The organism is Kitasatospora sp. NPDC127060, assembly GCF_042724935.1.
Taxonomy (GTDB): Bacteria; Actinomycetota; Actinomycetes; order Streptomycetales; family Streptomycetaceae; genus Kitasatospora.
Genome location: NZ_JBHXEG010000022.1, coordinates 1 through 56,557, shown reverse-complemented (window position 1 = coordinate 56,557; position 56,557 = coordinate 1). Strand labels below are relative to the sequence as shown.

The 56,557-nt window shown below is 72.5% G+C and carries 50 protein-coding genes and 3 pseudogenes (1 of these 53 cut by a window edge); 34 read left to right on the top strand and 19 right to left on the bottom strand.

The features are described 5' to 3' along the window. A protein-coding gene (locus ACFWIS_RS15210) for an alkaline phosphatase family protein (protein WP_380456009.1) crosses the window boundary here: on the bottom strand, nt 1–171 show its 5' portion. Its footprint begins 1,467 nt before the window's first position; 171 of the gene's 1,638 nt are visible here — the first part of the coding sequence; its start codon is at nt 169–171; its stop codon lies off the left edge, out of view. A 549-nt stretch (nt 172–720) separates the two neighbouring features. On the opposite strand from ACFWIS_RS15210, the gene gndA reads away from it, so the two are divergent. After that, nucleotides 721–2,172 carry an NADP-dependent phosphogluconate dehydrogenase gene (gene gndA, locus ACFWIS_RS15205; protein ID WP_380456006.1) on the top strand — a complete coding sequence of 484 codons (1,452 nt, stop codon included), beginning with the start codon at nt 721–723 and terminating at the stop codon, nt 2,170–2,172. Between the two features lie 85 nt (nt 2,173–2,257). On the opposite strand, the gene ACFWIS_RS15200 is transcribed toward gndA, so the two are convergent. Continuing rightward, nucleotides 2,258–3,244, bottom strand: a complete 987-nt coding sequence (locus ACFWIS_RS15200; RefSeq protein ID WP_380456004.1) for an alpha/beta hydrolase — start codon at nt 3,242–3,244, stop codon at nt 2,258–2,260. Between the two features lie 27 nt (nt 3,245–3,271). After that, nucleotides 3,272–3,874, bottom strand: coding sequence for a TetR/AcrR family transcriptional regulator (locus tag ACFWIS_RS15195; RefSeq protein WP_380456001.1), 603 nt, complete (start codon nt 3,872–3,874; stop codon nt 3,272–3,274). A 133-nt stretch (nt 3,875–4,007) separates the two neighbouring features. On the opposite strand from ACFWIS_RS15195, the gene ACFWIS_RS15190 reads away from it, so the two are divergent. After that, the gene (locus tag ACFWIS_RS15190) at nt 4,008–4,391 is read left to right on the top strand and encodes a hypothetical protein (RefSeq protein WP_380455998.1); all 384 of its coding nucleotides are present in this window, start codon (nt 4,008–4,010) and stop codon (nt 4,389–4,391) included. 28 nt (nt 4,392–4,419) lie between these two features. Here ACFWIS_RS15190 and ACFWIS_RS15185 read toward each other — a convergent pair whose 3' ends face one another. The 4 genes from ACFWIS_RS15185 to ACFWIS_RS15170 all read right to left on the bottom strand — a co-directional run bounded on the left by ACFWIS_RS15185 (nt 4,420) and on the right by ACFWIS_RS15170 (nt 6,587). Further along, nucleotides 4,420–4,827 (bottom strand): NUDIX domain-containing protein, encoded by a 408-nt coding sequence (locus ACFWIS_RS15185; RefSeq protein WP_380455997.1) that lies wholly within the window; start codon nt 4,825–4,827, stop codon nt 4,420–4,422. 6 nt (nt 4,828–4,833) lie between these two features. Next, nucleotides 4,834–5,343, bottom strand: coding sequence for a nucleoside deaminase (locus ACFWIS_RS15180; RefSeq protein WP_380455995.1), 510 nt, complete (start codon nt 5,341–5,343; stop codon nt 4,834–4,836). Between the two features lie 74 nt (nt 5,344–5,417). Beyond that, complete coding sequence (gene cynS, locus ACFWIS_RS15175) at nt 5,418–5,888, bottom strand: cyanase (RefSeq protein ID WP_380455993.1); 471 nt, start codon at nt 5,886–5,888, stop codon at nt 5,418–5,420. Nucleotides 5,889–5,996: 108 nt separating this feature from the next. Next, nucleotides 5,997–6,587, bottom strand: a complete 591-nt coding sequence (locus tag ACFWIS_RS15170) for a carbonic anhydrase (RefSeq protein WP_380455991.1) — start codon at nt 6,585–6,587, stop codon at nt 5,997–5,999. 125 nt (nt 6,588–6,712) lie between these two features. Between ACFWIS_RS15170 and cynR the strand changes: the two genes are divergently transcribed. Next, complete coding sequence (gene cynR, locus ACFWIS_RS15165) at nt 6,713–7,624, top strand: transcriptional regulator CynR (protein ID WP_380456042.1); 912 nt, start codon at nt 6,713–6,715, stop codon at nt 7,622–7,624. A 59-nt stretch (nt 7,625–7,683) separates the two neighbouring features. On the opposite strand, the gene ACFWIS_RS15160 is transcribed toward cynR, so the two are convergent. Then, nucleotides 7,684–9,171 carry an FAD-dependent monooxygenase gene (locus ACFWIS_RS15160; RefSeq protein ID WP_380455989.1) on the bottom strand — a complete coding sequence of 496 codons (1,488 nt, stop codon included), beginning with the start codon at nt 9,169–9,171 and terminating at the stop codon, nt 7,684–7,686. Nucleotides 9,172–9,298: 127 nt separating this feature from the next. On the opposite strand from ACFWIS_RS15160, the gene ACFWIS_RS15155 reads away from it, so the two are divergent. Together ACFWIS_RS15155 and ACFWIS_RS15150 are read left to right on the top strand one after the other, a co-directional pair. After that, a complete protein-coding gene (locus ACFWIS_RS15155) occupies nt 9,299–10,264 on the top strand; it encodes an Lrp/AsnC family transcriptional regulator (RefSeq protein ID WP_380455987.1) in 966 nt (321 codons plus the stop codon). Nucleotides 10,265–10,441: 177 nt separating this feature from the next. Further along, nucleotides 10,442–11,191: a hypothetical protein gene (locus ACFWIS_RS15150; protein ID WP_380455985.1), complete on the top strand. Its 750-nt coding sequence runs from the start codon at nt 10,442–10,444 to the stop codon at nt 11,189–11,191. A gap of 170 nt (nt 11,192–11,361) precedes the next feature. Here the strand turns inward: ACFWIS_RS15150 and ACFWIS_RS15145 are convergent, their stop codons facing one another. Continuing rightward, nucleotides 11,362–12,015, bottom strand: coding sequence for a TetR/AcrR family transcriptional regulator (locus ACFWIS_RS15145; protein WP_380455982.1), 654 nt, complete (start codon nt 12,013–12,015; stop codon nt 11,362–11,364). Between the two features lie 163 nt (nt 12,016–12,178). Here ACFWIS_RS15145 and ACFWIS_RS15140 point away from each other — a divergent pair, with 163 nt between their 5' ends. Together ACFWIS_RS15140 and ACFWIS_RS15135 are read left to right on the top strand one after the other, a co-directional pair. After that, nucleotides 12,179–13,150 (top strand): alpha/beta hydrolase, encoded by a 972-nt coding sequence (locus ACFWIS_RS15140; protein ID WP_380455980.1) that lies wholly within the window; start codon nt 12,179–12,181, stop codon nt 13,148–13,150. A gap of 319 nt (nt 13,151–13,469) precedes the next feature. Next, nucleotides 13,470–14,687 carry an IS110 family transposase gene (locus ACFWIS_RS15135; RefSeq protein ID WP_380456039.1) on the top strand — a complete coding sequence of 406 codons (1,218 nt, stop codon included), beginning with the start codon at nt 13,470–13,472 and terminating at the stop codon, nt 14,685–14,687. Nucleotides 14,688–14,689: 2 nt separating this feature from the next. Here the strand turns inward: ACFWIS_RS15135 and ACFWIS_RS15130 are convergent, their stop codons facing one another. Next, entirely contained in the window at nt 14,690–15,217 is a 528-nt protein-coding gene (locus ACFWIS_RS15130) for a ferredoxin (RefSeq protein ID WP_380455977.1), read from the bottom strand. Nucleotides 15,218–15,414: 197 nt separating this feature from the next. Between ACFWIS_RS15130 and ACFWIS_RS15125 the strand changes: the two genes are divergently transcribed. From ACFWIS_RS15125 to ACFWIS_RS15110, 4 genes and pseudogenes are all read left to right on the top strand, one after another. Beyond that, on the top strand, nt 15,415–15,960 hold the full coding sequence (locus tag ACFWIS_RS15125; RefSeq protein ID WP_380455974.1) for a hypothetical protein: 546 nt from the start codon (nt 15,415–15,417) through the stop codon (nt 15,958–15,960). A gap of 541 nt (nt 15,961–16,501) precedes the next feature. Then, a complete protein-coding gene (locus ACFWIS_RS15120; RefSeq protein ID WP_380455972.1) occupies nt 16,502–17,785 on the top strand; it encodes an MFS transporter in 1,284 nt (427 codons plus the stop codon). Nucleotides 17,786–17,816: 31 nt separating this feature from the next. Beyond that, nucleotides 17,817–17,977: pseudogene (locus ACFWIS_RS15115) on the top strand (thiol reductase thioredoxin); the annotation flags it as partial. Between the two features lie 103 nt (nt 17,978–18,080). Continuing rightward, nucleotides 18,081–18,806: a hypothetical protein gene (locus ACFWIS_RS15110; RefSeq protein WP_380455969.1), complete on the top strand. Its 726-nt coding sequence runs from the start codon at nt 18,081–18,083 to the stop codon at nt 18,804–18,806. A gap of 59 nt (nt 18,807–18,865) precedes the next feature. On the opposite strand, the pseudogene ACFWIS_RS15105 reads toward ACFWIS_RS15110, so the two are convergent. Next, nucleotides 18,866–19,428, bottom strand: a pseudogene (locus ACFWIS_RS15105) (IS5 family transposase); the annotation flags it as partial. Between the two features lie 203 nt (nt 19,429–19,631). Between ACFWIS_RS15105 and ACFWIS_RS15100 the strand changes: the two are divergent. The 5 genes from ACFWIS_RS15100 (at nt 19,632) to ACFWIS_RS15080 (ending at nt 23,472) form a co-directional block, all read left to right on the top strand. Further along, on the top strand, nt 19,632–19,949 hold the full coding sequence (locus ACFWIS_RS15100) for a rhodanese-like domain-containing protein (RefSeq protein WP_380455967.1): 318 nt from the start codon (nt 19,632–19,634) through the stop codon (nt 19,947–19,949). Nucleotides 19,950–20,100: 151 nt separating this feature from the next. Next, nucleotides 20,101–21,486, top strand: a complete 1,386-nt coding sequence (locus ACFWIS_RS15095) for a rhodanese-like domain-containing protein (protein WP_380455965.1) — start codon at nt 20,101–20,103, stop codon at nt 21,484–21,486. Nucleotides 21,487–21,687: 201 nt separating this feature from the next. Continuing rightward, nucleotides 21,688–22,272: a rhodanese-like domain-containing protein gene (locus tag ACFWIS_RS15090; RefSeq protein ID WP_380455963.1), complete on the top strand. Its 585-nt coding sequence runs from the start codon at nt 21,688–21,690 to the stop codon at nt 22,270–22,272. Beyond that, complete coding sequence (locus ACFWIS_RS15085; RefSeq protein WP_380455960.1) at nt 22,269–23,141, top strand: sulfite exporter TauE/SafE family protein; 873 nt, start codon at nt 22,269–22,271, stop codon at nt 23,139–23,141. The genes ACFWIS_RS15090 and ACFWIS_RS15085 overlap by 4 nt, the downstream gene beginning before the upstream one ends. A gap of 64 nt (nt 23,142–23,205) precedes the next feature. Then, complete coding sequence (locus ACFWIS_RS15080) at nt 23,206–23,472, top strand: metal-sensitive transcriptional regulator (protein WP_380455959.1); 267 nt, start codon at nt 23,206–23,208, stop codon at nt 23,470–23,472. Nucleotides 23,473–23,918: 446 nt separating this feature from the next. Here the strand turns inward: ACFWIS_RS15080 and ACFWIS_RS15075 are convergent, their stop codons facing one another. Next, complete coding sequence (locus ACFWIS_RS15075) at nt 23,919–24,704, bottom strand: site-specific integrase (protein ID WP_380455957.1); 786 nt, start codon at nt 24,702–24,704, stop codon at nt 23,919–23,921. 186 nt (nt 24,705–24,890) lie between these two features. Here ACFWIS_RS15075 and ACFWIS_RS15070 point away from each other — a divergent pair, with 186 nt between their 5' ends. Continuing rightward, the gene (locus tag ACFWIS_RS15070; protein WP_380455956.1) at nt 24,891–25,949 is read left to right on the top strand and encodes a hypothetical protein; all 1,059 of its coding nucleotides are present in this window, start codon (nt 24,891–24,893) and stop codon (nt 25,947–25,949) included. 67 nt (nt 25,950–26,016) lie between these two features. Here ACFWIS_RS15070 and ACFWIS_RS15065 read toward each other — a convergent pair whose 3' ends face one another. The 5 genes from ACFWIS_RS15065 to ACFWIS_RS15045 form a co-directional block, all read right to left on the bottom strand. Beyond that, the gene (locus tag ACFWIS_RS15065; RefSeq protein WP_380455953.1) at nt 26,017–26,412 is read right to left on the bottom strand and encodes a hypothetical protein; all 396 of its coding nucleotides are present in this window, start codon (nt 26,410–26,412) and stop codon (nt 26,017–26,019) included. Between the two features lie 235 nt (nt 26,413–26,647). Next, nucleotides 26,648–27,793, bottom strand: coding sequence for an FAD-dependent oxidoreductase (locus ACFWIS_RS15060; protein ID WP_380455950.1), 1,146 nt, complete (start codon nt 27,791–27,793; stop codon nt 26,648–26,650). Between the two features lie 265 nt (nt 27,794–28,058). Further along, the gene (locus tag ACFWIS_RS15055; RefSeq protein WP_380455947.1) at nt 28,059–28,754 is read right to left on the bottom strand and encodes a TetR/AcrR family transcriptional regulator; all 696 of its coding nucleotides are present in this window, start codon (nt 28,752–28,754) and stop codon (nt 28,059–28,061) included. A 207-nt stretch (nt 28,755–28,961) separates the two neighbouring features. After that, a complete protein-coding gene (locus ACFWIS_RS15050; protein ID WP_380455944.1) occupies nt 28,962–29,495 on the bottom strand; it encodes a GNAT family N-acetyltransferase in 534 nt (177 codons plus the stop codon). A 70-nt stretch (nt 29,496–29,565) separates the two neighbouring features. Continuing rightward, nucleotides 29,566–30,639, bottom strand: a complete 1,074-nt coding sequence (locus ACFWIS_RS15045) for a HEAT repeat domain-containing protein (RefSeq protein WP_380455942.1) — start codon at nt 30,637–30,639, stop codon at nt 29,566–29,568. Between the two features lie 277 nt (nt 30,640–30,916). Between ACFWIS_RS15045 and ACFWIS_RS15040 the strand changes: the two genes are divergently transcribed. The 3 genes from ACFWIS_RS15040 (at nt 30,917) to ACFWIS_RS15030 (ending at nt 34,258) form a co-directional block, all read left to right on the top strand. Next, entirely contained in the window at nt 30,917–32,461 is a 1,545-nt protein-coding gene (locus ACFWIS_RS15040) for an MFS transporter (protein WP_380455940.1), read from the top strand. Between the two features lie 103 nt (nt 32,462–32,564). Next, nucleotides 32,565–32,954 (top strand): SCO5389 family protein, encoded by a 390-nt coding sequence (locus tag ACFWIS_RS15035; protein WP_380455937.1) that lies wholly within the window; start codon nt 32,565–32,567, stop codon nt 32,952–32,954. A 248-nt stretch (nt 32,955–33,202) separates the two neighbouring features. Then, a complete protein-coding gene (locus ACFWIS_RS15030) occupies nt 33,203–34,258 on the top strand; it encodes an LLM class flavin-dependent oxidoreductase (RefSeq protein WP_380455935.1) in 1,056 nt (351 codons plus the stop codon). A gap of 64 nt (nt 34,259–34,322) precedes the next feature. On the opposite strand, the gene ACFWIS_RS15025 is transcribed toward ACFWIS_RS15030, so the two are convergent. Then, complete coding sequence (locus tag ACFWIS_RS15025; protein WP_380455933.1) at nt 34,323–36,104, bottom strand: gamma-glutamyltransferase family protein; 1,782 nt, start codon at nt 36,102–36,104, stop codon at nt 34,323–34,325. 250 nt (nt 36,105–36,354) lie between these two features. On the opposite strand from ACFWIS_RS15025, the gene ACFWIS_RS15020 reads away from it, so the two are divergent. From ACFWIS_RS15020 to ACFWIS_RS14980, 9 genes and pseudogenes are all read left to right on the top strand, one after another. Next, nucleotides 36,355–37,434, top strand: coding sequence for a methyltransferase (locus ACFWIS_RS15020; RefSeq protein ID WP_380455931.1), 1,080 nt, complete (start codon nt 36,355–36,357; stop codon nt 37,432–37,434). Between the two features lie 413 nt (nt 37,435–37,847). Continuing rightward, on the top strand, nt 37,848–39,149 hold the full coding sequence (locus tag ACFWIS_RS15015; RefSeq protein ID WP_380455928.1) for an ABC transporter substrate-binding protein: 1,302 nt from the start codon (nt 37,848–37,850) through the stop codon (nt 39,147–39,149). Further along, nucleotides 39,146–40,075, top strand: a complete 930-nt coding sequence (locus tag ACFWIS_RS15010; protein ID WP_380455925.1) for a carbohydrate ABC transporter permease — start codon at nt 39,146–39,148, stop codon at nt 40,073–40,075. Before ACFWIS_RS15015 ends, ACFWIS_RS15010 begins: the two co-directional genes overlap by 4 nt. Further along, nucleotides 40,075–40,968: a carbohydrate ABC transporter permease gene (locus ACFWIS_RS15005; protein WP_380455923.1), complete on the top strand. Its 894-nt coding sequence runs from the start codon at nt 40,075–40,077 to the stop codon at nt 40,966–40,968. Before ACFWIS_RS15010 ends, ACFWIS_RS15005 begins: the two co-directional genes overlap by 1 nt. Before the next feature lie 71 nt (nt 40,969–41,039). Further along, nucleotides 41,040–42,842, top strand: coding sequence for a glycoside hydrolase family 36 protein (locus ACFWIS_RS15000; protein WP_380455920.1), 1,803 nt, complete (start codon nt 41,040–41,042; stop codon nt 42,840–42,842). Between the two features lie 52 nt (nt 42,843–42,894). Next, complete coding sequence (locus tag ACFWIS_RS14995; protein WP_380455918.1) at nt 42,895–43,911, top strand: LacI family DNA-binding transcriptional regulator; 1,017 nt, start codon at nt 42,895–42,897, stop codon at nt 43,909–43,911. 66 nt (nt 43,912–43,977) lie between these two features. Next, on the top strand, nt 43,978–46,365 hold the full coding sequence (locus ACFWIS_RS14990; RefSeq protein WP_380455915.1) for an RICIN domain-containing protein: 2,388 nt from the start codon (nt 43,978–43,980) through the stop codon (nt 46,363–46,365). A gap of 107 nt (nt 46,366–46,472) precedes the next feature. Continuing rightward, nucleotides 46,473–47,159: a hypothetical protein gene (locus tag ACFWIS_RS14985; protein ID WP_380455913.1), complete on the top strand. Its 687-nt coding sequence runs from the start codon at nt 46,473–46,475 to the stop codon at nt 47,157–47,159. Nucleotides 47,160–47,210: 51 nt separating this feature from the next. Next, nucleotides 47,211–47,538 (top strand): annotated as a pseudogene (locus ACFWIS_RS14980) (MFS transporter); the annotation flags it as partial. 169 nt (nt 47,539–47,707) lie between these two features. Here the strand turns inward: ACFWIS_RS14980 and ACFWIS_RS14975 are convergent. Then, nucleotides 47,708–48,709, bottom strand: a complete 1,002-nt coding sequence (locus ACFWIS_RS14975) for a LacI family DNA-binding transcriptional regulator (RefSeq protein ID WP_380455910.1) — start codon at nt 48,707–48,709, stop codon at nt 47,708–47,710. A 282-nt stretch (nt 48,710–48,991) separates the two neighbouring features. Between ACFWIS_RS14975 and ACFWIS_RS14970 the strand changes: the two genes are divergently transcribed. The 5 genes from ACFWIS_RS14970 to ACFWIS_RS14950 all read left to right on the top strand — a co-directional run bounded on the left by ACFWIS_RS14970 (nt 48,992) and on the right by ACFWIS_RS14950 (nt 56,411). Then, on the top strand, nt 48,992–50,287 hold the full coding sequence (locus ACFWIS_RS14970; protein ID WP_380455908.1) for an ABC transporter substrate-binding protein: 1,296 nt from the start codon (nt 48,992–48,994) through the stop codon (nt 50,285–50,287). A 4-nt stretch (nt 50,288–50,291) separates the two neighbouring features. Beyond that, the gene (locus ACFWIS_RS14965; RefSeq protein WP_380455905.1) at nt 50,292–51,254 is read left to right on the top strand and encodes a carbohydrate ABC transporter permease; all 963 of its coding nucleotides are present in this window, start codon (nt 50,292–50,294) and stop codon (nt 51,252–51,254) included. A gap of 40 nt (nt 51,255–51,294) precedes the next feature. Next, nucleotides 51,295–52,140, top strand: a complete 846-nt coding sequence (locus tag ACFWIS_RS14960; protein WP_380455903.1) for a carbohydrate ABC transporter permease — start codon at nt 51,295–51,297, stop codon at nt 52,138–52,140. Further along, nucleotides 52,137–54,023, top strand: coding sequence for a DUF5107 domain-containing protein (locus tag ACFWIS_RS14955; RefSeq protein ID WP_380455901.1), 1,887 nt, complete (start codon nt 52,137–52,139; stop codon nt 54,021–54,023). The genes ACFWIS_RS14960 and ACFWIS_RS14955 overlap by 4 nt, the downstream gene beginning before the upstream one ends. Nucleotides 54,024–54,188: 165 nt before the next feature. Continuing rightward, nucleotides 54,189–56,411 carry an RICIN domain-containing protein gene (locus ACFWIS_RS14950; RefSeq protein WP_380455898.1) on the top strand — a complete coding sequence of 741 codons (2,223 nt, stop codon included), beginning with the start codon at nt 54,189–54,191 and terminating at the stop codon, nt 56,409–56,411. Nucleotides 56,412–56,557 lie beyond the last annotated feature (146 nt).

Below are 56,557 nucleotides of genomic sequence, written 5' to 3'. Positions count from 1 at the left end.
CACGAACCGGGCGAGGTCCGCCTGGTGCAGGCCGTCGACCGACACCAGCAGGACGTGCGCGGCGCGGGCGCCGCGGCCCTCCTCGGCGGCGGCGGCCTGGGCGACGGTGGATCCGGCCAGCACTCCGGCGGCGCCGATGGTGGCGGCCAGCCGGACATAACGACGGGTCACAGAGGTCTCCTGTGGAGGGGGGAGGGGAAGTGGCGGCGGCGGTGCGCCCCCCAGGGTGGGAGGCCCCGGTGTACCGGTGGCGGCCGGCACATGAACAACTCCGGACTCCGGCCCGGAGAGCGGCGCGATTTTACCGTGACCTCACCAACTCGTGGCGCTGCCATGGTGCTTGGACGACGGGCGCGGCCAGTGCGGCCCGGCGCTCCGGCCTGCGTGCGGCCCGGTGCTCGGGCCTGGGCGGTCCTGCGTGCGGTCCTGCGTGCGGTCCTGCGTGCGGTCCTGCGTGCGGTCCTGCGTGCGGCGCTTCGTACCACCCGTACGGGGCGGCACCGCGTGCGGCACCGCGTGCGGCACCGCGGAGCGGGACGGCGCGCACCCCGAACGGGCTAACTGCCCGGGCGCCACGCACCGTCCGGCGGCGATCCTGTAGTCCGACCGCCCGGGGCGGTCTTTCCCTGCGCGGTGCGAGGCACGAGACTCGAGGCCCGTGAGACCCGGTCAGGAGCCCGCGGGCTCTCCGGAAGCTCCGAGGAAGGAAGCAATCAGGTCATGGACGCATCCGCACAGATCGGCGTGACGGGGCTGGCGGTCATGGGCCGCAACCTGGCTCGGAACTTCGCCCGCAACGGCTACACGGTCGCGGTGCACAACCGCACCCCGGCCCGGACCCGGGCCCTGGTCGAGGAGTTCGGCCACGAGGGCCGGTTCGTCCCGGCGGAGTCGCCGCAGGACTTCGTGGCCGCGCTGGAGCGTCCGCGCCGGCTGCTGATCATGGTGAAGGCCGGCGGACCCACCGACGAGGTGATCGAGGAATTCGCCCCGCTGCTGGAACCGGGCGACATGATCATCGACGGCGGCAACGCCCACTTCGCCGACACCCGGCGCCGCGAGAGGTCGCTGCGCGAGCGCGGCATCCACTTCGTCGGCAGCGGCGTCTCGGGCGGCGAGGAGGGTGCCCTGCTCGGCCCCTCGGTCATGCCCGGCGGCTCCGCCGAGTCCTACACCGTGCTCGGCCCGATGCTGGAGAAGATCAGCGCCCACGTGGACGGCGAGCCGTGCTGCACCCACATCGGCACCGACGGCGCCGGGCACTTCGTGAAGATGGTGCACAACGGCATCGAGTACGCCGACATGCAGCTCATCGCCGAGGCCTACCACCTGCTGCGGGAGGTCGGCGGCTACGCCCCCGCCGAGATCGCCGAGATCTTCAGGCACTGGAACCAGGGGCGCCTGGACTCGTACCTGATCGAGATCACCGCCGAGGTCCTCGCCCACACCGACTCCGACACCGGCAAGCCCTTCGTCGACATCGTCCAGGACGCCGCGGAGCAGAAGGGCACCGGACGCTGGACCGTGCAGACCGCCCTGGACCTCGGCTCCCCGGTCACCGCCATCGCCCAGGCCACCTTCGCCCGGGTCGCTTCCTCCCGGGCCGAGCTGCGCGCCGCCTACCGCCCGCTGCCCGGCGGCACCGTGCACGAGATGCGCCCGCACGAGGCCGACCGCTTCACCCGGGACGTCGAGCAGGCCCTGTACGCGTCGAAGGTCATCGCCTACGACCAGGGCTGGACCATGATCCGCGACGCGGCGGCCGAGTACGGCTGGGACATCGACCTCGGCGCGGTGGCGAAGATCTGGCGCGGCGGCTGCATCATCCGGGCCGCCTTCCTCGACCGGATCCGGGCCGCCCACGCCGACAACCCCGACCTCGTCAGCCTGCTCGCCGAGAAGCAGTTCGCCACCGAGATCGCCGACGCCCAGGCGGCCTGGCGCACGGTCGTCGCCGGGGCCGCCCAGCACGGCATCCCGGTGCCGGCCTTCTCCGCCGCCCTCGCCTACTACGACACCCTGCGCAGCGAGCACCTGCCCGCCGCCCTGGTCCAGGGGCAGCGCGACTTCTTCGGCGCCCACACCTACCGCCGCACCGACCGGCCGGGCAGCTACCACACCCGCTGGGCCGAGCCCGACCGCCCCGAGGAGCGGACGGACACCGGGGCGTAGTCGGGCAGCGGGACGCAGCCGGGCACCGGGTGCAGCCGGACAGCGGGGCGCAGCCGGACAGCGGGGCGTCGGCGAGCCCGGGGTTTCAGCCCCGGAGGACGCGCCGCAGCCAGCGGGTGCGGGCCTCCTCGGCGTCCCGGGCGACGGCCGCCTCCGGGGCGAGGGTGTCGAACCCGTGGCAGGCGCCGGGCCACACATGCAGTTCGGCCCGGCCGCCCGCCCGCCAGATCGCGTTGGCGTAGCCGACGCCCTCGTCCCGGAAGGTCTCGGCGGAGCCCACGTCGAGGTACGTGGCGGGCAGCCCGGACAGGTCGGTGGCACGGGCCGGGGCCGCGTAGGGCGGGAGGTCGGCGGCGCCGTACCGGTCGCCGAGCACGGCCTGCCAGGCGGTGGCGTTGGAGGCGCGGTCCCAGGTGTCGTGGCCGGCCATCTGGTGACTGGAGAAGGTGTCGCCCCGGTCGTCCAGCATCGGGCTCAGCAGCAGCTGGCCGATCGCCGCCGGGCCGCCGCGGTCCCGGGCGAGCAGGGCCAGCGCCGCGGCGAGCCCGCCGCCGGCGCTCTTGCCGCCGATGACCAGGCGCCGGGCGTCCATGCCCAGCTCCTCCGCGTGCTCGGCCACCCAGCCGAGCCCGGCGTAGCAGTCCTCGATCGCGCCCGGGAAGCGGGTTCCCGGTGCCAGCCGGTACTCCACGGACACCACCGCCAGCCCCAGCGGCAGCGCCCAGGAGCGCAGCAACCGCGGCAGGACGGACCACGCGTTGCCCGTCACCATGCCGCCGCCGTGCAGGTAGTACAGCAGCGGCAGCGGCTCGCCGACGCCCGCGGGGCGGGCACTGACCAGGGTGACGTCACCCTCCGGCCCCGGCACCCGCAGCTCCGTCGCCTCGAACCGGCCGCCGTCCCGCAGCCGCTCCAACGTCGGCCGGGGACGGGCGGCCGCGTCCCGCCGCTGCCAGGCCGCCAGGCCCTCCGGGGTGAGCACCTCCCGCGCCCGCCCACCGGCGGCCTCCACCGCCGTCCGCACCTGCGGATCCAGCGGTGGCACCCGCCGGACTGCCGAACCGTCCGTCATCGCCACTCCCCCTCGCTCGAGCTGTCGTCAGTTCGTTGGTCGCAGAGCGCGTTCGAGGAGCACCTCCGCCGCCGCTCGCGCGTGCCGGCCGTAGTCCGCCTCGCCGAGCACCATGGCACGGCTGGCCGCCCCGTCCGCGAGGGTGACCAGCTGTTCGGCGAGGGCGGCGGGCTCCCGGCAGCCGAGCTCCTCGACCAGCGCGGTGACCAGCGGGAGCATCCTCAGCTTCTGCTCCCGGGCGTAGGAGTGGACGATGCTCTGCGGGTCCGGGAACTCCGCAGCGGCGTCGATGAACGGGCATCCGCGCACCGGGGCGGCGGGCGCGGCGGGTGCGGCGGGTAGGTCGAACAGCCCGAGGATCCGGTCCCGCGGCGGGAGGTCCGCGCGGTTCAGCACGCCCTCCAGGGTGGCACCGGACGCCACGAGGTCCTCCAGGTGGGCGATCACCAGCTCCCCCTTGGTCCGGAAGTGCGCGTAGAGCGTGCGCTTGGAGACCGGCGCCTCCTCCGCGACCTGTTCCATCCCGGTCGCGTTGATCCCCTGGGCCGCGAACAGCCGGGCCGCGGCGGCCAGGATGCGTTCCCGGCCCCCGCGCCCGCGCGGTCGAGGTGCGGCAGTCGTCGTACGCATGTGCCGAGTGTACGTATCCGTTTACTTCGGCGGCACCGGTTCGCTGGAACCCGGTGCGAAAACCGGTTGCCCAGCGGGCCGCACGGCAACTTGACTGCCCGTCAGATGTGGTGCCTGTCGACGGGGAGTGGTCATGGAAGACCCGCAGTTCACCGTGCGGCTCGCCGGTGCCTCACCGCGCGGTGCGGCACGCCTCAGAGCGGTCCGTGTGGTGACCGGACTCAGCCTGTGGCGCAGTGGCGTGGCGCTGGACTCCGGGACGGCCGTCCTCCTGTCGGACGTCCCGTTCGAGCTGGCCGGCCCGGCCGCGCGGGAGCTGCGCCGGGTGGGTGTGCCGGTCGTCGTCGACTGCGGCGCGTGCCGACGCACCCTGCCCGAGGACGGTGCCCCCGTCGCCCCCGGGCCCTGCGCCGGTCGGCACTTCCCCACCGCCCACTGTCAGGCCAACTCCCTGACCGGCTGTGACTGCGGGTTCTGCGTCGACTACGGCAGCTCACCCGGGCTCTCCGCACGCTGAGCCCGGGCGGGCGGTTGGGGCCGGCGACCTACCAGCGCAGGAGGTGGCCGGTGGCGGCGAGGTGGTCGAGGGCAGTGCGGGTGGTGGGGCTGGCGCGGGGGTGGTCGCCGTGGGTGAGACGGGCGAGTTCGGCGATCTCGCCGCACGGGGTGGGGGTGCCGGCGTGTTCGGCGGTGTAGCAGGTGGTGCGGACCAGGGTGCCGGCCGGCCTGTTGTCGGCCGGGGCCTCGATGGTCAGCAGCGGCCGGACGGTGGCCGGGTCCAGGGTGACGCCGAGCTCCTCCCGGATCTCGCGGACGAGGGCCTGGGGGTGGGTCTCGCCGGGCTCGGGCTTGCCGCCGGGCAGGTAGTACAGCTCGCGGCGGTGGGTGCGGGTGGCGAGGAGCCGACCGTCGTCGAGCCGGATCCAGGCCACCTTCTCGATCACGTCGGGCATCGGGCCTCAGCCCGCGCTCGGGCCGGTCGGGGCGCCCGCGACGCGGTGTTCGCCGCCGTTGCGGTGCTGCCAGAGGCGGTAGACGTCGACCGCGTCCTCGCTCGGCGCGTACCGCATCGGCAGCCGGCGCTCGTCCCAGTGCCTGGCGAACTCGTCATAGAAGGTGGCGAGTTCGAAGTACTTGCGGTCGTCGACGTAGTGCGGCTCGTAGGCGTCGCGGGTGGTGAGGAAGACCACCTCGTCCGGCGAGCAGTAGTAGAGCGACCCCAGGCACATCGGGCAGGGGTGGGCCAGCACGTAGATGGTGGTGCCGGTCAGGTGCTCGGTGCCGAGCTCGGTGCAGGCCTCGCGGATGGCGAGGATCTCCGCGTGCGCGGTGGGGTCGTTGGTCTGGGCGACCTTGTTGGCGCTCTCGGCGAGGATCCGGCCGTCCTTGACGATGACGGTCGCGAACGGACGGCCGCCCTCGGCGACGTTCTGGCGGGCGATGTCGATGGCGCGCTGGGCGAAGTCCACGGTGGCCTCTTCCGGGTCGGGTGAGGGGGAGGTGGGGGGGGCGGCGGCCCGCCCCACCGATGAGCAGGCGTGGGTCAGAACGGCTTGGTCGGCAGGTACTTGCCGTCCAGGGTGATGACGGCGCGCTCGCCGCCCTCGGGGTCGGCGACCTTCTTCACGTCCAGCTTGAAGTTGATCGCGGAGATGATGCCGTCGCCGAACTCCTCGTGGACGAGGGCCTTGAGGGTGGTCCCGTAGACCTGGAGCATCTCGTAGAAGCGGTAGATGGTCGGGTCGGTGGGGATGCCGCCGGGGATCGAGCCTCGGGTCGGGATGGTCTGCAGCAGCAGCACCGCGTCCTCGTCCAGGCCGAGCAGCCCGGCGACGGCCTCGGCGGAGGTCTTCGGCAGGGCGTGCTGGCCGAGGAGGGCTGCGGTGGTGAAGGCCACCGACAGGCCGGAGACGTCGGCGATCTGCTGCCACGTGAGGTCCCTGCGGGTCTTGGCATCGACGGCGGCGACGGCGAGCGCCTGGCGTGCGGTGGGGTCGAACTGGGCGTGCACCATGAGGGGCTCCTTCGGGTGGTGGGCGCTTCGCGGTGGTGCGGAGCGCGCGGGTCGAGGGGTTCCGGGCCGCGCGGACGGGGCGGCCCGGGGGCCTGGGGGCCTGGGAGGTCAGGCCGCGAGCGCGGCCCGGTCGGCGGCGGTGAGGTCCTCGACGCGCCCGGTGGCGATGTCGAAGACCCAGCCGCGCAGGGCGACCGTCCGCTCGGCCAGGGCGCGGGCGACGGCGGGGTGGGTGGCCAGGTTCGCCAGCTGGGCGAGCACGTTGTGCCGCACCAGGGCGGGGACGTCCCCGGCGGTGGCGGTCCGCGCCACCGAGGCGTCGGCGAGCCGAAGCCAGTCGGCGACGGCCGGGGCCCCGCTGAGGTCGTGGCCGTGGGCGAGGGCGGTCATCGCCCCGCAGGCGGAGTGCCCGCAGACGACGATGTCCCGGACGCCCAGGGCGGCGACGGCGTACTCGATGCTGGCGGTGACCCCGTCGGCGCCGGGGGTGTACGCGGGCACCAGATTGCCGGCGGTGCGGATGACGAACAGCTCGCCCGGCTCCGACCCGGTGATCAGCTCCGGTACGACGCGGGCGTCGGAGCAGCCGATGAACAGGGTGTGCGGGCTGTGGTGGGCGGCCAGGTGGGCGAAGAGCTCTTCCTTGGCGGGGAAGACGTCCCGCTGGAAGTGCGCGATGCCCTCGGCGAAGTCACGCATGGAATCACTCCCTCTCGTGGCGCCGGGCCGGTGGGGCCTGGCGAGATCCACTGTGCATGACCTGCTGCTATAGCGTCCAAGAGCTGCTACCGATGGCATCCATCGATGCGGTCTATAGTTCGACCATGGCCCTGGAACTGCGCCACCTGCGCTACCTGCTCGCCGTGGCCGACCACGGCAACTTCACCCGCGCCGCCGAGGAGCTGCACGTCTCCCAGCCCACGCTGTCCCAGCAGATCAAGCAGCTCGAACGGACCCTGGGCACCCAACTGCTGGACCGCACCGGACGCACCGTGCGCCTCACCGACGCCGGCCAGGCGTACGCCCACCACGCCCGCGGCGCGCTACGGGACCTCGCCGCCGCCGAACGCGCCGTCCACGACGTCCAGGACCTCTCGCGCGGGCAGCTACGCCTGGGCGTCACCCCCACCTTCACGGCCTACCTCGTCGGCCCGCTCGCCGCCGGACTCCACACCCGGCACCCCGGCATCGGCCTGACCGTGCGGGAGAGCAGCCAGGACGGCATCGAAGCCGGCCTGCTCACCGACGAGTTCGACCTCGGCATCGCCTTTCGGGGGCCGCACCTGCCCGGCGTCACCGGCACCGACCTGTTCACCGAGACCCTCACCCTGGTCACCGGCGTCGACACGCTTCCGGCGGACCCGCTTCCCGATCCGCTCCCCCTGCGGGACCTCGGCGAGCGCCGACTCGCCCTGCTCAGCGGCGACTTCGCCACCCGGGGGCACATCGACGCCTACTTCGCCCAGCACCGCGTCAGCCCGCGCATCGCCGTCGAGGCCAACTCCGTCCAGGCCCTCACCGAGGTCGTCCAGCGCACCCCGCTCGCCACCGTGCTGCCGGACGCCGTCACCCACGACCACCCCCGGCTCGCCCGGATCCCGCTCGACCCGCCGCTCCCCACCCGCACCGTCACCCTGCTGCACCGCTCCGACGCCTACCGCAGCGCCGCCACCCGCGCCTTCACCGACCTCGTCCACGACCTGGTCCGCACCCGCGGATACCCGCCGGCCGCCTGACCAGCGGACGGCCGGCGGGCCCGACCCCCGTTCAGTCGGCCGACGGGCCCGACCCGCGCTCAGCCGGCCGACGGCGCGCCGAACCAGCGGGCCAGGGCCGGCCGCAGGGTCGCCGGGGTACCCACCCAGCACACGTGGCCGTCCGGGCGGATCAGCATCGGCTCGACGGGCGCGCCCCGCCCGGCCCGGTCCACCCGGTCCGACCAGGGGGCGGCGGACCCGGCGAGGGAGTCCTCGGGGTCGAGCAGCACGCCGCGCCCGGACCGCAGCAGCTCGTGCACCCGGACCGCACCGAGGTCGGCGTCCGGCACGGGCCGCCCGAGGAGCGGGTGGGCGCCGGTGTCCGGCATCGGGTAGCGGATGGCCGTCCCGGACATCACGGCGTCCAAGTGCCGCCGTGCGTCAGGCAGTTCGAGCAGCTCGACGAAGACCTCCCGGGTGGCCAGCACCTCAGGGTCGCGGGCGCCCACCCAGTCCATCAGCAGGCTCTGCGCCTGGACGTTGCGCAGCGCCAACGTCCCGGCCAGGTGGCGCTCGGTGTGGTAGCTGTCGAGCAGCCCCTCCGGTGCCCAGCCCCGGACCGCGGCGCCGAGCTTCCAGCCGAGGTTGAAGGCGTCCTGCATCCCGCCGTTCATGCCCTGGGCGCCGAGCGGGAGGTGCACATGGGCGGCGTCGCCGGCCAGGAACACCCGCCCGTGCCGGTACTCGGCGGCCTGCCGGGCCGCGTTGGTGATCCGGCGGGCGTGGCAGAGTTCGAGCAGCTGCACCCGCTCTCCGAACACGGCGCGCAGACCGTCCCGGATCTCGTCCTCGGTGATCGGCACGTCCCTGGGCAGCGACCGGCCCGGTCCGCCCATGGCGAGGCGGCGCAGCGGCCGGCCCCGGCCGTCGGTGCCGAGCGGGAACACCCCCGCCCAGGCACCGTCGGCGCTGCGGTGGTGGGTCGGCAGGCCGTCGGCCCCGCTCAGCCGCACATCGGCGGCGATGGTGGTCAAGGTGCCTGCCTGGCCCGGGAATTCAGCCTTCAGCAGGGTCCGCACCGTGCTGTGAGCGCCGTCGGCGGCGACCAGGTACCGGGCGCGGACGGCACGGCCGTCGGCGAAGGTCGCGGTGACGGCGTCCTCGTCCTGGGCGAGGCCGACCAGTTCGTGGTCGCGCCGGACGTGGAGGCCCTGATCGGCGAGGTGCCGTTCGAGGAAGGCCTCCAGTTCGGCCTGGGGGACGGAGCGCCAGGGCTGCCGGGGGCGGAAGGCGGTCCGGCCGTCCTCGGCACCGGGGGTCGGGACGGGCGCCAGCGGGATGCCCGCGAAGTGGCTGCCGCCGACCGGGTGCTCCCCGGTGGCCAGCAGCGGCGCCAGCAGGCCGCGCTGGTCGAGCGCCTCCAGCGTGCGGGTCTGCACGCCGCCCGCCCGGGACAGGGTGCTGCGCCCCGGCAGCCGGTCGGCCAGTACCGTCCTCACCCCCGCCAGCAGCAGTTCACCGGCCGCGGTCATCCCGGTGGGGCCAGCGCCGACCACGAGTACGTCGGTGTCGGTGTCGGTGTCCATGGTTCCTCCCTGGTTCGGTCGGTCGGCTGATCCCGCCGACCGGGGACAACGCTCCGTCCGCCGAGGGGTGTTGAGCCAGTAACGAGCCCGCTGGTGCCGGTATCCGACACCGACTACCCTCGGCACGGTGGAATCCGACTACGACGAGCTGGACCGCCGTCTCGTCCACGCCCTGCAGATCGACGGCAGGGCCCCGTTCAGCACGATCGCCGCCGCCCTCGGGGTGTCGGACCGCACCATCGCCCGCCGTTACGCCGCACTGCGTGCCACCGGCGCGCTGCGGGTGCTCGGCGGCGTCGACCCGACCGCGCTCGGCGCGGTGCTCTGGCTGCTTCGGGTGCGCTGCGCACCCAACGCCTCGATCGCGGTCGCCGAGGCGCTCGCCCGACGCCCCGACACCTCCTGGGTGAGCCTCTCCTCCGGCGGCACGGAGATCACCTGCAGCGTCCGCACCGAGACCGACGCCGACAGCGAGGCCCTGCTGCTTTCCCGGCTCCCCCGCACCCCGCGCGTCGAGGGCGTGAGCGCCCACTCCGTCCTGCACTCCTTCTACGGCGGGCCGGACAACCTGATCGCCAAACTCGGCCCGCTGGACGCGACGGCCGTCGAGGCGCTGCGCCCGCCCCCGCTGACGCACCGCCCCGGCCCGGTACGGCTCGACGACGGCGACCGCCGGCTGCTCGCCGCCCTGGCCGCCGACGGCCGCGCCGGCTTCGAGCAACTGGCCACGGTGACCGGCTGGTCGCCCACGACCGTCCGGCGCCGGATGACCGAGCTGCGCGAACACGGCGTGCTCTACCTGGACCTCGACTGCGACCCGCGCCTGCTCGGCATCGGCAGCCGGACCCTGCTGTGGCTCTCGGTCGCGCCCCCGCACCTGGCGGAGGCCGGCGAAACCCTGGCCGGGCACCCCGAAGTCGCCTTCGCCTGCGCCACCACCGGCCCGACCAACCTCTACGCCAGCGTGCTCTGCGCCGACCAGCGGGCCCTGTACCGCTACCTCACCACCCGGGTCGCCGCGTTGCCGGCCGTCACCCACGTCGAGACGGCGCCGGTGATCCGGACGCTCAAGCAGGCCGCGAACCGGGTGTAGCCGCCGTCCCCGTCCGGGGCCACTGCGGCGTCACCGCATGCCGAGACCGTCGGCCGGACACCCGGATGCCGAGTGCCCGGACACCCGCGAAACGGGCTGCAACCGGAGGCTGTGCGGCGGCGTCCCCCCGGATACGAACGGTCGCCCGACTGTCGTACCACCGGGGGGACTTCACACATGCCGATCAACGACGCCGTACCCGCGCCAGCGCCGCACGGCGCCCTGACGCCCTGTCCTAGCTGCGCGCTCACCGACCAGGTCCGCAGCGTGCCGGCCGTCCACCTGGACGAGCGGCGGAAGGTCACCGTACGCAGCTCCGGCCGCGACGGCCGCACCGAGACCCGTGAGGAGGTCTCCGCCCTCGGCCGCGCCCTGGCGCCCGCGCCGCCGACCTTCACCACGGCGTTCCAAACGCTGCTGGTCCTGGGCATCCTGACGCTGTTCGGGACGGTCGCCACCTTCACCACGGGCATGTCGAACCGCAACGCGTCCGTCCACCACGAGCCCGACCTCTCGCCGCCGGACTGGGTGACCAAGCACCCGGGGTTCCCGAACGACTTGCCCACCGAGCTCCCGGGCTTCGGCCCCAAGCCCACCCCCGCCTCCCCGGCCACGCACCCGGCGGCCCCGCTCGCCGAGGCGACCGGTACGCCGACCGTGCTCCTGGTGTCGTACCTGCTCCTGGCCGTCACGATCGCCCTGGGGGCAGGCGCGATCGCCCTGTTCCTCGCCCGGCGCCGGCACCTGGCGGGCCGGCCGCAGGCCGAGCGGCTCTGGAACCAGGCCTGGTACTGCGCCCGCTGCGGCACCGCGTACTTCCCGCCCACCGCCGGCCAGGGCACCGGCGCGCTCGGCCTCGCGGACTTCCGCCGGACCGTCTGGACGGCGGGCGGCTACGGCGACCTCGCCGACCGGTACCGGCCGTAGCCGTTCCCGACCGTTGGAGCCGGGCGCCGCGGAACCGCCGCCGCCCACCCCGAGCCCGCCGGCGGGCTCGTCCTCGTCGAGGCCGGGCCCGCCGAGTCGCACCAGGGGCCGTCGACGCGCCCGACGGTCCGGTACGTCAGGGGATCCGGTACGTCAGGGGGTCGGGCACCTCAGGGGATCCGGGCCTCGATGTGGGCGAGTTGGGCGGCGAGGATCTCCTCGAAGGCGGTGCGGCGGTCCGCGCCGAGGGGTCGGATGTCGCGGGCGAAGTGGGCCAGGGCCGGGAAGTGTTCGGGGTCGGCGCCTAGCACGGCGACGCGGAACTGCTCCATGCCCTGTTGGTACTCCTCGGGGGTGATGGTGCTGATGCCGCCCTCGGAGGAGATCAGCGCGGCGAGCAGGATCACCAGGCGGTGGTAGCGCTCCGGGATCTCCCGGTCGGGCAGGCCGGAGGCGCGCAGGGCCTGGAGCAACTCCTCCATGACCAGCCGGGATCCGGTACCGCCGGAGCCGTAGTGCCCCCAGATCGCGGCGAGTTGGGGCTGCTCACCGAAGGCCTCCCGCAGGCGCAGGGCCAGGGCGGTGACGCGCTGCTTCCAGTCGCCCTCGGGGCGGTGACCGTCCATGGTGGCCAGCAGGACCCGGTCGGCGACCGCGCGCAGCAGTTCGGTCTTGTTGCGGAAGTGCCGGTAGAGGCTGGAGGAGTCGGTCCCCAGGGTCGCGGCGAGCTTGCGCACGCTGAACGACTCGGCGTCACCCGCGCGCAGCAGCGTGGCCGCGGTGTCCAGGATCTCCTCGGTCGACCATCGCCTGCGGCCGGTCATCTCGTCCCTCTCGTCTCTCGTCTCGTTCTCCCGCCCCGTCTCCCGTCCGGGCTGAGCCTAACGTATGCACTTGTCGTTGCACGCGGTGCGTGCATAATGAGGGCATCGCGTCCGTCCAACCGTGACGACACCCGGCAGCAAGCCGGGAGGGGGAGCAGGGCACATGAGCGAGAACACGACCGCGGCACGACCGCTGGAGCCGGACTTCGAGACGATCACGACCGAGGAACTGATCGCCTACCGCGAGGCGGAGAACCGCTTCCGGGCCTCCGCCCCGGCGCGAGCCGTCCTCGGAGAACCGCACCCGGGCGCCGCCATCGAGTGGCAGCGGCTGGCACTGCCCGACCGCGACCTCCCGGTCCGGGTGTACCGACCAGCCCTGGTCGAGGGCAGTGAGGCCGGCGAGGCCGGCGCCCGGACCGCCCTGCCGCTCGTGATCCACGTCCACGGTGGCGGCTTCGTGGGCACGGCGGCGCAGTGCGACTGGACCAGCAGCCACCTCGCCGCCCGGCTGCCCGCACTCGTCGTCTCGGTCGAGCACCGCCTCCTCGCCCCCGCCGATCCGCTCCCGAACGCCGCCGCCGACGGCTGGGACGTACTCGACCACGTGGTGCGGAACGCCGCGCGGTGGGGCGTCGATCCGGCCCGCACGGCCGTGTTCGGCGAGAGCTGCGGCGCGCTGATCAGCGCCCTGACGGCCCTCCGGGCCAGGACGGCCGGCCTGGAACTCAAGGCTCAGGTCCTGGTCAACCCGGTGACCGACGTCACCGGGACGATGTTCGACCACCCGTCCATGGCCGAGCACGGACACACCTCGACCCTGGCCCTGCCGCAGCTGCGACTCTTCCAGCGGCTCGCCGTCCCGCCGGGAACCGACGCCGGCGCCGTCTCCCCGCTGCACGCGGACGACCTGGGCGCCCTCGCCCCGGCGCTGGTGGTGGTGCCCACCCATGATCCGGTCGCCGACCACGGCCGCCGCTACGCCGAGCGGCTGCACGCGGCCGGGACTCCCGTGCGGCTCTCCGAATTCCCGGGCGCCAGGCACGCGTTCCTCACCCTGCCCGGCATCGAACCGCAGGCCGAGGCCGCCCAGTCGGAGATCCTCCGGTTCCTCCGCGCGGCCCTGGCGGCGTGACGGGTCCTCACCGGCGGGGAGGCGAAGGCGGTACGGCCCAGGGACCAGGCGGACTTCGACGGTGTACTGCCGTTCCCTAATAGGACCTACCGAGGCTCCATCCGGCAGACTCGGTGCCCGGTAGCCGCTGGCAGGTGAGCACTCTTTGTTCCCTGGACTTCGAGTCCTGTTGACAGATCGTGCCCCCGCCGGTCGGCCAGGAGCGAAATCGCTGATGGGATGTCGTGCCCGCCCGATTGCGGCGTGAGTACAGCCTTATTAGGTCGCTGATGGTTCTCCTGCGGGCCACTGCCGATCGAGGTCGATGACGGAGGACGAGTTGCTGTTCGTTGGGGACGACTGGGCCCAGGACCACCACGACGTCGAGCTGATGGACGCCGCGGGCCGTCGGTTGTCCAAGGCCCGGTTGCCGGAGGGCGTCGCGGGAATCGAGCGGCTGCACGCGATGATCGGCGCCGAGCTCGGCGAGGACAGCAGGGCCGAGGTGGTGATCGGGATCGAGACCGACCGGGGCCCAGGGGTGCAGGCGCTGATCGCCGCGGGCTACACGGTGCACGCAGTCAACCCGCTGCAGGCTTCCCGGTACCGGGAACGCTTGGCGGTGTCGGGGGTCAAGAGTGACGCGGCCGACGCGCACATGCTCGCCGACATGGTGCGCACCGACTCCCACCAGCTGCGCCCGATCTCCGGGGACACCGCCGACGCGGAAGCGGTCAAGGTGGTAACGCGAACCCACAAGACCCTGATCTGGGAGCGGACCCGCACCACGCAGCGGCTGCGGCACGCCCTGCTCGACTACTTCCCCGCCGCCCTGGAGGCGTTCGATGACCTGGACGCCCCCGACGTCTTGGAACTGCTTGCCAAAGCACCTGACCCGGTAGTCGCAGCGAAGCTGACGACCACACAGATCAGTGCGGCCCTCAAGCGCGCCCGCCGGCGCAACATCGCCGACCAGGCCGCAAAGATCCAGGCCGTACTGCGCGCCAAGCACCTGGGCCAGCCCGCCGCTGTGACGGCGGCTTGCTCCGACTCGGTGCGCGCTCTTGTCGCGCTGCTGGTCACCTTGAACGAGCAGGTCAACTTCCTGCACGGGCAGGTCGAGGACTACTTCGGCCGGCACCCCAACGCTGAGATCATCCGCTCCCAGCCCGGGCTGGGCCCGATACTCGGCGCCCGGATCCTCGCAGAATTCGGCGACGATCCGCACCGTTACGCCAGCGCCAAGGCCCGCAAGAACTACGCCGGCACCAGCCCGATCACCCGCGCCTCCGGCAGGAAGAAGGTCGTGACCGCCCGGCACGTCCGAAACGACCGGCTCATCGACGCGCTGATCGCCCAGGCCTTCTCCGCGCTTCGGATCTCCCCTGGTGCCAGGGCCTACTACGAGAAGCAACGGGCCCGCGGCATCGAATTCAACGCCGCCCTGCGCCAACTCGCCAACCGGCTCGTCCGCATCCTGCACGGCTGCCTCAAGACCGGCACACCGTACGACGAGGCGACAGCTTGGTCTCAGCGGGCCCACGCTCTCGCCGCGTGACACTACAGCTCGGGCAACCGGTCAACGGGTGTGGGGGACCGCCGCTCTTCCAGCCAGTAGAGGTAGATCCGCAGGTCAGTTGCCAGGCCATCGGCGATGTAGAGCTCGAAGTCGCGGACGGCAGCGGCGATGCCCTGGCCTGCCCGGGCATCGCTCTCATCCCATTCACTCCGCTGCTCGGACAGGTACTGCATGACCTGGCTGCGGTTACGCCACCACTCTCGAACCGTTTCCGGTGTCCATCGCGAGTCACCATCACAGCCGTACCCGAGGAACGGGTCGTTGTCTGCCGCCTCGACCAGCAGGGCCGTGTCCGCAGGCGTTCTGGGTTGGCGATAGACGTACTCGCTGAGGTGTTCGCCTCCATAGAGGACGTGGGCGGGTGCCGAGAGCCGTCCCGTCCAGCAGGTGTCGGTCTCCCCGCCGTAGAAGGGCCCGGGGACGTTGAGCCACAGCCGGTCTTCCCAACGGCCCCGAAAGGCATCGCGGTCGTTGCCGAGGATGGCCACCGGGTCGAAGTAGAGCGTCATCCGCCGAGACTAAGGGCTCCCGAAATGATCAAGAAGCCCCCGCTCGCGGACACACGAGCTGTGAGAGGAGATCGTGCGCCGCACCGAGCCGGCATGAGGTTCGTTCGTTGAGCCCGGGAAAATCGTTGGACCCGCTGACGGGGGCGCGTCGTAGGGTTCGGGGCGCGGAGACGCGGTTGGCGAAGAGGGAATGGTGGATGGCGGGACTGTACGAGATCTGGCAGCGGGCGGAGGTGTCGCGCAGGCTCGACGTGTTGTCGGGCTTTGTCGTGACGTGCGTGGCGGGGGACGACGACGCGCGACGCCGTCTCGCCCAGCTGGTTGCCGGCGCGGACGCGGCCCTCTCCGCCTCGCCCCCGGATTTGATGGTCGCCTCGGAGTACCTGGACGAACTCGTATGGTGGGCTGACACGGAGTGGGCCGATCACCCCTATCGTCCCGTGGAAGCCCGGCCTGACGAGGCCGACCGGCAGACGCGTGACTACGCCAAGGATCTCCGGCACGCCGCACTCCCGGTCCGCGCCCGGGACGAGATGAGCCGCATCGAACTCAGTCTCGAGGTGCGGTTCCTGGCCTTGTGCCGCCAACCGGGGTTGGACTGTCGGATCCGCCAGGACATCTTCTACGTCGCTGGGCGTGCCGCGATGGCCCTCGACCTCGGACACTTGGAAGCCGCAGAGCGGGAGATCCGGCGCATGGAACAGGTGGGTTCCTTGGAGCCACGGGAGAGCCGCTGCGGCTGATGCGCGGCTCTCCCGTTCGAGCCGAACGACGGACTGCCCATGGGAAGGGGACTGTCTGGTCTCCGTGGGCTCACGTGCTCGCCGTTTGACTCTCCAGCTCATGGGATGTCTGTCAAGTCAGCAAGTTGAGCCAGGTGTAGCGATGGCTCGACGGCTCCGCCAGCGGAGTGTGAACGGCTGGGCAAGGTGCCGGCCAAGGTGCGGCCACTCGCAGAAGACGCAAACCGTGGCTCCGGAAGCATGGGGGAATCCACTGAATTCAAAAAAATACCCCCGTGGGTATAGTGGAGCGAGAGGCCCGTCTGAGGGTCGTCACGTGAGGAGTTGTTGATGTGCCGACGCGTTGTCTGCCGTACCTGCGGCAAGCCGTCCTATGCCGGGTGCGGCATGCATGTGGAGCAAGTGCTGGCCGGGGTGCCCAAGTCCAGCCGGTGCGGCTGCGGCAAGGATGCGCCAAAGGGCGGCGGCTGGCTGGGGCGGCTGTTCGGGCGGCGTTGACGGCCGGACCGCGGTCGGTTGGCCCTGATGGGAGAAGAGAGCCGTGAGCAGCGCCACCCCCACCCTCCGTCCCTCCGTCGGGCGGGCGCGTGATCTCCGGTTGGGGCTGCGTGCGAATCTGGCCCAGTTCTCGTTGCTGGTCGCGGTCAACGCGTTGGTGGGCGGCATGCTCGGCCAGGAGCGCACCGTCTTGCCGTTGCTCGCCGACCGGATGTTCCACCTGTCCGCCTACACCGCCGCGCTCACCTACATCGTGGCGTTCGGCGCGACCAAGGCGGTGACGAACTTCTTCGCCGGGACGCTGTCGGACCGCTTCGGCCGCAAGCCGGTCCTGGTGGCGGGGTGGCTGTTCGCGCTGCCGGTGCCGCTGCTGCTGATCTGGGCACCGTCCTGGGGCTGGGTGGTGTTCGCGAACGTGCTGCTCGGCGTCAACCAGGGCCTGGCCTGGTCCACCACTGTCATCATGAAGATCGACCTGGTCGGGCCGGGGCGCCGGGGCCTGGCGATGGGTCTCAACGAGGCCGCCGGCTACGGCGCGCTCGCCGCCACCGCGATCGCCACCGGCGCCATCGCCGCCCACTGGGGCCTGCGCCCGCAGCCGTTCTTCCTCGGTATCGCCTACGCCGCCCTCGGCCTCGGCCTGTCCGTGCTGGCGGTGCGCGAGACCCGGGAACACGCCCGCGCCGAGGCAGCCCTCCACCCCGCACCCGCGAACCCGGACCACCACGGCGAGCTGACCACCGGGCAGATCGCCCGTGCCGTCAGCCTCGCCGACCGGGCACTTTCGTCGGCGAGCTGGGCCGGGATGGTCAACAACCTCAACGACGCCCTCGCCTGGGGCATCTTCCCCCTGCTGTACGCCGCGCACGGCCTGAGCGTGGGCCGAATCGGGCTGCTCGCCGCGCTGTATCCGGCCGTGTGGGGCCTGGGCCAGATCCTGACCGGCTGGTGGTCCGACCGCATCGGCCGCAAGCACCTCATCACCGCCGGCATGCTCCTGCAGGCGATCGCGATCGCCCTGGTCGCCATCGGCACCACCCTCCCCGTGTGGGCGCTCGCCCAGGTCCTGCTCGGCGTCGGCACCGCGATGGTCTACCCGACCCTGCTCGCTGTGATCGGCGACGTCGCCCACCCCGCCTGGCGGGCCCGCGCGGTCGGCGTCTACCGCCTGTGGCGCGACGGCGGCTTCGCCGTCGGTGCCCTGCTCGCCGGAGCCCTCGCCGACGCCTACGGCCTGACCACCGCGATCTGGGCCGTCGCCGCCCTCACCGCCGCCTCCGGTCTCGTCGTTGCACTGCGCATGTACGAGACCCGCCCTCAGGGGTGAACCCGGTCCGGCGCGGGTGCGGGCTGCCCTCGCGGCGTTCGAGATCACCTCGATCCCCACGCTGATGGTGGTGCGCGTCGGCGTCGTACGCGCAGGCCGGGGCCGCTGCCCGAGCCCGCCCTGGAGGAGTTGGTCGGCAAGGCGCGCGAGGTGGACATGGACGAGGTGTGGCGCCAGATGGAGGCTTATTGATCGTTTCAGAATGAGTTGAGCGGCGAAGCACAGGCGCCGTGGGCACGCCGCAAGGCGCATCCAAGACTTGCCTGTGGATGCTCATGTTCGGCAAGGTTCCTCGGTGACCTCCTACACGCAGCGATACACCAACGGTGACCACGAAGGTGTCTGGGCGGACCTGCGCCGCCTTGGCCCCGTTCCGGACGCGCTTGATGAGGACTGCCGAGGTGTGGCGCTGGCGACGATGCAACGGGTGGCACGTCACGTGGACCGACTCGCGGAGCAACTGACTGAACTCGGACTCGTGCCCGCCAGTCCCATCCGGAAGCCAACCACGGCCGAAGATCTGCGGGATCTCGATCTTCTTCGGGCCGAGATCGGCTCCATGCCCTTGGCCCTTGATGCGTGCTTCCGCCATGTGGGCGGGGCGTGGTTCGCCGGAGACTGTCCGGCGCTGGACGAGCGCTATGCCACGGGGTCCCAGTACAGCGCCGCGCCGATCCTTCCGGATCCGCTGGCGCTTCCCGACGTGGGGCATCTGCGCGAGAGCTGGGACGATTACCAGGACGCCGTCGAAGACGACCCCGAGGTTGGTGAGGACGGGTTCTTCTTCGACTTCGCGCCGGACGAGTTGCACAAGGCCAACATCAGTGGCGCCACCCACGACATCGAGATGACCCAGAACGTGGCCGACCCGGTGATCCACGGTGTGGGTGGCCGGCCCGGCATCACGCTGGTTGAGTACCTGCGAACGTCGATTTCCTGGGGCGGTATGCCCGGTTGGTCCTTCAAGCCCGACCAGGCGCCTGCTGCCCTGGCAGCCCTGCGCGTTCACCCTGACTTCTGACGAGGTAGGTTCGGGCTGCCACGGACCATGGTGCAACCGGGGGCAGCCGGAATCTCACAGCCCCGGTCGGCGAACAGCCGCCGGGGCCTGCGCCGCGGGCGTCCTCGCAGTCCTCGGATCGGCGGTATCGCGTCCAGCAGGGGCAGCAGCTGGGTGACGTCGTGGCGGTTGCCTCCGGTGAGCGTCACGGCGAGCGGGGTGCCGCAACGGTCCACGATCACATGGTGCTTGGAGCCGGGGCGAGCGCGGTCGACGGGTGAGGGGCCGACGTGATCCCCCCCTTGAGGGCCCGGACGTGCGAGCCGTCCACGGCACAGTCGTCCAGGTCCAGCAGGTCCGCGCGGCGCAGTTCGGTCAGCAGCGAGGTGTGCAGGCGGGGCCAGAGGCCGACCTCGGTCCAGTCCCGCAGCCGGCGCCAGGCCGTGACCCCGGAGCAGCCCACGGCCTGCGCGGGGACATCACGCCATGCGACACCCGTCCGCAGCACGTAGATGATGCCGGCCAGCGCCGCCCGGTCCGGGACCCGTAGTCGCCCAGGGTGGCGGTGGCGCCGTTCGGGAGCGGGCGGCAGCAGCGGAGCCACCCGCTCCCACAGGTCATCCGGCACAAGATCAACACGCACCCAAATAGCCTGCCGACCAAGATCGTCGAGCACAGAGGGGTGCAGCTCAACTCATTCTGAAACGATCAGTTGGCCCCCTGGGCGCGGGACGGAAGTGCGCCATCACGCCTTCGCCTGGATACCCCAGTGGGTATTTGACGGGGATGTCGCGATGGAGTTACATTCGAAACCACGATGCCCCGGGGGGTATATGGAGGACTAGCGTGACCAGTGAGATCGACCTCGACACCTTTGCCTCGGCCTGGGCCGATGGCGGCCTCGTCCTGGATGTGCGCGAGCCGGAGGAGTACCAGGCGGGACATGTGCCCGGCGCGGTGCTCGTCCCGCTGGCGAAGCTGCCCGCCTGGGCCGACGCCCCGGCGGACCGGCCGGTGTACGTGATCTGCGCGAGCGGCAACCGCAGCCTGGTCGCCGCCGACTGGATGTGCGCCCGCGGTGTCGACGCCCGCTCGGTCGCCGGCGGCACCCGCGGCTGGGCCCGCGTCGGGCGCCCCCTCGTCACCGGCTCGCACCCGCACTGACCCGCTCCCGCGCCACCCGGCGCACCTTTCCTTGGCTCCCCCGTGCCTGAGCGGTCCGTCGCCGACCGGCCGCGGCCCTGTCCTGTCTGTTTCTATACCCCCATGGGTATTTCCGGCCCTGTGTGGGTCCTCGATCGGAAGGTTGTTCCCCGTGTTCTTCGCCCAGTACTACCTCGACTGCCTCTCCCAGGCGTCGTACATGATCGCCGACGAGTCCACCGGACGGGCGGTGGTCGTCGACCCGCGCCGGGACATCTCCGAGTACCTGGCCGACGCCCAGGCACGCGGCTTCACCGTCGAGGCGGTCATCAACACGCACTTCCACGCCGACTTCGTCGCCGGTCACCTGGAGATGGCCGCCCGCACCGGCGCCTGGATCGGCTATGGGCAGCGGGCCGAGACCGAGTACCCGATCCGCCACCTCGCCGACGGCGAGCGGATCAGCCTCGGCGAGGTGACCCTGCAGATCATGGAGACCCCCGGCCACACCCCGGAGTCGATCAGCGCCCTGGTCTTTGAGCGCGCCGCCGACGAGGTCCCCTACGGCGTGCTGACCGGAGACGCGCTGTTCATCGGCGACGTCGGCCGCCCCGACCTGCTCGCCTCGGCGGGCGTCACCGCCGAGGAGCTCGGCCGGATGCTCTACCGCAGCGTGCAGCACAGGCTGATGGGCCTGCCCGACGAGGTGCGGGTCTTCCCCGCCCACGGCGCCGGCTCGGCCTGCGGCAAGAACCTCTCCACCGAGAAGCAGTCCACCATCGGCGCCCAGCGCGCCACCAACTACGCCTGCCAGCCGATGAGCGAGGACGACTTCGTCGCCATCGTCACCGCCGGCCAGTCCGCCGCACCCGGCTACTTCGCCTACGACGCCACCCTCAACCGCCAGCACCGCGACCTGTTCGACCCCACCGCCGCACCCCGGCCGCTGTCCCTGGAGGACTTCCACACCGAGCACGCCACCGGAGCGGTCGTGGTGGATACCCGCAGCCCGCAGGAGTTCGGCACCGGCCACCTGCGCGGCGCGATCAACATTCCCGCCGACGGCCGCTTCGCCGAACAGGCCGGCACCGTCCTGACCCCCGACAGCCGCATCCTGGTCATCGCACCCCAGAACCGCGAGGAGGAGATCACCACCCGCCTCGCCCGCATCGGCTTCGACCACGTCGCCGGCTACCTGCTGGGCCCCGACGACGCCCTCGCCGCCATACCCGACCAGGTCACCCCCGCCAGCCGCCTCACCGCCGACCAACTGCGCACCGCCCTGGCCGGCGACCAGCCCCCGCTGGTCCTGGACGTGCGTAACTGCTCCGAGCGGGCGGGCGGCTTCATCGACGGCTCGATGCACATCGCACTGAGCGAACTGCCCAACCGCCTCGACGAGATCCCCACCGACCGCCCCCTGGTCCTGCACTGCGCAGGCGGCCACCGCTCCTCCATCGCCGCCAGCCTGCTGCGCCACCACGGCTTCGAGGACGTCTCCGACATCCTCGGCGGCTACGGCGCCTGGGCACTGCTCACCGAACCCGCCGCTGCCTGACCGCACCCCCATAGACGCCGGGGTCCGGCGCGCAGGCCGACCGTCATCAGCCCTGCACGCCAGCCCCCGGCACCCCGAACCGCCGGTGTCCGGCGGCAGGCCACCCCCACAGCCCCGCCGGACACCGGTGCCCCGCCACGCCCTCACTCATACCCGGGCGGGTATTCCGCCCGCCTGGCAGAACCGTCAATGGAGACCCCCATGACCACCCCCACCCGCACCCCCGCCGCAATCGACACCGCCGCCCTGAGGGAACTCGCCAGGGATGGCAGCGGCCCGCGCCTGCTGGACGTCCGCACTCCCGGCGAGTTCCACACCGTCCACATTCCCGGCGCCTACAACGTGCCCCTGGACACGCTGCGCGAGCACCGCGCCGAGCTGCTCCACCACCTCGACGAGGACACCGTCCTGATCTGCCGCTCCGGCGCCCGCGCCACCCAGGCCGAGCAGGCGCTCGCCGCCGCCGGCCTTCCCAACCTGCGCGTCCTTCAGGGCGGCATGGCCGCCTGGGAGGCAGCCGGCGGCCCGGTGACCCGCGGGGCGGCACGCTGGGAACTGGAACGCCAGGTGAGGCTGATCGCCGGTTCGATCGTGCTCGTCTCCGGACTGGCCGGCCTCGCGATACCCGGCCTGCACCTGGTCGGCACCGCCGTCGGAGCCGGCCTCACCTTCGCCGCCCTCACCAACACCTGCGCGATGGGCATGATGCTCGCCAAGCTCCCCTACAACCGCGGCCCGCGCACCGACATCGCCTCGGTGATCGCCGCCCTGAGGAGCCGGCCGTGATCACTCTCGCCATAGCGGCCTCGCTGCTGATCGGAGTCCTCCTCGGGATCCTGGGCGGTGGCGGATCCATGCTCACCGTCCCGATCCTGGTCTACCTGGCCGGCCAGGACACCAAGCAGGCCATCACCACCTCCCTGTTCGTCGTCGGCGTCACCAGCATCGCCGGCCTGATCTCCCACGCCCGTGTGGGCCGGGTGCGCTGGCGCACCGGAACACTCTTCGGTCTGGCAGGCATGGTCGGTGCCTACGCCGGCGGACGAGCCGCCGCATACATCCCCGACACCGTGCTGCTGATCGCGTTCGCGCTGATGATGCTCGCCACCGCGGCCGCGATGCTCCGCGGCCCCCGCAAGACCGCGAAGCAGGTGGACGGCGAACCCCCGCTCCACCGCCTGCTCCTGCAGGGCCTCGTCGTGGGCGCGGTCACCGGCATCCTCGGCGCCGGCGGCGGCTTCCTCATCGTGCCCGCGCTGGCCCTGCTGGCCGGCCTGCCCATGGGCATCGCCATTGGCACCTCGCTCCTGGTCATCGCCATGAACTCCTTCGCTGGACTGGCCGGACATATCTCCGGCGCCCACCTCGACTGGAACCTGGCCCTCGCCGTCACAGCCGCCGCCGTCCTCGGCAGCCTCATCGGCGGCCGCTACGCCGGACGCATCCCCCAGCACACCCTGCGCACCGGCTTCGGCTGGTTCGTCATCGCCATGGGCCTGTTCGTCCTCAGCCGCCAGACCGGCCCGGCCGTCCTGGCCGCCGTTCCCGCGATCGCGGCCTGGGTGCTGATCCAGCGCAGGCGCGCACGCCGGACCGAAAACCCACCCTCGGAAAGGGCGGTGGCGCCCACCCCGGAACCCGCTATCCGCCGCTGACTCCCACAGATACCCGCTGGGGTATCCTGAAAGGAAGCAGTAGGCATGCGCCAGGAGGAAACCGGTGAAGGTGGAAGAAGAAGCGACGAGCGCGGTCCTCAGCCGGCTGCGCCGCGCCCAGGGGCAGCTCGCCGGCGTCATCGCCATGATCGAAGCCGGCCGCGACTGCAAGGACGTCGTCACGCAGCTCGCCGCCGTCTCCCGGGCCCTCGACCGGGCCGGCTTCAAGATCGTGGCCAGCGGCATGCGCCAGTGCCTGGCCACTGCGGACGGCGACGCGCCGCCGATGTCCGAGGCCGAGCTGGAGAAGCTCTTCCTCGCCCTCGCCTGACCGAACCCGAGCGGCCCGACGGCACCCCATCCGCCGACAGGCCGCTCGTGCGCTGCTCGCGGGGACTGCCGAACATTCACGCCAGGCCATTCGCCGTCGAGTAGTCCGGTGTGTCGCGTGCTTGACCGGCTCCGTCCCGCGTTCTTCGAGGTGATCGTCTTCTTCAGCTTGGCGATCTCGGCCCGCAGGCGGGCTTCTGGGTCGGGGACGGCGCCACGCTGCCTGACGTGGTCGTAGAACTCGTTGCGTAGGTCGGGGTGCCGCTGGGTCAGCGCGTTGCGGGGAACTCCGGCTTCCTGGGCGAGGGCCACGATCGTCAGCGCGCCGGTGGAGTTCTGCGGGGTGCCGGTCAGGATGCGCTGCATGGCGGCGCGGATGCGATCGCGCTCGTCGGGGGCGGGGGTCATCTCGGCGTCTCCAGCTCGGTGATGCGGGTGCAATCGTGCTCATCGGCGTACGACCGTAGCCGCGTGGCGTTGGTCCGCAGGCGCTCGGCGATCGGGCCGGGGGTGTGCCGGGCTCGGTGGTCGAGCTGGTCGGCGCGGGCACGGAGCCCGGTGGCGTGGTGATCGGTACGCACGGTGTTGCCGCAGCCAGGGACGCACCGGTCGAGGGAGGGGACGTCTCTGACGCCTTCGCGCCTTGTCGTGCCGGTAGAGGCACAGGAGCAGGGCGTGCGGGTTGTCGTACAGGACGGTGCCGTCGCGGCCGAGGAAGGTCTGGTCGTACCGGTCGGCCCGCTGGGCGCCGTCGATCGCCCACGCCCGGGAGGATTCCACGTACGTCTCCACGTCGCCGGTCGCACCGGCCGACACGTAGAACGTCCGGGACGCCTTCGACCGCGCCACCCCGGCGGCCACTCGGCCATGGCAGTACCGCACCCCCGCAGGCGGCACATTCGGAACCTCGGCCACCGTCCCGTCTCGGCCCACGAACTCCCGCATCGCCACTGGGCTGGCGGCGATCCAGCCCGCCCGCTTCGCCCAGTCGAACAGCGACGTGAACGCCGCCAGCTCGCGATTCCACTTGGTTCCGCCAACCTGCCCGGGATTCTCCGGCGCCGACAGCCGCCAGAACTCGTAATCGTTCAGGTCCCGGCCCTCGGTCTGGAGCCACGACTTGCCCCGCCCCCACAGAAAGGTCAGCAGCAGTGCGACATCGGTGGCGTAGTTCCTCTTCGTCTCTCCTTCGTAGAAGCGGAACTTCCTCGACTGCACGTACAGGCTCAGCACCGGATCAACCGTGTAGTCCGGCGACAGGAAGATCGGACCCCCAGCCCGGACACCGGCCGCTGCCTCGCGTGCCGCGAGGTCACTCCAACCCTTCAGCAAGCCGGCTCGTACGCCCCTGCGGGCGGCTGACGGCGCTGGCGGAGTAGGCCCCGTCCGGCCAGCCGTACGCTGCGAGAGGATTCCGGCATGACGATCACACCGCGGCTGGTGGCCACGTACCCGATCCCGGACCCGGCCGGTGCCCGGGCCTTCATCGACCCCACCGGGCCCGTCCCCCGGCTTGAGGTCCGCACGGCCGGGTCGCTGCGCCTCTACGAGCTGCGGGAACGGGCGGAGCAGGTGGCCGAGTTCCCCGCACCGGCGCCCGTCGGGTGGCTGAGGGCGTGGACGGCGCCCGACCTGTCGTTCGCCGTCTTCGGCACCGCGACGGGGTACGTCGCCGTCGCTCCGGACGGCCGCACGCTGTGGGAACAGCCGTACGGTACTTGGGAGGTGGGCCGCTGGGGCTACCTCGCGTTCTCGGCGGGCGGCGCCGACCGGGAGCTGCGGATCTGGCTGCGCCTCCCGTCCGGCCTGCCCGACCACACCCTGATCCTCACCCTGGACGCCCGGGGGGCGGTGCTGGCGCGCAACGTGCTGCCGTGCGGCGGCTACGAACGGTTCGTCTCCCTGCGGTGGGACGAGCACGGCGAGGTCACCGGTGTGACGGTGTCCGGGGGGCGGCAGGCGGACACCCGCTACGCGGCCCGGTGGGAGTCCGGCGCCATCGTGCTGGGCGGGCCGCTGCCGCAGGACCGGGACGCCCTGCGCCTCGGCGAGCGCGAGTACCTGGGCGCGGACTCCGGGAACACCCGCTGCATGACCGTCGACCGCAGGGGACGGGACGTCAGCTGGCACCGCCTGCCCGGCCACCAGGTCACCGCCACGCTCGCCCTGGGCGACTTCCCGGCCCCCGGCACCGGCGACTGCTCGGTGCACAACGCGCCGTACATCTCCTCCTGGAGCGGGTTCGTGGACGACGACACCGCGATGGTGACGCTCCACAACCCGTACGACGAGGCCGCGGTGTACGTGTTCGGCGAACAGGACTGGCGGGAGCACAGCCACTGGCTCGCCGACCCGGCCACCGGTGCCCTGCACGGCCGGATCGAGTACCCGATGGCCGAGGTCGACACCGTGGTGCCGGTCGGCGACGGCACCTGGATCACCCAGGAGTGGGACACCTTCCACCGCTGGCGCCGCTGAGCCGGCCCGAGCCGGGGTGTTCGGTGGTCGGGGCCGCGGCCACCGAACACCCCGGCCGGATCCGGGATCAGTGCCAGGCGGTGCAGAACGAGTAGCCGTTGACGTTGACGCACCCCCGGGTGACGATCCCCGAGTCCGGGAGTTCGTCGGTGTAGCCGCTCGTGTTGATGACCGTGTTGAGCCAGCCGTCCCACGTCCTGCCGCCGTCGCTCGACTGGTCCATGTAGACGGACCAGGACTGCCCGGGCGTGGCGCCGCCCCTCGCCTTCGCCCACTCGTGGTTGCCGATGAGCTCCGTCGCGAGCTGGACCCAGCCCCAGTTGGTCGAGACGTACTGGCAGTAGTAGGCGGCGGGCTCGTCGCAGTTGTTGTAGCGGGCGGCGGCGTGCGCGGTGCCCGACATGCCGACGAATCCGCCGCCGACCAGCGCGGCGGTGGCGATCATCGTTCCGATACGACGCATGGTTCCCTCCGTGGATCGTTGGTCCGAGGGCACCCGACACGGGTGGACCACCGCCTCCTCCGGCCGGAGGCGCTCCCCTCGTCCGTCCGCACAGCAGGTTGCCAGCGCAACGACAGGCCGGGGAACGACGTTGGCCGGACGTTCGTCCGACACTTCGCCCCGGGAACGACGACCCAGGAACGACGACCCGGGAACGATCACCCGGGAACGACGACCCGGAGAGTACGGCGGGTCGTCAGGCGTCGGTCGGCCCGGTGGTCAGGAGGGCGGTCATCCTCTCCAGGCCGGCCCCGCCGAACATGCTGTCCAGACTGGCGGCGGACTCGGCGGCGCTCGCCTCGCTGCGCGGGAAGAGGGCCTGCTCGTAGGCGGTCAGGGCCGCCTCGACGTCGCCGGGGTGGGCGACGACGGCCCGACCGAGTTCGGCGCCGTCGAACATGGCCAGGTTGGCGCCCTCGCCCGCGAACGGGGACATCAGGTGCGCGGCGTCGCCGAGCAGGGTCACGCCGGGGACGCGGTCCCAGCGGTGGCCGATCGGCAGGGCGTGGATGCGGCGCGGGTTGAGCGTGTCGGCGTCGGCGACCAGGCGGCGCAGGTCCTCGCTCCACCCGTCGAAGTGGGCCAGGACGGCGGCCTTGGCGGCCTCCGCACCGGCGGCGCTGAAGTCGAGGGTGTCCAGCCAGTCCTCGTCGACCTTGAGCGCGGTGTAGACGTGCAGGCTGCCGTCGGTCTCCCGGTGGGCCAGGATGCCGTTCCGGTCGCCGAGGCAGATGAAGAACCCGCCGCCGATCAGGTCGGCGCTGCGCGCGTGGCGGGTGTCGGCGTCGAAGAGGTCGGCCTCGATGAAGGAGATGCCGGTGTAGGCGGGCCTGGCGTCCGAGAGCAGCGGCCGGATCCGCGACCAGGCGCCGTCCGCCCCGATCAGCAGGTCGGTGGTGATGGCGGTGCCGTCGGCGAACGTCACCTCGTGGCGTCCGGCCGCCAGCGGGCGGGCACCGGTGACCTTCCTCCCCCAGTGGAGGGTGCCGTCGGGCAGGGAGTTCAGCAGGAGGTCCCGGAGGTCGCCCCGGTCCACCTCGGGCCGGCCGCCCGTCCCGTCGTCCTCCTGGGCCAGGTGGACGGTGCCCTCCGGGCCGAGGAGGCGCAGGGCCTGGCCGCCCGGGTGGACGATCCCGCGGAAGTCGTCGTGGAGGCCGGCGGCGAGCAGTGCCTGCTGGCCGTTCTCCTCGTGGATGTCGAGCATGCCGCCCTGCGAGCGGGCCTCGGCGCCCGCCTCCTGGTCGAAGACGGCGGCCTGGATGCCGTGGACGTGCAGCACCCGGGCGGCGGTGAGACCGCCCAGGCCGCCGCCGATGATCGCGATGGGGACGTGCGTGTTCATGCGGATGCCTCCGGGAGCCCGTGGTGCCGGGCGCCGGCCGGCGGGCGGTGGTGCCCCGCGCCCGGCCGTCGCCGCCGGGCGTCGTGCCCGACCGCTCCACCGTAACGAACATGTTCGTCACGAACAAGTTCGCCACAGGGCGTGCCACCGGGCGACACCAAGCGCGAACAGGCGCGAACAGGCGCGAACAGGCGCCGGCGGCACGGTGCCGGCACATGCGAAACGGCCCCGGGGCGGGGGTGCCCGGGGCCGTTTCGGGGGACGGTCAGCCGGCCGTGCCGGGAAGGGGCGTCCGGATGATGCCGTTGACCAGGACGTCGAAGCCCCAGGCCAGCCGGTCCTCACCCGTACCGACGAGCAGGGCCGGCATATGGGCGTTGATCATCGGATGCGTGGCCTCGCCCGCGGACCGTACAGCCTGCGTCAAGGCGTCCCAGTCCTCGCGCGAGGCGGCGTCGCGCTGCTGGGTGCCGTGCTCGGCCGCCGTGGCGGTGGCGTGCTGCAGCAGGATGTCGACGCCCCAGGCCGCCTGCTCCCGGGCGGCACCGCTGCGGGCCAGCAGGCCGAGGATCCGCTCCACCAGGCGCAGGTAGTTCTCGCCGCTGGGGCGGGCGACCAGGGCCGAGCGGGCGAGCTGCGGGTGCTCGAACAGGACCCGGGTGTACGAGGCGAGCACCGCGAAGAGCTGCTCCCGCCAGCCCTCCCCCGCCTCCCGGGCGGCCAGGTCCACCTCGCCCAGCAGCGCGTCCAGGACGGCCGCGTGCAGTTCCGCGGTGTTGGCCACGTAGACGTACAGCGAGGCCGGTCCGGTGTCCAGCTCCTGGGCGAGGCGACGCATGGTCACCTTCTCCAGCCCCTCCGCGCGCATGATCCGCACGGCCGTCTCCACGATGCCCTGCCGGGTCAGCGCAGCCTTCGCGGGGCGCTCGCGGCGGCTGACCGGTCCTCGTCTCACGTCCATGGCCCGATCGTAACGAACATGTTCGGAACGGCCTCGGGCCAGCCACCACAGTCGGCGGCCCTCATGCCCACCGGCGCCCTGCGCCGCAGCCGGTTCCGAGGCACACGCGCGCCTCGGTCGAGGCGTCTCACCCGGTGGCGATCGATGCGGCCGGGGAGGTTCGGACGGCGGCCCGCGATCTTGTGGCGATCCGGCGGATCGGCCGGCTCACGCCTGGTACTCGGTGAGATCGATGGCGTGAACGCGCAGCGGATAGCCGTACACCGGGTGCTCCGTCTCACGTTCCGGCACCATGCCGAGCTTGCGAATGACGTTCTCAGAGGCGTCGTCACCCACTCGGTTGATGCTGATGACGCGGTCGAGGCCACGATCCTGGAGTGCGAACTCCAGGGTGGCCTGGGCGGCTTCGGACGCGTATCCCTGACCCCAGAACTGTCGGCCGAGCCGCCAGCTGATCGCCACGTCCGGCAGCACCTCCGGCAGGAATTCAGGCATGGACAGACCCGTGAAGCCGGCCAGCTCACCCGAGGCCAGCATCTCGACGGCGAAGAGGCCGAAGCCCTCGTCGTCCCACTCCTCCTCCCACCTCTCGATGGCCTCAGCCGTCTCGTCGAGGTCGCGCACCGAGCCGTCGTCGATCCACCGCATGACCTCCGGGTCGGCGTTGATGTCCACCATCGGCGCGAGGTCGTCGTCACGCCAGCGACGGAGGAGGAGGCGGGGGGTGTGGATCTCGGTCATGGGCCCATCTTGCCGGAGGCGAGGGCCTCATCGACAATCGGCCCACCACCACAGTGTTGACGGAGTAACGTCAAGAGTTCGCCGACGCCGCCCCGGTCCTCGAAGGACCGGTGAGGTCGGCCACCACCAGCTCGGCCGCCCGTACCGGGTCCCCTCCGGCACGGGTGAGCAGCGGGGCCACGTCGTAGGCCGCGTCGACCGTCCCCCGATGGGTCACTGTCATCCCGTGCACGGGCTGGTAGCGCGGTGAGCTGAGTGCCGCGCCGATGTCGGGGCGGAGCCGCTCCAACTCCACGACGACCGTCCAGGCGTCGTCCTCGATCCGGGCTCGCCGTACCGGGTCGCAGGCCTCGATGGCCTGGTCGGTTGCGGGTGGGTCGGGCTCGCAGGCGGCCAGAGCCGACAGGAGTTCGGGGACGCCCAGGACTGCCGCCGCGTGCAGGGTGAAGTGGTGGGACCAGCCGTCGGAGTGCAGCAGTTGCGCGATCAGTGGGACGGCTCGCAGGTCGTGCCGTACGGCCAGCCCTCGCGCGCCCTCCTCCCGGACCTCGCCGCACTCATCGGTGGTGCACTTCCACAGCGCGTCCCTGATGGCGGCCGTGTCCTGCTCCAGTTGGAATCCCAGCGTGAAGGCCGCCCACTCGCGGACCTCGGGGTCCTGGTCCCGGGTGAGCCGGATCAGCGCCCGGATGTCGGGCCCGTCGGGCAGTCCGCTGTTGACGGAGCTGAAGGTCGAGGCGACATGCCGCCGCAGATCGGTGTCCTCGTGTCCGGAAAGCCTTGCCAGCAGGGGAACGGCGCGCGGGTCCTGCGTCCGGCCCAGGGCGCAGACGAGGGAGCTCAGCACGCAGCTCTCCGTCTCCGTTTCGGCCAGCGCCATCAGGGCGGTGGCCGCCTCGCGACGCAGGGACTCGTGCGCACCGTCGGCCGCGTATCCCACCAGGTCGCAGCCCACCGTCCGCTCCAGGGGATCAGCCGCCCCCAGCAGCCCCGACCCGCAGCGCAACGCGGTCTCCTCGCCCTCCCCCTTGACCGCCTCACTGACCAGATTCCAGTAGGCGTGGCCGTCGTCGTCCGCCTCCGCTGCCTGCGCCACTCGCGCCGCAGTCACCAAGCGCCCCGCCAGCCCCACCGCGTTGTCCATGTGCGCATCTTGCCCGAAGGGCCGCGTGCCGGGCACCGGGTTTCTCCGCCGGACCCGCACCGGCACTCCGACCAACTGCACCGCCCATGCGGGGCCGACGGCCGCAGGGTTCGACCTCGCGCTCGCACCGGCACCGCCGCCCGCCCTCGTCCGAAAACAGACGGTTGTCGGTAATGAACGGTTGTGTTCCCTATCTCCCCGGGGCTACGGTCGGTGGTAGCGAACGGACTCCGTTCACTCACCGTCGTTCGACCCCACGCCATTGGGGGACCCTGCCATGGCAACCCCGCGCACCCTGCCGCTCGCACCGCCCGCGTCCGCACGACGCGGCCAGCACCCAGGGATAGCCCTCACCGTCATCGCGGCCACCCAGCTCATGATCGTTCTGGACATCACGATCGTGAACATCGCCCTGCCGCACATCCAGCAGGCCTTGAGCTTCTCCACCACCAACCTGTCCTGGGTGATCAACGCCTACACGCTGACCTTCGGCGGGCTGCTGCTGCTCGGCGGGCGGGCCGGTGACATCCTCGGGCGCCGGCGGGTGTTCATCGTCGGCGTGCTGGTGTTCAGCCTGGCCTCGCTGCTCGGCGGGGTCGCCCAGAACGCCCCCTGGCTGCTGGCGGCCCGGGCGTTGCAGGGCGTGGGCGGCGCGATCGCCTCGCCCACGGCGCTGGCGCTGATCGCCACCAACTTCAAGGAGGGCCCGGAACGCAACCGGGCCTTCGGTGTCTACTCCGCCGTGGCCGGTGCGGGCGGTGCGGTGGGTCTGCTGCTCGGCGGCATGCTGACCTCCTGGCTGTCCTGGCGCTGGGTGCTGTTCGTCAATGTGCCGATCGGCATCGCGATCGCGCTGCTGGCGCCGCTCTACATCAACGAATCCGAACGGCACCCCGGGCGCTTCGACCTGCCCGGCGCGTTCACCGCCACCGCGGGCATGGTCTCCCTGGTCTACGGCTTCATCCGGGCCTCCGACCACGGCTGGACGGACGCCGTCACGCTGACCGCCTTCGGCCTGGCCGTACTGCTGCTGGCCGCCTTCCTGCTGAACGAGCGGCGGGTGGCGCAGCCGATCACCCCGCTGCACCTGTTCCGCGACCGCAACCGCTCCGGCGCGTACGGGCTGATGCTGTGCGTGGCCGCGACGATGTTCAGCATCTTCTTCTTCATCACCCTGTTCGTGCAGGAGATCCTCGGGTTCAGCCCACTGCGCGCGGGCTTCGCCTTCCTGCCCATCAGCGTGGCCATCGTCGCGGCCGCCCAGTTCGCCGCGCGCAACCAGATCCGGTGGGGCCCCAAGCCGTTCCTGGTCACCGGGTCGGTCCTGGTCCTCAGCGGGGTGTTCTGGGCGACCCGCATCGACGTCCACAGCACCTACGCGGACGGCATCCTCGGACCGACACTGCTGTTCGGCTTCGGGATGGGCTCGATCTTCGTGCCGGTGATGCTCACCGCCGTCTCGCACGTGGCACCGAACGAGACCGGCGCGGCCACCGGCATGCTCAACACCACGCAGCAGGTGGGCGGTTCGCTCGGCCTGTCGATCCTGGTCACGGTGTACGGCACCGCCAGCCGCAACGAGGCCAAGCAGCAGGTCGGGGCGTTCCTGCGGCAGGCGACGCCGGGGCAGGCCCTCCAGTTCAAGGCGAGCGGGAACCTGCCGGCGCCGTACTCCTCGGAGGTGCTGGTGCACGGCATCGCGACGGCCTTCCAGCTGGGGCTGGTGTTCGCGTCGCTGGCGGTGCTGATCGCGGTGTTCGTCATCAAGGTGCGGCGGGTGCCCGAGGCGGCGCACGTCAGCCCTTCGGGGGGCGGTACTTGACAGGGCGTCGGGGCGTCCAGGACAGTCCTTTACGCAAATGGTTTTCATCTTCGTTAACCATTCCCCGTCCGCGCCCAGCGCGCGCCCGCGAAAGAGGACCCCCATGTCGCTCGACGTCTCCCCCGCCCTGCTCGACCAGGCCCGCGCCGGCCACGTGGAGCAGGCCGACTTCCTCGACACCGTCCGCGCCTCGCTCCCGTACGCCTACCAGGTCGTCGCCGGGCTCAGCACCGAACTCGCGGCCACCGGCGACGAGTTCACCACCGACAACACCACGCCCAGCGACCAGCAGCGCGCCCAGCTGCTGCGCGCGCTGGCCAGCAACGCCATCCGCGGCAGCCTGGAGGAGCACTTCGGCGTGAAGCTGGCCTTCGTCAACTGCCACCGGGTCGGCGCCTTCCGCCCCGGGACGGAGTCCAGCGAGGCGTACCGCGAGTTCACCTCGCTGCACAACCAGATCCGCAACCAGAGCCCGGAGCTGCGCAGCTGCTGATCCCCCCGGCCCCGCGCCCGGCTCCGGCGGGCGCCCGCCCTCCTGGGACGGGGGCCGCCGGAGCGGGGCGCGACCCGGCGCCGCGTTTCCGCCCGTTGCGCCGGGTTGCGTCGGGTTGCGTCGGGTTGCGAACCGTTGTCCGGATCGTGCGCCGATCTTGTGGCGCCGCGGACGGCCTGCGTACGGTCGACGGGCACCACCCGTCCGGCCCCCACCGGGGCCGCAAGAGCCCACGCGGAGCCGCCACCATGCCGACCTCCCCACGCCCGCTGCGGAAACTCGGCTTCCTGACCATCGGGCTCTTCGACGAGGCCGACCCGCACCGAGGCCACGAATCCACCCTCGAACTGATCACCCTCGGTGAGCAGCTCGGCTTCGACAGCGCCTGGCTGCGCCACCGCCACCTCCAGTACGGGATCTCCTCCCCCGTCGCCGTCCTCGCCGCCGCCACCCAACGCACCCGGCACATCCAGCTCGGCACCGCCGTCACCCCGCTCGGCTGGGAGAACCCGCTGCGGCTCGCCGAGGACCTCGCCACCGTCGACGTGCTCTCCGGGGGCCGGCTCAACCCCGGCTTCAGCGTCGGCCCGCCCGTCCACTACGAGCACGTGCGCGGCGCCCTCTACCCCGACACCGGCGAGCAGGAGGACTTCAGCCCCGCCCGCGCCGAACGCTTCCTCGCCCTGGTGCGCGGCGAGGACGCCTCCGACTTCGCGGGCACCGAGGGCATCGAGGTGTACTCGCGCCGCGTCCAGCCGCACTCCCCCGGCCTGGCCGACCGGCTCTGGTACGGCGCCGCCAGCCTGCGCTCGGCCCGCTGGGCGGGCGAGCACGGGCTCAACCTGCTGACCAGCAGCGTGGTCAAGCCCGAACCCGACGGCGCTGAACCCGACGCCGCCGCACCGGACTTCGCCCGCATCCAGGCCTCGCAGATCCGCGCCTTCCGCGCCCACCACCCCGACGGCGAGCGCGCCCGGGTCTCCCAAGGCCTGGTGGTCATCCCCACCGACGGCGCCACCCCGGAGCAGCGCGCCAAGTACCGGGCGTACGCCCTCGCCCGCACCCCGCGCACCCTCGCCCCGCAGGGCCCGGCCCGGCTGCTGTTCGCCCCCGACCTGGTCGGCAGCTCCGCGGAACTCGCCGAACGGCTGCACGCCCACGCCGGCTACCGAGAGGTCGACGAGGTCGCCTTCGCGCTGCCGTTCAGCTTCGACCACCAGGACTACGTGCAGATCCTCACCGACCTCGCCACCCGGCTGGGACCCGCCCTCGGCTGGTCGCCCTCGGCACCCGGACAGGGCTGAACGGCCGCCGCACCCGATCACCTGGCCGCAGCCTGCCCAGCGTCCACCGCTCACCGCTCACCGCTCACCGGCCGACGGCGTAGCCCTGCATCCCGCGCGGATTGGCGCCCGCCGAGAGCACCCCGGTCTCGGGGTCACGGGCGACGGCGCACAGCCGCCCCTCCGACCACGGCGGCCCGACCGTGACGTGGTGCCCGCGCCGGCGCAGCCGCTCGACGGTGTCCGGGCCGAGCCGGGACTCCACGAACAGGCTGCCGGGCCGGCTGCGGCGCGGATGGAAGGAGCTGGGGAAGCCCTCGGTGTGCCAGTTCGGGGCGTCGATCGCGCCCTGGAGGTCGAGCCCGCCGCGCACCGGCGGGCGCAGCGCGACGGCCAGCAGGAAGTGCAGGCTCCACTGGTCCTGCTGGTCACCCCCCGGGGTGCCGAAGGCCAGCACGGGTCGGCCGTCACGCAGGGCGAGCGAGGGCGAGAGGGTGGTACGCGGACGGCGGCCCGGGGTGAGGGAGTTCGGCAGTCCGGGGGTGAGCGAGGCCATCTGGAGCCGGGTGCCGAGCGGGAAGCCGAGGCCCGGGACGACCGGGTTGGACTGCAGCCAGCCGCCGCTCGGGGTGGCGGAGACCAGGTTGCCCCAGCGGTCGACCACGTCCAGGTGGCAGGTGTCGCCGCGGGTGGTGCCGTCCGTGCCGACGGTCGGCTCGCCCGTCCCGGGGGCGTCCCGCTCGGACGGGTCCTGGACGCCGACGAACTCCGCGAGACGGGGCGCCCGCCCGTCCGGGCTGCCGGGCCGGAGGTCGTGGGACGCCCGATCCGCGATCAGGGCGCGCCGGGCGTGGTTGTACCCGGGCGAGAGCAGTGCCCCGATCGGCACCTCGGCCGCGTCGCCGTACCAGGCCTCGCGGTCGGCCATCGCGAGCTTGGTGCCCTCGACCAGGGTGTGCACGTAGTCGGCTTCGTCGAGATCCCCCAAGTCGGCTGGCAGCAGGGCGAGTTGCTGGAGGAACGCCGGACCCTGGCTCCACGGGCCCGGCTTGGCGACCGTCCAGCCGTTCCAGGTGTGCGTCACCGGCTCCTCGTAGTGCGCGCTGAACGCCGCCAGGTCGTCCCCGGTCAGGGTGCCCGGGTGGCGCTCGCCGGAGGTGTCCATCGCGGGCCGGGCGGCGAAGTCGGCGAGCGCCTCGGCGATGAAGCCCTCCCGCCAGTTCCGCCGGGCGGCGTCGATCTGGGCCTCTCGTCCGCTCCCGGCGGCCTCCGCCTCCCGGATCAGCCGCCGCCAGGTCGCGGCGAGCGCCGGATTGGTCAGCAGCGAGCCGGGCTGCGGCGCCCGCCCGCCGGGGAGGTAGAGCTCCGCCGAGGTCGTCCACTCCTTCTCGAACAGCTCCCGCACCGTCTCGACGGTCGTCCCGATCCGCTCGACCGCCGGGTGCCCGTACTCGGCGTAGCCGATCGCGAAGCGCAGCACGTCGGCGAGCCGCCGGGTGCCGTGGTCGCGCAGCAGCAGGAGCCAGGCGTCGAAGGCCCCGGGCACGGCGGCCGCCAGCGGTCCCGTCCCGGGGACGAGCGAGAGGCCGAGCGCGCGGTAGTGCCCGATGCCCGCCCCCGACGGTGCCGGCCCCTGACCGCAGAGCACCCGCACCGGCCCGTCCGCCGGCGCCAGGATGATCGGCACCTCCCCCGCCGGTCCGTTCAGGTGCGGCTCCACCACCTGCAGGGTGAAGCCGGCCGCCACCGCGGCGTCGAAGGCGTTCCCGCCGTCCTCCAGCACCGCCATCCCGGCCGCCGAGGCCAGCCAGTGCGTCGAGGACACCATCCCGAAGGTCCCCTGCAGTGTCGGCCGGGTCGTGAACATCGCTACCCCCTCCGTGCCCGTGCGGCTCCAGGGCCCGTCTTCGAACCCGCGTCCGCGGGGGTCTCAGGACGGACCCCAGGAATCCTGGCCGTCCCCGCCGGACTTGTCACCACCGCGTCGGCGGACGCCTTCCCTGGTCGGCCCCGGACGGCCCGCGACCCCGGACGGGCCCCCGGACGGAGCGGGCTTCGGCGCGGGCCGGCGCGGGAAGCGTTCCCGGGCGGGGGTATCCGGAGCGGAGGAGGACGGTATGAACCAGAGCGACGGCACGTTCCCGGACGGGTCGGCGGGGACGGCGGCCGGCAGCGGCGGAGGCGATCCCGACGAGCGCCTCCGCCGGTCCAACGCTTTCCTGGTCGACGAGATCCTCGGCTTCCTCCACCCCGCCGCGCTGCGCGCCGCCGCCGAGGTGGGTGTGGCCGACCACCTCGCGAAGGGGCCCGGCACCCCCGCCGAGCTGGCCGCCGCCACCGGCACGGACGCCCGCGGCCTGTACCGGGTGCTGCGACTGCTCGCCACCCGGGGCGTGGTGGCGGAGGACGAGTCGGGCCGGTTCGCGCTGACCGAGGCCGGGCAGGCGCTGCGCAGCGACGTCCCGTACTCCGCGCGGGCGGCCGTGCGGATGCTCAGCGACCGCACCATGTGGCGGCCCGCCGGGGAGTTGACCCGCTGTCTCACCGAGGGCGGCTCGGCGTTCGACGAGATCTTCGGCATGCCGTTCTTCGACCACTTCGCCCAGGACGCGCGCACCGCAGACGTGTTCCACGTGGGCATGGCGGCGATGTCCGACGCGGAGAACGCCGCCATCGCCGCCGCCTACGACTACCCGCAGAGCGGCACCGTCGTGGACGTCGGCGGCGGCCACGGCGGCCTGCTGTCGGAGGTGCTGCTCCGCAACCCCGGGCTGACCGGTGTCCTCTATGACCGCGCCCACGTCCTCGCGGGCCACCGCCTGGGCGCGGCCGAGGAGTTGGCGGGGCGCTGGAGCCTCGCGGAGGGCGACTTCTTCACCGCCGTGCCGCCCGGCGACGTCCACCTGCTCAAGCGGATCACCCACGACTGGGACGACGAGCAGTGCGCGATCCTGCTGGGCCACTGCCGACGCGCCCTGCGCCCGGGCGGCCGGGTCCTGGTGCTGGACGCGGTGGTCCCGCGCGGCAACGCCCCGCACCAGTCCAAGACGCTGGACCTGATGATGCTGGCCTCGCTCGGCGGCCGCGAGCGCACCGAGGAGGACTTCGCGGAGCTCTTCGGGAACTCCGGCCTGCGCCTCTCCCGGGTCATCCCCACCCCGACGGTGCTCTCCGTGGTGGAGGCCGTACCGGCCTGACGTACCGCCGCACCGATACATCGACACATCGAGACATCGAGACACCGCCGCGCCACCGCGCCGCCGCGCCACCGCGCCGTCGCGCCGAACAGGAGCAGTCGGGAACAGCCAGGAGCAAACAGGATCCGTCACAAGTCAACATCCCTACACATCGTAACGCTTTCGCTCTGTACGACGAAAACTGAATGAAAACTCTTGTTCACCCCTGACGGAGGTCGCTACATTCCTCCTCGGCCGCCTGCCAGACCGGCGGCGCAGCGGCGACCCGACCCCGGGAGCCGCTGAGACATCCGCGCGCCCCCTGTTCCCCGGTGCGGCAGCGCGTCTCGAGGGAGGAAGACCCGGACATGGGTGGCAGAGTCGTGGGCGGGCCGAGTCGGCGCGGATTCCTGAAGGGACTGGGAGTCGCGGCCATGGCCGCCGCCGGGGCCCCGGTCCTCTCGTCGTGCAGCGGATCGGGTGCCGGAGCCGACGTCACCGGAGGCTCCGGCACCCCGTCCGGCTCGATCACGGTGTGGAGCTGGAAGAACCCGGCCGCCGAACTCAAGGCCCTGGTACCGGCGTTCAACGCGGTCTACCCGGACGTCAAGGTCACGGTCCAGGACATCGGCAACCCCGCGATCTGGGACAAGATCACCATCGCGATGGCAGCCGGCGGGCAGGGCCTGGGCGACGTCCTGCACCTCGGCGTGGACTACCTGCCCAGCTACATCGAGAAGTTCCCCGGCGGGCTGGCCGACCTCTCGAAGCTGGGCGCGGGAAAGTACGCCGGCGCCTTCGCGCCGGGCCTGTGGCAGACCGTCTCCCGGGGGGACAAGGTCTACGCACTGCCCTGGGAGGCTAACGCCGCCGGCTTCTTCTACCGCGCCGACCTCTTCAGGACCGCGGGCGTGGATCCCACCGCGCTGGCGACCTGGGACGACGTCGTCACCGCCGGGAAGAAGGTCAAGGACGCCACCGGCACCGCCCTGCTGGCCGTGGACCGCTCCGCCTCCCAGGCCGACTCGGCCAACCTGTTCCAACTGCTGCTCCAGCTCCAGGGATCCTTCTACTTCAACCTGGACGGGAAGATCACCCTCAACTCCCCCGAGGCCGTCCGAGCGCTCACCCTGATCAAGGAGATGAACGACGCGGGCCTGGTCCTCGACGCCCCGGGCGCACCCGGCGCACCCGGCTACGACGGCGTGGTGAAGGCCGGAAAGGTCGCGGTCTGCCCCAACCCGGCCTGGTACGGCGGCTACCTGGAGACCTTCGCCCCCGAGCAGAGCGGTGACTGGCAGCTGATGCTCCCGCCCGCCGTCACCCCCGGCGGCTCGCGCTCGGCGATCGTCAACTCCACCCACCTGGCCGTCTCCGGCAGCAGCAAGAACCAGCGGGCCGCGTTCGCCTTCGCCGAATTCGCCCTCACCCGCCCCGCCTCCCAGGTGCAGGTCTTCAAGGCGAAGGGCATCTTCCCGGCGCTGCTCGACGCCTACCAGGACCCGGCCTTCCACGGGGCCGACGCGTTCTTCGGCGGGCAGAAGTACGCCGAGGTCCTCATCGACGAGCTGTCCAAGCCGTCGGTGGCGACCAACTACACCGCCGACTACGCCCGGGCCCTCAAGGCCATCGACGACGCCCAGACCAAGGTGCTGATGCAGGGCGCCGACCCGGCCGCGGTGCTGAAGGCGGCCGCCGAGCAACTCGCCCGGCAGACCCGGCGGTCGCAGGCATGAGCACCACCTCGCTCGGCGCACCGGCCCGCCCCGCCGCCGGGGAGCGCCCCGCTCCGCGACGCGGTCGACGGCGCACCGCCCGGCCGGCGCCGTACCTGTTCGTGCTGCCCGCGCTCGCGCTGTTCGCGGCGTTCCGGCTCTACCCGATCGGGTGGTCGTTCGTCCTCAGCCTTTACCACACCGACGGCATGGCGCAGACCTGGGCCGGTCTCGACAACTACCGTCGTCTGCTGGACGATCCGCTGTTCTGGAAGGCGCTGGGCAACACCGCGCTGATCCTGGTCGTCCAGGTGCCGGTCATGCTGGCGCTCGCGCTCGGCCTCTCGGTGGCGCTCAACTCCGCGCTGCTGCGCTGGAAGCCGCTCTTCCGGCTCGCCTTCTTCCTGCCGGTGGTGACCGGTCTGGTCACCTACGGACTGCTGATCGGCGCGCTGCTCAACCAGGACTCCGGCGCCGTCAACTGGCTGCTGGAGCTGGTCGGTCTACCCCAAGTGCACTGGCTCACCGACCCGTTCTGGGCGCGGGTGTCCATCATGCTCGCGCTGACCTGGCACTACACCGGCTACAACGCCGTCATCTACCTGGCCCGGCTGCAGGGCATCCCGGCGGATCAGTACGAGGCCGCGGCCGTCGACGGCGCCGGCCCCTGGCGCCGGTTCTGGCACGTGACCCTGCCCGGGCTGCGCCCCGCCCTGCTGCTGACCGTGGTGCTGTCCACCATCGGCACCCTCCAGCTGTTCGACGAGCCGTTCATCATGACCGGCGGCGGGCCGGACAACGCGACCACCACCATCGGCGTGTACCTGTACCAGACCGGCTTCCGCTACTTCGACTTCGGCTACGCCTCGGCGATCGGCTACGCCCTGGTGCTGATCATCGCGGTCTTCGGCGTCCTCCAGGTCAAGTTCGCCAAGGAGGAGGACTGATGGCCACCAACCCCCGCCCCGCCACCCCCCGCCCCACCGACCCCCGCCCCGCCACCTCCCGCTCCGCCCCGCGCGCGTCCCGCCGCGGTCAGGTGCTGCTGACCGGCGGCATGCTGGTGCTGCTCGCCTTCACCGTCGCACCGCTGTACTGGCTGGTGATCGCCGCCACCCACACCTCGCACGACGTCTTCGGCCGCCCGCCGCACCTGCTGCCCGGCGGCGCGCTCGGCTCGAACCTCGGCCACCTCCAGGAGTCGGTGGGCTTCGGCCGGGTCGTGCTCAACTCCGTGCTGCTGTCCCTCGGCTACACGGTGCTCGGCGGCACCGTCTGCACGCTGGCCGGCTACGGCTTCGCCAAGTACCGCTTCCGCGGCCGGGGCTTCCTGTTCTCCGTGCTGCTGCTGGCCCTCGTGGTGCCCACCCAGCTGACCGTCGTCCCGCTGTTCAAGATGATGGTGGACCTCGACTGGCTCAACACCTGGCAGGCCGTGCTGCTGCCCAACCTCGCCCTGCCGTTCGGCGTCTTCCTGATGCGCCAGTCGATGCGGGCCCTGCCGGACGAGCTGCTCCAGGCCGGACGGATCGACGGCTGCGGCGAGCTGGGCCTGTTCTTCCGCATCGCGCTGCCGACCATGCGGCCGGCCCTGGCGGCGCTGGCGATGTTCCTCTTCCTGTTCCAGTGGAACGACTTCCTCTGGCCGCTGGTCGTGCTGCGCGACCAGTCCTCGTACACCATCCCGGTCGCGCTGGCCGCGCTGACCGGCAGCATCGACGTCGACTACGGCCAGCTCCTCACGGGGACCGCCGTCGCGGCGGTGCCGATGGCCGTGCTCTTCCTCTTCCTGCAGAAGCACTTCGTGTCGGGAATGCTCGCCGGAGCCGTCAAGCAGTGACCCGCCCCCAGCGCACCGAACCCCGACAGCGCACCGAACCCCGCCCCGAACCCGTCCCAGAGAGGCCCCCCGTGGAAACCGGCACCCTCGACCCCGCCGCGCTGCCCACCTTCACCCCGGACCAGTGGGCCCGGAGCCCGCACGAACTCCGGCTGCACGGCGTGCGGATCACCGTGCACGCCCCCGGCGGCGCCGCTGAGCTGACCGCCCGGGACGGCTCCGAAGCCGTCGTCACGGCCTCCGCCGCCACGGAGGTGACGGTCCGTCTGGACGTCCCGCTCGGCGACGCAGCGGGCTACTGGCACCCGAACGCCGGCTGGGAGCGCAGCCTGCCCGCCGACTGGTCACCGTGGCGCACGGTCTCCCTGGTCGACTCCGCCCCGGTCGGCTGCCTCTACGACACCGCCGGGCGGGCCGTGCTCGCCTTCGCCACCGACCGCACCGAGCAGGTGACGGCGCTGCGGTTCGGGGTCTCCGAGGAGCACAAGCGCTTCGGCGTCTGGCTGCGCTTCCCGCTCCCGGCCGGCCGGAGCCACCGGCTGCGGCTGGCCGCACCTGGCGGCACCTTCGCCGCCGCGCTGCGGGAGCTGCGCGACTGGTTCGCCGCCCTCCCCGGCGGGCGGCCCCTGCCCACCCCCGCGTTCGGCCGCACCCCCGTCTACTCCACCTGGTACGCCTTCACCCAGGACGTCGACGCCGCCGGCGTCGAGCGCGAGGCCGAACTCGCCGCCGCGATCGGCTGCGGCCAGCTCTTCCTGGACGACGGCTGGCAGCTGCACGCCACCGGCCGCGGCTACGCGGGCTGCGGCGACTGGCAGCCCGACCCGGAGAAGTTCCCCGACCTGCGCGGCCACGTCGCAACCGTCCGCGCCATGGGCCTGCGCTACACCGCGTGGATCGCCCCGCTGCTGCTCGGCGAACGCTCCGCGGCCCACCGGCAGTGGTCCCGCTTCGCCCCGCACCACAGCCACCGGCTCGACTGCCGGATCCTCGACCCCCGGCACGCCGAGGTCCGCGACCACGTCGTGCGCACCTGCCGGGAGGTCGTCGACGCCCACGGCCTGGACGGCCTGAAGATCGACTTCCTGGACGAGGCCGCCCACTACGCCGGCACGCCGGCCCCCGCGAACCCGGGCCCCGGCTTCGTCCCCGACGTCGGCGAGGCGATGGCCCTGCTGCTGGGCCGGCTGCGCGAGGAACTGCACGGGCTGCGCGGCGACCGGTTCGTCATCGAGCTGCGCCAGTCCTACACCGGCCCGGCCATGACCGCGTACGGCAACCTGCTGCGCGCCAACGACTGCCCGGCCGACGCCCTGGCCAACCGGGTCCGGACGCTGGACATCGGCCTGCTCGCCCCCGGCGGAGCCGTCCACTCCGACATGCTGATGTGGGATCCCCAGGCGGCCCCGGAGGCCCTCGCCCGACAGGTCCACGGCGCCCTGTTCGCCGTCCCGCAGATCTCCGCCCGGCTCGCCGACCTCCCGGCGCCGCACCGCGAGGCCCTCGCCTTCTGGCTGGCCACCTGGCGGCGCCTCAGCCCGGCCCTCACCGGCGGCCACTACGAGCCCGGCCGCCCCGACGAGCTCTACCCGCAGGTCAGCGCCCGGCACGGCGAGCAGTGGGTGATCGCCGACTACACCGGCCGGCCGGTCGCCCTGCCCGTCGAACCCTGGCGCAGCCTCACCCTGATCAACGCCTCCACCGCCGACCGGCTGCTGCTGGAGGTCGCGGAGGCGCCCCGCCGGGTGCGGATCGAGGCCTACGACGCGGCGGGCCGGCCGCGGCCGCCCGTCGGCCTCGACCTCGCTCCCGGCCTGCACTCCCTCCCCGTTCCGCCCGGTGGCCTGTGCCGGTTCGAAGAGGACACCGAATGACATAGTTACCGCCGAGCCGAGAGCAAGCGAAGAGCAGGAGTTGGGGACCGCAATGGAGCACGAGAAGGTCGGGATCGTCGAGGTGGCCGAGCGCGCGGGGGTGAGCGTGGCGACCGTCAGCCGGGTCCTGAACCGCAAGACGGGCGTCTCGCAGAAGACCCGCCAGGCCGTCGAGCGGGTGCTGGAGGAGCTCGGGTACGAGCGCAGCATCACCGGCGGCGGCATCATCGGGGTGATCACACCCGGTCTGTCGATCCCGATCTTCGGCGTGCTGGCCGAGAAGATCGGCCTCGCCCTGGCCCCCCACGGCCTGCGCGCCGTCGTCTGCCCCGCCCTTCCGGGCGGCGTCCAGGAGCGGGACTTCCTCAAGTCTCTGCTGGACCTCGGCGCCAGCGGCATCGTGTTCTGCTCCGCCAGCAACACCCTCGACGCCGTCGACCCCGAACTGGTACCGCTGCTGGAGAGCCGGGCCGTCCCCTACGTGTGCATCAACGGCCGCTTCGAGGAGGGCAGTTCGGTCGCTTACTCGACCGACGACGGCTACGCCGCCGAGCTCTCCGTGCGCCACCTGCACCAGCTCGGCCACCGCCGGATCGGCATGGCCGCCGGGCCGGTCGGGAACCGCCCGGCCGACCGGCGGGTCGAGGGCTACCGCGCGGCGATGGCCGCCCTCGGGCTCGACACCGAGGAACTGATCGTGCGTCAGACCTACTCCGTCGAGGGCGGACAGTTCGCCGCCGAGCAACTGCTCGACCAGGGCGCCAGCGCGGTGATCGCCTGCAGCGATCAGATGGCCCTCGGGGCGATCCGCGCCGCCCGCCGTCAGGGCCTCGCCGTCCCCGGGGACGTCTCGGTGATCGGCTACGACGACGGCCCGCTGATGGAGTTCACCGACCCGCCGCTGACCACCGTGCGCCAGCCCGTCGACCGGCTGGCCGCCGAGGTCGCCCGCGGCCTGGTCGGCCTGCTGTCCGGGCGCCAAGTCCCGGTCGGCGAGCTGATGTTCCAACCCGAGGTCGTCGTGCGCGGCACGACCGGCCCCCACCACGACCGGCGGCCGCCCGCCTAGGGCGTGTCCTGCGGCCGCCGGGCCGCCGGGGAGCACAAGCCCCCCCACACCGATGTCGGAGGACCCATGCCCCACCTCTCCAGCCGCCGCGTCCACGCCCACCTGGGCCTGGTCTCACTGGCCGCGAGCGCCCTCGGCCTCGTACCAGCCACCGCGGCCCACGGCGCGACCGGCACGCCCGTCGTCCCCGGCAGCAGCTACGCCCTGGCCTCCGGCGCGACCGGCCAGTGCCTCGGCGGCCTGTGGGCCGCCACCGCCGACCGCACACCGGTCGTCCAGCAGCCCTGCCAGGGGCTGCTGGACCAGAGCTGGCAGCTCACCCCCGACGGCACCGGCGGCTACACCATCGCCAACCGCGCCGCCCACACCTGCCTGAACGTCCTGGGCGGATCCACCACCCCCGGTACCCCGATCATCGAGTACGCCTGCAACGGCGGCGCCAACGAGCGGTTCACCCTCACCACCGCGCCCGACGGCGCCACCCTCCTCCACCCGCAGAACAACGCGCTCTGCCTCGACCTGCCGGGCGGCTCCCCGGCCCCCGGCCTCCGGCTCCAGCAGTACCCCTGCCACGGCGGCGCCAACCAGCGGTGGCTGCTCACCCGCACCGACCCGCTGACCTTCTCCGACCCCGGCTTCGAACCGGGCGCCGGCGGCTGGACGTTCACCGCCCACACCGGCACCGCCACGAACAACCCGCACAGCGGCTCCGGCCTGGCCTACCTCGACGCCGGCACCGGGTACCGGATCAGCCAGAGCATCACCGCGCCCCGGAACGGCAGTTACGACGTCAGCGCCTGGATCTCCGCCGGCGCCGCCGGCGGCACCCTCACCGTCCAGGTCAACGGCGGCACCGCCGGCTCGCTGACCCTCCCGGCCCAGACCACCTACGCCCTGTACACCGTGCCCCGCGTCCAGGTGCACGCCGGTGACACCGTCACCCTGGCCATCGGTTCCGCCCCCGGCGGCTGGATCAACGCGGACGACGTCACCGTCACGCCGTCCGCGCCCAACGACCCCCAGATCAGCTCCGCCAACCCGACGGTCACCGCGCTGTTCGACTGGGCCAAGACCAAGGCCAACTCCTTCGCCACCCAGCCCGGCGTCACCGGCCCGATCAACGGCGACGCCACCCGGCAGGGCGTCTACTCCAACACCATCTGGGCCGGCTACCCCTTCCGCCCGTACTACTACTCCCGGGACTTCGCCCACCAACTGGTCGGCGCGCACCTGCTCGGACTCGACGCCGCCAACAAGACCATGTTGCGCTCCTTCGCCGCCTCGGCCACCCCCGGCCAGGGCTACGACCCGTACTGGTCCGTCAACTTCGACGCCAGGACACCCGGCGCGATCGACTACAACGGCCCCACCTCCTTCGTCCGCGAGCTGCCCGCCGCCTTCGAACTCGCCCAGAAGGTCAACGACGCCTACACCTGGACCGGCGACCCGGACTACCTCCACGACCCGGCCCTGTCCACGTTCGTCGCCAACACCGTCGGCCCGTACGTCAGCGGACACACCGGCCCGATCGACAACGGCGGCACTCCCGTCGCCCAGGCCACCAGCGGCGACATCTTCCAGGGCGTGGCCAGCTACAACGAGAACGGCGCCACCCTCGCCGAATCCGGCGACGCCATCGGCTCCCAGTACCAGGCCTACCTGGCCGCCGCCGCCCTGGCCGGCGCCAACGGCGACACCTCCCGTGCCAGCGCGTACACCGACGCCGCGGCGAAGCTGAAGCGCTACTACAACTCCACCTGGAGCGTCGACCCGGCCGACCCCGCCAAGGTGGTCCGCGCCTACGACGTCGACGGCACCGCCTACACGGACTGGGGCAAGGAGAACTCCTGGTTCATGCCGCTGAAGGACATCATGGACCCGGGCCCCCGCAGGGACGCCTACCTCGACTTCATCGACGCCCAGGCCTCCGGCCCCGGCGCACCCGGCAACCTCGAAGCGGACACCTACCTGCCCGACGTCTTCTTCGCCCACGACCGGGGCGCCACCGGCTGGAAGTGGATGCAGTACGTCTACGCCAACGTCAACGCCTCGCACGGCGGCTTCCTCAACGCCGACTACCCCGAGATCTCCTACACCCTCCTCGGCCAGACCGTCCAGGGCCTGCTGGGCGTCCAGCCCGACTCCGGCGCCGACGCGCTCACCACCACCTCCCGGCTCCCGGAGGACATCGGCTGGCTCCAGCTCACCTCCATCCCGGTCGGCGGCCACACGGTGACCCTGCGCCACGACGGCACCACCGCCTCCACCCTCACCAACACCTCCACCGGCGGCAGCCTCAGCTGGACGGCCCGCTTCCCCGGCATCCACGCCGGCATCACCGTCGACGGCACCGCCCGGCCCGTCCGCACCGTGACCGTCGACGGCACCACCTACACCTGCGCCACCGTCACCGTCGCCGCCGGACAGACCGCGGTCGTCCGGGTCACCGGCTGATCCGCTCCCCGGGCTCCGCCGCACGGCGGCACCGCCACCGGGTGACCAGCGCAGAGGCCGGACACGCCCTAGTCTCGATGGATGTTGACGGGCGAGGGAGTGACAGCGTGATCCAGGTACCGGTGCCGCCGTTGGGCGACTACGAGTCAGGCCGGCTCTTCCACCGGCTGCTGCAGCTCTTCCTGCGCGACCTGAAGGAGGCCGGGCAGCCGGTCGGCCGGCATCAGTACCTGCTCGGTGCCGTGGTGCAGTTGCACGAGCCCGCCCCGGCCGAGGGCCGGGACGCCGGCCCTCGGCAGCCGCGCTGCGCGTGCTGCCGCACGCCCTACCCGTGCCGCACGGTGCTCGGCGTGGCGGTGAGCGCCGGGCTGCCGATCCCCTGGGGCTCCCCGGCCGCCGTGGTCCCCGCGCTGCGTGACGCAGGACTGGACCCCCGGCCCGGCGGCGAGGTCACGGCCGAGCAGGTGCAGTGGGCGCGGGGCTGGAGCGCGCGGCGGACGACGCACGGGAGTTGGGAGATCGGCGTCCCGGTCGACCGGGGCGAGGTCGAGACCCTGTCCGTGCCGGACGACGCGGCGATGGCCCACTACCTGGCCGCGGCGGCACTCGCCCTGGGCAGCCCGTTCCCGTACGGCTGGGCCGAGGACGCCGCCGAGGCGGCGGCGGTGCGGCCGGCCGCGCACCAGCAGGTGACGGACTGGCGGGAGCGGGTGCGGCTGCCCTACCTGGACGTGCACCGCGAGTACGGGGCGGCCGGCGACGGCGCGAGCCGAGGGCGGACCGCCGCCCCGTAGGGTCCCCCGGCCCCGCAAGGGTCACGTCGGAAAGCTGCCAGCCGTCGGCCCGTGCTCGGTGTCCCGGTCGGCACGTTCATCGGCGACGTGGCGGGCTGGCGGACGGCGTTCGTCGTCATGGGCGTCCTGACGGTCGGCGTGCTCGTCACGCTGCTGCTGGTGCTGCCGCCGCCGTCCGGGGACACCCCGCCGAGGGTGCTGGGCGGCCTGTTCCGGGACGTGAACACGCGCTTCGCCCTGCCGCTGACCTTCCTGGCCGTGCTGGCCCACTCCGGGGCCCACACCTACGTGACCCCGTTCCTCGAACGGGGTCACCCACGCGGGTTCCACGCTGATCACCGTCTTCCTGCCGGTCTCCGGTGCCGCGGTGATCGCCGGCGCCACACTGCCGCTGCCCGTCGACCGGTGGCCGGCCGGTGGTACCGGAGTTCGGTCGGGGCGTTGGTCAACTGAGCTCTCCTGCCCGGGAGGCCGGGAGACCAGGAGACCAGGAGGCCGGGAGACCGGGGGGACCGGGGGGACCGGTGTGCGTTCCGGGGCCCCGACCGTCACGGTGCGGCGGGCGGTGCAGTGCTGCCCCGGACGATCAGCTCCGGGCGCATCAGCTGCACCGAGTTGGCGGGGGTGCCGGTCTTGGTGAGGGCGCGCAGCAGCAGTTCGGTGGCCTGCCGCGCCATCTCCCGCTTGGGGATGGCCACCGTGGTGAGTGCCGGGTGGGTCAGCAGGACTTCGGAGATGTCCTGGCCGATCAGCGAGAGGTCGTGCGGCACCGAGCGGCCGGCCGCCCGGGCGGCTTCCAGGGCGCCGAGCGCGAGCACGTCGTGGGTGGCGAAGACGGCGGTCAGTCCGGGGTCCGCGGCGAGAGCCGCCTCGGCCGCGGCGAAGCCGCCCGCCGGGGTCGGCGCCGCGGCGTAGCGCACGGCGTCGTCGGGGACGGTGAGGCCGTCCGCGGCGAAGGCCCGGCGGAAGCCCGCCACTCGGGCGGTGTGGGCCGGGCTGGCCAGGACGGCGACCCGCTGGTGGCCGAGTTCGCGCAGGTGGCGGCCGGCCAGGTAGCCGGCCCGCTCGTAGTCGATGGTGACCACCGGGAAGCGGTCCGGCGCCTCGGTCTCCCAGGCGCAGAGCACCACCGGGAAGCGGGCGTCGGAGAGCAGCGGGAGGTGGCCCAGCAGGTCCTGGTCGCCGGCGATCAGCAGCGCGTCGACCGATCGGCTGGTCAGCCCGGCGAGGTGGCGGCGGGCCCGTTCGCCGTCCAGCCGGGTGGTGCAGAGCAGCAGGTGGTAGCCGGCCTCCTCCAGGACGTCCTCGACCTCCTCGACCATCTCGCCGTAGAACGCGCCCGCCACGGTGGGGACGAAGAGTCCGATCGTCCTGGTGCTGCCGGTGGCCAGGGAGCGGGCCACCAGGTTGGGCGTGTAGCCGAGTTCCTCGATTGCCGCCCGCACCCGGGCGGCCGTCGTGGGGCGGACGGCGACCCGGCCGGTGATGACGTTGGAGACGGTCTGCTTGGTGACCCCCGCCCGCTCGGCCACGTCCTGCATCGTCACCATCGGCGTTCCCTCGTATTTGACCGGTTAAGAAGAACAGCTCGCAAAGTAGTCACACGCCGTCACCCCGTCAAGCCATCGGCGTCCGATGTCTCCGGAACACCGGGGATCAACCGTCAATGTGCCGACCCCGTCCCGGCTTTCTTGCGCCTCCCTCTTGTTTTAGCGGTCAAATCCGCACTACGGTTCCGACCCAGTCGACGGGCCCGGAATGACGCCCCCGGTGCGACGGGCCCGCCGACGGCAACCCCCGCGCGGCTCCCGCGCCTCGGAGAGGACACACTCATGGGCAGAACGACGATGCCGACCAAGCGGGTGGCCGGTGCGGCCGTGGCGGCCGCGCTGGTGGCGGGCCTGACGGCCTGCGGCAGCGGCTCAGGCGGCGGGAACGGCGGGGGCGGCTTCACCTACTGGTCGATGTGGCGCGCCGACGAGCCGCAGGCGCAGGTGCTGAAGGGCGCGATCGCCGACTTCACCGCCGCCACCGGCATCAAGGTGACCGTCAACTGGACCGGTCGCGACATCGCCAAGAAGATCGGCCCGGCGATCGCCGCCAACCAGGCCCCCGACCTGTGGGACGAGTCCAACGACGTGGTCTACGGCTCGGTGGCCGCGGCCGGCCAGGCGCTGGACCTCTCCCCGGTGCTGTCCCAGCAGGTCCCCGGCGAGAACGTACCGGTCTCCGCCGTCGTCCCGGCCAAGTACCTCGACGTGCTGCCCAAGGACCCGTCCGGCCAGAACCACTACCTGATCCCCTACTACCTGGCCACCACCGGCATGTTCTACAACGCCGCCGACCCCGACCTCGCCGCCGCCATGCCGAGCGCCCCCGCCGACTGGGCCGGCCTGCTCGAGGTGTGCGACGCGCTCAAGACCAAGGGCAAGGCCTGTCTCGCCTCCGAGGGCGAGGACCCGTGGACCAACGGCCTGTACTTCGACTACCTGCTGAACGCCGCCGGCGTCGACTTCGCCAAGCTCTCGGCGGACAGGTCCGGCGCCGGCTGGGACGCCCCGGCGGTGCTCACCGCGGCGCAGGACCTGGAGCAGCTGGTCAAGGGCGGCCACCTGATCCAGGGCTACGACGCCACCAAGTACCCGGCCCAGGAGACCAACTGGGCGAGCGGCAAGGCGGCCTTCTACATGGACGGCAGCTACGTCACCGGCGAGGTCGCCAAGCAGGTCCCGGCGGGCTGGAAGTTCGGCTCGGTCCTGCCGCCCGGCGCCAAGAGCCCGGACGTCTCGCTGTTCGGCTTCTCCGTCCCCAAGCGGGCCAAGAACGCCGGCGCCGCCGAGAAGTTCATCGCCTTCTTCCTGCAGAAGAAGCAGGTGGCCGGGATGGCCACCACCGCGCTCAACCTGACGCCGCGCACCGACGTCCCGGCCCCGGCGGGCCTGGAGGACGCCCAGAAGTCGCTCGACGCCCCGACCGTGCGGCTGCCGTACGACGGCGTGGCCGGCGACTGGTCAGCCAAGGTGTTCGAGCAGAACTTCCTGGACTTCTGGCACGGGGGGACGACCGCCGCCCAGTTCACCGCCAAGTGCAAGGCCGACCAGGTCGCGTACTGGAAGACCCAGGGCTGAGCCGGTGGCCACCACGATCCAGCCCCGCCCCCAGACGCCCGGCCTCCGGGCCGCCACCACCCGCCGCCCGCGCACCGCCGGGCCGCACGAACGCCAACAGCGCCGGATGTTCTGGCCGTTCACCGCGCCCGCCCTGCTCGCCTACGCGGTACTGTTCCTCGCCCCGGTCGGCTACGCGGTGTGGACCAGTCTCTACAAGTGGGACGGCATGGGCGCCATGCAGTGGCGCGGCCTGCAGAACTACCAACAGCTGTTCCAGGACCCGGTGTTCCGCACCTCCCTGGTCAACACCCTGGAGCTGATGGCCGTCGGCGGGGCGATCACCTTCCTGATCAGCTTCCTGCTGACCCTGGTCCTGCGGGAGATGAAGGGCCGGCTCTTCGTCCGGTCCGTGCTCTTCTTCCCCTCGCTGGTCAACGGCATGGTCTTCGGCATCGCGGCCGGTTTCCTGTTCTCCCCCTCCGGCCCGGTCAACCAGGCGCTGGAGTTCCTCGGGGTGACCACGCCGCCGAAGTGGCTGTCGACCACCAACCTGTTCCCGATGGTCCTCGGCACGGTGATCTGGACGGCCACCGGCTACTACACCTCGATCATCATGGCCGCCGTCGACCAGATCCCCGACTACCTGTACGAGGCCGCAGAACTCGACGGCGCCAACGCCTTCCAGCGCTTCCGCCACGTCACCCTGCCCTGCGCCTGGGACGTCATCTCGGTCTGCGCGGTGCTCTGGACGGTCAGCTCGGTGAAGATCTTCGAGCTGATCCTGCTCTTCGGCGGCAGCAGCAACCGCTTTCCCCCCGTGGACAGTTGGAACACCGCCATGTACGTGTACGCCGAGGCGTTCCCCCGGGCGACCATCCCCCGGCTGGGCGTCGCCACGGCCGCCGCCGTGGTCACCCTGCTGATGGTCACCGTGGTGACGGTCGTGCTCCGCCGGGTGCTGCGCCGCGAACCGATCGAGTACTGAGCCGATGGCCCTCCCACGAATCCTACGAAAGGCCACTCCCGTGCCCGGCACACGCCGATCGGCGGGGCCGGCGGTCCGGATCGGCACGGCGGTCGTGTGGACCGTCGTCGCCGCCAACCTGCTGCTGCTCCTGTGGATCCTCCTCACCTCGCTGCGCGACGGCCCCGACATCCTCAAGCACAACTTCGCCCTGCCGGACGCCCTGCGGTTCGGCAACTACACCACCGCACTGGACGAGGGCGGCTTCGCCCAGGCCGCCGTCAACAGCGTGCTCGTCGCCGTCTGCTCCTCGCTGGCGGCCATCGCCCTCGCCGCGCCCTGCGCCTACGCGCTGGCCCGGCGCCGCTCGCGCACCTCGTCCTCGCTGTCCCTGCTCTTCGCCCTCGGCCTGGGCGTGCCCGGCCAGGTGCTGGTGGTGCCACTGTTCGTCGGCCTGGCCGAGGTCGACCTCACCGACAGCGACCTCGGCCTCGGGCTGGTCTACGTCGGCCTGGCCATGCCCTTCACCGTCTTCCTGCTGACCGGCTTCTTCTCCGGCATCCCCCGCGTCCTGGAGGAGGCCGCCGTCCTGGACGGCGCCGGACCGCTGCGCACCTTCCTCCAGGTGGTCCTGCCGGTCGCCCGCGGCGGGCTGATCACCGCGTTCCTGCTGCAGTTCATCACCGGCTGGAACGAGACGCTCTTCGCGATCGTGCTGACGAACAGCCAGAGCAAGGTCACCCTCCCGGTGGCCCTCGCCGAGTTCGTCGCCTCGCAGCAGTTCAACGGGCTGGACTACGGCACCACCTTCGCCGGAGTCTGCATCATCCTCGCCCCGATGATCGCGCTGTTCTCCTGGATGGGGACGCGGATCATCCAGGGCATGACGGTTGGGATCGGAAGATGACCTCCACGCTGCGCCAGGACCTGCTGCGGATCGAAGGCACGGCCGATCCGGCCGCCGGGGTGCTGCCGATCCTGCACGGCCTGTCCTCGTACACCGCCGACGGGGTCGGGGTGGACGAGGAGATGCGCCGGAACCTGGCCTACGGCGCCCCGTCCTCGCTGCTGCCGTACACCCGGCAGGGCGACTACGACCGGAACCGCGCCGGGCGTGAACTGCCGTGCGTGGTACTGGAGAACGAGCAGCTGACGGCGGTCTTCCTGCCCTCGCTCGGCGGCCGGCTGTGGTCGCTGGTGCACCGGCCCAGCGGCCGGGAGCTGCTGCACCGCAACCCCGTCCTCCAACCCGCCAACCTGGCGCTGCGCGACGCCTGGCTGGCCGGCGGGGTGGAGTGGAACCTCGGCACCACCGGGCACTGGCCGCTCACCTGCGAACCGCTGCACGCCGTACGCCTGGCCGCGCCGGACGGCACCCCGGTGCTGCGGATGTACGCCTTCGAGCGGCTGCGGCGCGTCGTCCTGCGGCTGGACACCTGGCTGCCCGCCGGATCGCCGGTGCTCCTCGTCCACGTCGAACTGCACAACCCCGCCCCGCACACCACCCCGGTCTACTGGTGGTCCAACATCGCCGTCCCGCAGGACGCCGGCACCCGGGTGATCGGCCCGGCGGACCACGCCTTCCACTGCGACTACGTCAGCGACCTCACCCGGGTGGACTTCCCGCACCTGGACGGCACCGACCGCAGCTACCCCGGCCGGGTCACCCGTGCCGCCGACTACTTCCTCGACCTGCCGGCCGGCGAACGCCGCTGGATCGCCGCGCTGGACGCCCACGGCGCCGGCCTCGTCCAGGCCTCCACCGAGCGGCTGCGCGGCCGCAAGCTGTTCTGCTGGGGCACCTCGACCGGTGGCCGCCACTGGCAGGAGTGGCTCTCCGGCCCGGACGCGGCCTACCTGGAGATCCAGGCCGGACTGGCCCGCACCCAGCTGGAACACCTGCCGATGCCCGGCGGCGCGACCTGGTCCTGGACCGAGGCGTACGGGCTGCTCGAAGCCGACCCGGCCTCCGTGCACGGGAGTTGGGAGCGGGCCCGGCAGAGCGCCGAGGAGGCACTGGCCCGACTGCTCCCGCCGGCCGGACTGGACGCCGCCCACCGGCTCGCCGCCGACTTCGGCGAGCCCGTCGAGCCGCTGGCCGAGGGCTCCGGCTGGGCCGCCCTGGAGATCGAGGCGGGGTGCCTGCCGCCGTCGGAGCTGCTGCCCTTCGGCACCCCGGGCGTCGAACAGGAACCCTGGCGGCGGCTGCTCACCACCGGAACCCTGCCGGTCAGCGACCCACCCGCCGCCCCGGTCACCGGCGCCCACTGGCGCGCCCGGCTGGAGCGGCACGCCGAGGACTGGCACGCCCGGTACCAGCTCGGCCTGCTGCGCCTGGCCGACGGCGAACCCGGCTCCGCCCGGGAGGCGTTCACCCGCTCCCTCGACGAGCAGCGCACGCCCTGGGCGCTGCGCGCCCTGGCCTTCCTCACCGCCGATCCGCAGGAAGCCGCCGACCTGATGGCCGAGGCGCACCGACTCCGGCCGCAACTACGGGAGTTGACCATCGAGGTGCTGGCCGCCCTGCTCGCGGCCGACCGCGCCCACCAGGCTCTCTCCCTGATCGAGGCCCTGCCCGAGGCGGTCCGCGCCCACGGCCGGATCCGGCTGGCCGAGGCCACCGCCGCCCACGCCCTCGGCGACGACGACCGGGTGCGCCGGCTGCTGGCCGAGGGGATCCGGGTCGACAACATGCGCGAGGGCGAGGTCTCCCTGGACACCCTCTGGCTCGCCGTCCACCCCGGCCGACCGGTGCCTCCGCACTACGACTTCCGGATGGCGGACGGCTGAGACCGACCGGCACATGGTGAGTGGGACGCCGCTCACCATGTCCCGGTCGGTCTGAACCCACGAGCTGGTCGGGGCCCCCACCCCGACCCTCCGGCGCCGGCCCACGGCACCGGTACCCCCGGGGCCCGCCCCCACGGCGGGGCCCCGAGACGAGAAGGAGTCACTGTGTCAGCTCCTCGACGAAAACTGCTCGGCGCCGTAGCCGCCCTGAGCATGACCCTGGTCGGCGGTACCGCCCTCCAGGCGTCGGCGGCGCCCGCGAAGCACGCACCGGCCGCGCCCGCGTACACCGTCACCATCGGCTCCACCGGGCCCTACAACTACGCCGACGACACCCCCGCCGCCCCCTACCTCGACAAGGACGGCACCTTCCACTTCCAGGAGTCCCACTCGCTCTACGGCGCCACCGACTCCCGCCAGTGGAACTTCTTCACCGGCCGCGACTTCGAGACCGCCACCCCGGACTCCGGGCTCGACAACGCCGTGAACCCCGCCAACACCGCCGACCGGAACAACGACACCACCTGGCGCTGCAACCACAGCCCCACCGGTGTCAACGCCACGTCCGCGCCCGCCGGTTCGGGCTACTCCCAGCCGAACTACTGCGACCTGGTCGGGGTCTGGGTCGACCCGGACACCGGGGACTGGCGCGGCCTGGTGCACAACGAGTTCACCCCGCAGCCGTTCGGCGACGGCCTGCACTACGACGCCATCGACACCGCCGTCTCCCACGACCAGGGCCACACCTGGACCATCTCCGGCCACGCCATCACCTCCCCCTACAGCACCACCCGGGGCGACGACTCGGCCTTCCCCCAGCAGACCTACGACTACGGCGACGGCGACCAGCGGCTGTTCGTCGACACCGCCTCCGGCTACTTCTACGTCTTCTACGGCTCGCGGATCGTCCCCAAGGCGGGCGTCGGCGGCGGCAACGGCGGTCTGGCGCACGTCGCCCGCGCCCCGATCTCCGGCAAGATGGCGGCCGGCACCTGGCAGAAGTGGTACGACGGCGCCTGGACCCAGCCCGGCACGGGCGGTCTGGAGAGCAACATGGTCCCGGCGACCACGGCCGCCCCGAGCGGCTACACCCCGGTCGCCCAGGACTACCGCCCCGCCAACACCGGCAGCGTCGACCAGCAGGTCGCGGCCGGGGTGCTACCCGCCAAGTCGCCGCTGTTCATCATGAACGTCTCCTACGACGCCTACCTCGGCCTGTACATCGGCGAACCCGAGGTGGTCTCCGGCACCGCGCCGCAGCAGTTCTACGTCACCGACGACCTCGCCACCCAGCAGTGGCACCTGGCCGGCGACTCCGGCAGCTACACCTCCGGCTCCTGGTACCGCTGGATGCTGGACAGCGCCAACCTCACCAGCACCACCATCATCGGCAAGAGCTTCCGCTCCTACTGCTCCATCGCATGCGCCAAGTCCGACGGCGAGTACGCCAACGTCACCGTCGACTCCTCCGCCCCCGCCGCCTCCCCCTTCGACCCGACCAGGACCTACCGCATCGCCAGCGGCGACGGCCGGATCCTCACCCAGGCCGCGAGCGGCTCCGCCACCACCTCCACCGCCGCTCCCACCGGCTCCGCCCGGGAGACCTGGAGCTTCACCGGCAACGGCGACGGCTCCTACCGGATCACCAACGCCGCCAGCGGAGCACTGCTCGGCGTCGACGCCACCGGCACGGCGGGCCGCGCCTGGGGCGCCGAGCCCACCGTCACCGCCCCCGTCGGCGGTACCGCCGCCGTCGGCCAGCAGTGGTTCATCCTCCGCGACGCCACGGGGACCGGCGGCTACCGCCTGGTCAACCGGTACAGCGGCCTGGTCCTCGGCCTGACCGCCGGCAACGGCGGCACCGCCGAGACCACCGCCCCCCGCAACTGGACCGACACCACCGGCAGCAGCGTCGGCGGCGGCCGCACCGCCACCCAGCAGACCCTCACCATGACCGCCGTCGGCACCGTCCCCGGCAACCTCAACGGCACCCACACCCTGACCGCCGACGGCAAGGCCCTCGACGACCCCGGCCACAGCACCACCGCCGGCACCCAGCTGATCACCTGGGCCCCCAATGGCGGCGCCAACCAGAACTGGCAGTTCACCCAACAGCCCGACGGCTCCTACCAGCTCGTCAACGCCGAGTCCCGGCTCTGCGCCGACGACGACGGCGGCGCCACCGCCCCCGGCACCACCGTCATCCAGTGGACCTGCACCGGCGGCGACAACCAGCACTGGAGCGCCGGCCGCCGCGCCGACGGCACGTACACCCTCACCAACGTCCACAGCGGCCTGCTGCTCACCACCGCCTCCACCACCGACGGCGCCCCGGTGACCCAGCAGCCGGACAGCGGTTCGGCGCTCCAGCACTGGACCATCAAGTGACCTACTGACCGGGGCCGTTCAACGATCGGCCACCCTCGGCGGAACCGCCGCGCCGCGGGCCGAGCACCCCCGGGTGCTCCGCCCGCCACGGCCCCGCCGCGGCGGCCCCATACCCCAACATATGTCAATTAACAACACCACCTCAC

Bases quoted from the DNA above. Each gene is read 5' to 3' on its own strand.
- ACFWIS_RS15040 (WP_380455940.1), top strand. From the start codon at position 30,917: ATGGCAACCCCGCGCACCCTGCCGCTCGCACCGCCCGCGTCCGCACGA.
- ACFWIS_RS15060 (WP_380455950.1), bottom strand. From the start codon at position 27,793: ATGAACACGCACGTCCCCATCGCGATCATCGGCGGCGGCCTGGGCGGT.
- cynS (WP_380455993.1), bottom strand. From the start codon at position 5,888: ATGGTGCACGCCCAGTTCGACCCCACCGCACGCCAGGCGCTCGCCGTC.
- ACFWIS_RS14970 (WP_380455908.1), top strand. From the start codon at position 48,992: ATGGGCAGAACGACGATGCCGACCAAGCGGGTGGCCGGTGCGGCCGTG.
- ACFWIS_RS15140 (WP_380455980.1), top strand. From the start codon at position 12,179: ATGAGCGAGAACACGACCGCGGCACGACCGCTGGAGCCGGACTTCGAG.
- ACFWIS_RS15125 (WP_380455974.1), top strand. From the start codon at position 15,415: ATGGCGGGACTGTACGAGATCTGGCAGCGGGCGGAGGTGTCGCGCAGG.
- ACFWIS_RS15065 (WP_380455953.1), bottom strand. From the start codon at position 26,412: ATGCGTCGTATCGGAACGATGATCGCCACCGCCGCGCTGGTCGGCGGC.
- ACFWIS_RS14975 (WP_380455910.1), bottom strand. From the start codon at position 48,709: ATGGTGACGATGCAGGACGTGGCCGAGCGGGCGGGGGTCACCAAGCAG.
- ACFWIS_RS15050 (WP_380455944.1), bottom strand. From the start codon at position 29,495: ATGACCGAGATCCACACCCCCCGCCTCCTCCTCCGTCGCTGGCGTGAC.
- ACFWIS_RS15170 (WP_380455991.1), bottom strand. From the start codon at position 6,587: ATGCGTGACTTCGCCGAGGGCATCGCGCACTTCCAGCGGGACGTCTTC.
- cynR (WP_380456042.1), top strand. From the start codon at position 6,713: ATGGCCCTGGAACTGCGCCACCTGCGCTACCTGCTCGCCGTGGCCGAC.
- ACFWIS_RS14990 (WP_380455915.1), top strand. From the start codon at position 43,978: ATGCCCCACCTCTCCAGCCGCCGCGTCCACGCCCACCTGGGCCTGGTC.
- ACFWIS_RS15150 (WP_380455985.1), top strand. From the start codon at position 10,442: ATGCCGATCAACGACGCCGTACCCGCGCCAGCGCCGCACGGCGCCCTG.
- ACFWIS_RS15130 (WP_380455977.1), bottom strand. From the start codon at position 15,217: ATGACGCTCTACTTCGACCCGGTGGCCATCCTCGGCAACGACCGCGAT.
- ACFWIS_RS15010 (WP_380455925.1), top strand. From the start codon at position 39,146: ATGAGCACCACCTCGCTCGGCGCACCGGCCCGCCCCGCCGCCGGGGAG.
- ACFWIS_RS15190 (WP_380455998.1), top strand. From the start codon at position 4,008: ATGGAAGACCCGCAGTTCACCGTGCGGCTCGCCGGTGCCTCACCGCGC.
- ACFWIS_RS15015 (WP_380455928.1), top strand. From the start codon at position 37,848: ATGGCCGCCGCCGGGGCCCCGGTCCTCTCGTCGTGCAGCGGATCGGGT.
- ACFWIS_RS15145 (WP_380455982.1), bottom strand. From the start codon at position 12,015: ATGACCGGCCGCAGGCGATGGTCGACCGAGGAGATCCTGGACACCGCG.
- ACFWIS_RS15160 (WP_380455989.1), bottom strand. From the start codon at position 9,171: ATGGACACCGACACCGACACCGACGTACTCGTGGTCGGCGCTGGCCCC.
- ACFWIS_RS15005 (WP_380455923.1), top strand. From the start codon at position 40,075: ATGGCCACCAACCCCCGCCCCGCCACCCCCCGCCCCACCGACCCCCGC.
- ACFWIS_RS15045 (WP_380455942.1), bottom strand. From the start codon at position 30,639: ATGGACAACGCGGTGGGGCTGGCGGGGCGCTTGGTGACTGCGGCGCGA.
- ACFWIS_RS15195 (WP_380456001.1), bottom strand. From the start codon at position 3,874: ATGCGTACGACGACTGCCGCACCTCGACCGCGCGGGCGCGGGGGCCGG.
- ACFWIS_RS15025 (WP_380455933.1), bottom strand. From the start codon at position 36,104: ATGTTCACGACCCGGCCGACACTGCAGGGGACCTTCGGGATGGTGTCC.
- ACFWIS_RS15070 (WP_380455956.1), top strand. From the start codon at position 24,891: ATGACGATCACACCGCGGCTGGTGGCCACGTACCCGATCCCGGACCCG.
- ACFWIS_RS14955 (WP_380455901.1), top strand. From the start codon at position 52,137: ATGACCTCCACGCTGCGCCAGGACCTGCTGCGGATCGAAGGCACGGCC.
- ACFWIS_RS15200 (WP_380456004.1), bottom strand. From the start codon at position 3,244: ATGACGGACGGTTCGGCAGTCCGGCGGGTGCCACCGCTGGATCCGCAG.
- ACFWIS_RS15035 (WP_380455937.1), top strand. From the start codon at position 32,565: ATGTCGCTCGACGTCTCCCCCGCCCTGCTCGACCAGGCCCGCGCCGGC.
- ACFWIS_RS15090 (WP_380455963.1), top strand. From the start codon at position 21,688: ATGACCACCCCCACCCGCACCCCCGCCGCAATCGACACCGCCGCCCTG.
- ACFWIS_RS15030 (WP_380455935.1), top strand. From the start codon at position 33,203: ATGCCGACCTCCCCACGCCCGCTGCGGAAACTCGGCTTCCTGACCATC.
- ACFWIS_RS15055 (WP_380455947.1), bottom strand. From the start codon at position 28,754: ATGGACGTGAGACGAGGACCGGTCAGCCGCCGCGAGCGCCCCGCGAAG.
- ACFWIS_RS15020 (WP_380455931.1), top strand. From the start codon at position 36,355: ATGAACCAGAGCGACGGCACGTTCCCGGACGGGTCGGCGGGGACGGCG.
- ACFWIS_RS14995 (WP_380455918.1), top strand. From the start codon at position 42,895: ATGGAGCACGAGAAGGTCGGGATCGTCGAGGTGGCCGAGCGCGCGGGG.
- ACFWIS_RS15185 (WP_380455997.1), bottom strand. From the start codon at position 4,827: ATGCCCGACGTGATCGAGAAGGTGGCCTGGATCCGGCTCGACGACGGT.
- gndA (WP_380456006.1), top strand. From the start codon at position 721: ATGGACGCATCCGCACAGATCGGCGTGACGGGGCTGGCGGTCATGGGC.